This window comes from Pseudomonas sp. MF4836 (genome assembly GCF_002018875.1).
Classification (GTDB): domain Bacteria; phylum Pseudomonadota; class Gammaproteobacteria; order Pseudomonadales; family Pseudomonadaceae; genus Aquipseudomonas.
In genome coordinates this window covers 1-54,371 of record NZ_MVOL01000025.1, presented here as the reverse complement: position 1 = coordinate 54,371, position 54,371 = coordinate 1, and the positions used below count along the sequence as shown (strand labels likewise).

Annotated in this window: 39 protein-coding genes; 20 read left to right on the top strand and 19 right to left on the bottom strand. The window is 64.8% G+C overall.

Annotated features, from left to right (window positions below; genetic code table 11):
• Positions 1-203 (bottom strand): hypothetical protein (locus MF4836_RS35680; protein WP_153050295.1); only part of this gene is annotated, 203 nt, incomplete at its 3' end.
• A 262-nt stretch (positions 204-465) separates the two neighbouring features.
• On the opposite strand from MF4836_RS35680, the gene MF4836_RS33425 reads away from it, so the two are divergent.
• The 7 genes from MF4836_RS33425 (at position 466) to MF4836_RS33395 (ending at position 8,674) form a co-directional block, all read left to right on the top strand.
• Positions 466-1,161: a Crp/Fnr family transcriptional regulator gene (locus MF4836_RS33425; protein WP_078473969.1), complete on the top strand. Its 696-nt coding sequence runs from the start codon at positions 466-468 to the stop codon at positions 1,159-1,161.
• 183 nt (positions 1,162-1,344) lie between these two features.
• Positions 1,345-1,773 carry a hypothetical protein gene (locus tag MF4836_RS33420; protein WP_238596250.1) on the top strand — a complete coding sequence of 143 codons (429 nt, stop codon included), beginning with the start codon at positions 1,345-1,347 and terminating at the stop codon, positions 1,771-1,773.
• Positions 1,770-3,263 (top strand): ATPase domain-containing protein, encoded by a 1,494-nt coding sequence (locus MF4836_RS33415; RefSeq protein ID WP_078473968.1) that lies wholly within the window; start codon positions 1,770-1,772, stop codon positions 3,261-3,263. The genes MF4836_RS33420 and MF4836_RS33415 overlap by 4 nt, the downstream gene beginning before the upstream one ends.
• Before the next feature lie 9 nt (positions 3,264-3,272).
• Positions 3,273-4,874 (top strand): diguanylate cyclase domain-containing protein, encoded by a 1,602-nt coding sequence (locus tag MF4836_RS33410; protein WP_078473967.1) that lies wholly within the window; start codon positions 3,273-3,275, stop codon positions 4,872-4,874.
• 363 nt (positions 4,875-5,237) lie between these two features.
• Positions 5,238-5,843: an SCO family protein gene (locus MF4836_RS33405; protein WP_020296877.1), complete on the top strand. Its 606-nt coding sequence runs from the start codon at positions 5,238-5,240 to the stop codon at positions 5,841-5,843.
• On the top strand, positions 5,843-6,331 hold the full coding sequence (locus tag MF4836_RS33400; protein WP_078473966.1) for a copper chaperone PCu(A)C: 489 nt from the start codon (positions 5,843-5,845) through the stop codon (positions 6,329-6,331). The genes MF4836_RS33405 and MF4836_RS33400 overlap by 1 nt, the downstream gene beginning before the upstream one ends.
• 255 nt (positions 6,332-6,586) lie before the next feature.
• Positions 6,587-8,674 carry a sensor domain-containing protein gene (locus MF4836_RS33395; RefSeq protein ID WP_078473970.1) on the top strand — a complete coding sequence of 696 codons (2,088 nt, stop codon included), beginning with the start codon at positions 6,587-6,589 and terminating at the stop codon, positions 8,672-8,674.
• An 18-nt stretch (positions 8,675-8,692) separates the two neighbouring features.
• On the opposite strand, the gene MF4836_RS33390 is transcribed toward MF4836_RS33395, so the two are convergent.
• The 3 genes from MF4836_RS33390 to MF4836_RS33380 all read right to left on the bottom strand — a co-directional run bounded on the left by MF4836_RS33390 (position 8,693) and on the right by MF4836_RS33380 (position 12,166).
• Positions 8,693-9,604 (bottom strand): universal stress protein, encoded by a 912-nt coding sequence (locus tag MF4836_RS33390; RefSeq protein WP_078473965.1) that lies wholly within the window; start codon positions 9,602-9,604, stop codon positions 8,693-8,695.
• A gap of 110 nt (positions 9,605-9,714) precedes the next feature.
• Positions 9,715-10,788 carry an NAD(P)-dependent alcohol dehydrogenase gene (locus tag MF4836_RS33385; protein WP_020296873.1) on the bottom strand — a complete coding sequence of 358 codons (1,074 nt, stop codon included), beginning with the start codon at positions 10,786-10,788 and terminating at the stop codon, positions 9,715-9,717.
• 139 nt (positions 10,789-10,927) lie between these two features.
• On the bottom strand, positions 10,928-12,166 hold the full coding sequence (locus MF4836_RS33380) for an MFS transporter (RefSeq protein ID WP_078473964.1): 1,239 nt from the start codon (positions 12,164-12,166) through the stop codon (positions 10,928-10,930).
• Positions 12,167-12,562: 396 nt separating this feature from the next.
• On the opposite strand from MF4836_RS33380, the gene MF4836_RS33375 reads away from it, so the two are divergent.
• Together MF4836_RS33375 and MF4836_RS33370 are read left to right on the top strand one after the other, a co-directional pair.
• Entirely contained in the window at positions 12,563-13,693 is a 1,131-nt protein-coding gene (locus tag MF4836_RS33375) for an HlyD family secretion protein (protein WP_078473963.1), read from the top strand.
• Positions 13,690-15,279, top strand: a complete 1,590-nt coding sequence (locus MF4836_RS33370; RefSeq protein WP_078473962.1) for a DHA2 family efflux MFS transporter permease subunit — start codon at positions 13,690-13,692, stop codon at positions 15,277-15,279. Before MF4836_RS33375 ends, MF4836_RS33370 begins: the two co-directional genes overlap by 4 nt.
• 6 nt (positions 15,280-15,285) lie before the next feature.
• Here MF4836_RS33370 and MF4836_RS33365 read toward each other — a convergent pair whose 3' ends face one another.
• From MF4836_RS33365 to MF4836_RS33330, 8 genes are all read right to left on the bottom strand, one after another.
• Positions 15,286-17,352, bottom strand: a complete 2,067-nt coding sequence (locus MF4836_RS33365) for a hypothetical protein (protein WP_078473961.1) — start codon at positions 17,350-17,352, stop codon at positions 15,286-15,288.
• Complete coding sequence (locus tag MF4836_RS33360; protein ID WP_078473960.1) at positions 17,349-18,476, bottom strand: VWA domain-containing protein; 1,128 nt, start codon at positions 18,474-18,476, stop codon at positions 17,349-17,351. Before MF4836_RS33360 ends, MF4836_RS33365 begins: the two co-directional genes overlap by 4 nt.
• Positions 18,473-20,929, bottom strand: coding sequence for a DUF5682 family protein (locus MF4836_RS33355; RefSeq protein WP_078473959.1), 2,457 nt, complete (start codon positions 20,927-20,929; stop codon positions 18,473-18,475). Before MF4836_RS33355 ends, MF4836_RS33360 begins: the two co-directional genes overlap by 4 nt.
• Positions 20,913-22,013, bottom strand: coding sequence for an ATP-binding protein (locus tag MF4836_RS33350; protein ID WP_078473958.1), 1,101 nt, complete (start codon positions 22,011-22,013; stop codon positions 20,913-20,915). The genes MF4836_RS33355 and MF4836_RS33350 overlap by 17 nt, the downstream gene beginning before the upstream one ends.
• A gap of 33 nt (positions 22,014-22,046) precedes the next feature.
• Positions 22,047-25,730 (bottom strand): DUF4132 domain-containing protein, encoded by a 3,684-nt coding sequence (locus tag MF4836_RS33345; RefSeq protein ID WP_078473957.1) that lies wholly within the window; start codon positions 25,728-25,730, stop codon positions 22,047-22,049.
• A gap of 107 nt (positions 25,731-25,837) precedes the next feature.
• Complete coding sequence (locus tag MF4836_RS33340) at positions 25,838-26,278, bottom strand: carboxymuconolactone decarboxylase family protein (protein WP_078473956.1); 441 nt, start codon at positions 26,276-26,278, stop codon at positions 25,838-25,840.
• Between the two features lie 107 nt (positions 26,279-26,385).
• Positions 26,386-27,828: a mechanosensitive ion channel family protein gene (locus MF4836_RS33335; RefSeq protein WP_078473955.1), complete on the bottom strand. Its 1,443-nt coding sequence runs from the start codon at positions 27,826-27,828 to the stop codon at positions 26,386-26,388.
• A gap of 139 nt (positions 27,829-27,967) precedes the next feature.
• Positions 27,968-28,840 carry a pirin family protein gene (locus tag MF4836_RS33330; protein WP_078473954.1) on the bottom strand — a complete coding sequence of 291 codons (873 nt, stop codon included), beginning with the start codon at positions 28,838-28,840 and terminating at the stop codon, positions 27,968-27,970.
• Between the two features lie 219 nt (positions 28,841-29,059).
• Between MF4836_RS33330 and MF4836_RS33325 the strand changes: the two genes are divergently transcribed.
• Complete coding sequence (locus tag MF4836_RS33325; RefSeq protein WP_020295522.1) at positions 29,060-29,596, top strand: PaaI family thioesterase; 537 nt, start codon at positions 29,060-29,062, stop codon at positions 29,594-29,596.
• Positions 29,597-29,834: 238 nt separating this feature from the next.
• Positions 29,835-30,638, top strand: coding sequence for a 2,5-didehydrogluconate reductase DkgB (dkgB, locus tag MF4836_RS33320; protein ID WP_078473953.1), 804 nt, complete (start codon positions 29,835-29,837; stop codon positions 30,636-30,638).
• 54 nt (positions 30,639-30,692) lie between these two features.
• Here dkgB and MF4836_RS33315 read toward each other — a convergent pair whose 3' ends face one another.
• Positions 30,693-31,121: a chemotaxis protein CheY gene (locus MF4836_RS33315; RefSeq protein ID WP_078473952.1), complete on the bottom strand. Its 429-nt coding sequence runs from the start codon at positions 31,119-31,121 to the stop codon at positions 30,693-30,695.
• A 602-nt stretch (positions 31,122-31,723) separates the two neighbouring features.
• On the opposite strand from MF4836_RS33315, the gene MF4836_RS33310 reads away from it, so the two are divergent.
• The gene (locus MF4836_RS33310; protein ID WP_078473951.1) at positions 31,724-32,038 is read left to right on the top strand and encodes a hypothetical protein; all 315 of its coding nucleotides are present in this window, start codon (positions 31,724-31,726) and stop codon (positions 32,036-32,038) included.
• Between the two features lie 29 nt (positions 32,039-32,067).
• Here MF4836_RS33310 and MF4836_RS33305 read toward each other — a convergent pair whose 3' ends face one another.
• The 4 genes from MF4836_RS33305 to MF4836_RS33290 form a co-directional block, all read right to left on the bottom strand.
• Positions 32,068-32,784, bottom strand: a complete 717-nt coding sequence (locus MF4836_RS33305; RefSeq protein WP_020295518.1) for an MgtC/SapB family protein — start codon at positions 32,782-32,784, stop codon at positions 32,068-32,070.
• 325 nt (positions 32,785-33,109) lie between these two features.
• Positions 33,110-35,875, bottom strand: a complete 2,766-nt coding sequence (mgtA, locus tag MF4836_RS33300; RefSeq protein WP_078473950.1) for a magnesium-translocating P-type ATPase — start codon at positions 35,873-35,875, stop codon at positions 33,110-33,112.
• 742 nt (positions 35,876-36,617) lie between these two features.
• Positions 36,618-37,955, bottom strand: coding sequence for a lysine N(6)-hydroxylase/L-ornithine N(5)-oxygenase family protein (locus tag MF4836_RS33295; RefSeq protein ID WP_078473949.1), 1,338 nt, complete (start codon positions 37,953-37,955; stop codon positions 36,618-36,620).
• 131 nt (positions 37,956-38,086) lie between these two features.
• Positions 38,087-38,569, bottom strand: coding sequence for a sigma-70 family RNA polymerase sigma factor (locus tag MF4836_RS33290; RefSeq protein WP_078473948.1), 483 nt, complete (start codon positions 38,567-38,569; stop codon positions 38,087-38,089).
• Positions 38,570-38,896: 327 nt separating this feature from the next.
• Here MF4836_RS33290 and MF4836_RS33285 point away from each other — a divergent pair, with 327 nt between their 5' ends.
• The 3 genes from MF4836_RS33285 to MF4836_RS33275 are packed head-to-tail and all read left to right on the top strand — an operon-like array spanning position 38,897 to position 43,442.
• The gene (locus MF4836_RS33285) at positions 38,897-40,069 is read left to right on the top strand and encodes an efflux RND transporter periplasmic adaptor subunit (protein WP_078473947.1); all 1,173 of its coding nucleotides are present in this window, start codon (positions 38,897-38,899) and stop codon (positions 40,067-40,069) included.
• A complete protein-coding gene (locus MF4836_RS33280; RefSeq protein WP_078473946.1) occupies positions 40,070-42,040 on the top strand; it encodes a MacB family efflux pump subunit in 1,971 nt (656 codons plus the stop codon).
• 7 nt (positions 42,041-42,047) lie between these two features.
• Positions 42,048-43,442 (top strand): efflux transporter outer membrane subunit, encoded by a 1,395-nt coding sequence (locus MF4836_RS33275; RefSeq protein ID WP_078473945.1) that lies wholly within the window; start codon positions 42,048-42,050, stop codon positions 43,440-43,442.
• Positions 43,443-43,491: 49 nt separating this feature from the next.
• Here MF4836_RS33275 and MF4836_RS33270 read toward each other — a convergent pair whose 3' ends face one another.
• Positions 43,492-43,836 (bottom strand): DUF6124 family protein, encoded by a 345-nt coding sequence (locus tag MF4836_RS33270; RefSeq protein ID WP_078473944.1) that lies wholly within the window; start codon positions 43,834-43,836, stop codon positions 43,492-43,494.
• A gap of 463 nt (positions 43,837-44,299) precedes the next feature.
• Entirely contained in the window at positions 44,300-45,922 is a 1,623-nt protein-coding gene (pvdP, locus tag MF4836_RS33265; protein WP_078473943.1) for a pyoverdine maturation tyrosinase PvdP, read from the bottom strand.
• A 186-nt stretch (positions 45,923-46,108) separates the two neighbouring features.
• On the opposite strand from pvdP, the gene pvdM reads away from it, so the two are divergent.
• The 5 genes from pvdM to MF4836_RS33240 all read left to right on the top strand — a co-directional run.
• A complete protein-coding gene (pvdM, locus tag MF4836_RS33260; protein ID WP_078473942.1) occupies positions 46,109-47,464 on the top strand; it encodes a pyoverdine-tailoring dipeptidase-like protein PvdM in 1,356 nt (451 codons plus the stop codon).
• Between the two features lie 9 nt (positions 47,465-47,473).
• On the top strand, positions 47,474-48,754 hold the full coding sequence (pvdN, locus tag MF4836_RS33255) for a pyoverdine-tailoring periplasmic protein PvdN (protein WP_078473941.1): 1,281 nt from the start codon (positions 47,474-47,476) through the stop codon (positions 48,752-48,754).
• A gap of 30 nt (positions 48,755-48,784) precedes the next feature.
• On the top strand, positions 48,785-49,693 hold the full coding sequence (pvdO, locus tag MF4836_RS33250; RefSeq protein ID WP_078473940.1) for a dihydropyoverdine dehydrogenase: 909 nt from the start codon (positions 48,785-48,787) through the stop codon (positions 49,691-49,693).
• Positions 49,694-49,905: 212 nt separating this feature from the next.
• Positions 49,906-51,555: a cyclic peptide export ABC transporter gene (locus MF4836_RS33245; protein ID WP_078473939.1), complete on the top strand. Its 1,650-nt coding sequence runs from the start codon at positions 49,906-49,908 to the stop codon at positions 51,553-51,555.
• A gap of 136 nt (positions 51,556-51,691) precedes the next feature.
• A partial coding sequence (locus MF4836_RS33240; RefSeq protein ID WP_078473938.1) for an amino acid adenylation domain-containing protein occupies positions 51,692-54,371 on the top strand: 2,680 nt, incomplete at its 3' end.

Here is a 54,371-nt window from a genome sequence, read left to right as displayed (position 1 = left end):
CCCTCCTCGGTGGAAAACACGTTGGCCGTGCCACGGTCGAAATGGATGCCGCCGTGAAAGTGGCCATTGTTGCCCAGGGGGAAATGCCCACCGTCCGCAAGCGCCAACCCGGCGTAGGCGTCCTGGAGATCCGCAAAGGCTTTGCCGTCCTTGGCGTTGAAGGGGTAGCCCATTCGGGAGGTGGGTTTGGGGGCAACGGTCATCCTTGATGTGCTCCAACGGGTTCAACGGGTGAGCTGCCAGACCCAGGTCTCGCCATAGGCGTGCGGGCTGGTCCCGGCTGCGGGAATCTAAGGCCCGGATCGAGAGCGGGGCTATAAGGTGAGTCTGAAACTCAGCCGCCGGTCTTTTGGCCTTCCCCTCTTCGCCACACTCTGTGCTGTAGCGAACAGACCCGCTGCCGGATGTTGCCCACACTGCATCACCACTCATCCTCTGCTACCTGATGCGCTACAGGACCTTCGCATGCCAGCCACCGTGATCCGCAGCGCACACAATCAGCTGATCCAGGGTTTGCCCCCCGGGCAGCGCCTGAATGTGCTGGCCCATTGCGAAACCGTGGAGCTGAGTTTCGGCAAGGTTTTGTGCGAGGCACGCCAGCCGCTGGAGCACCTGTATTTTCCGCAGACCGCTTTTATCTCCCTGGTGGCGACCCTGCGGGACCACCCGCCGCTGGAGATGGGCTTGACCGGCAACGAGGGGGTGCTTGGGGCCAGTGTGCTGCTGGGGGTCGAGACGGCGCCGTTGCGCGCGGTGGTCCAGGGCGCCGGTAGTTGCCTGCGCATGGGCCTGGGCCAGTTGCCCCTGGCCCTGGCCGCCAACCCGCTGTTGCGCGCGGCGCTGGATCGCAGCCTGTATCGCCTGCTGCTGCAACTGTCGCAAACGGCGGTGTGCACGCACTTTCATGAAATCGAACCGCGCCTGGCGCTGTGGCTGCTGATGATTCACGACCGCGCCCACGCCGACCATTTCCACCTGACCCATGAGTTCCTCGGCAATATGCTCGGTGTGCGGCGCAGCGGCGTGACCGTGGCCGCCGGGGTCTTGCAGCAGCGCAAGCTGATCCGCTACAGCCGTGGCGAGATCACCATCCTCGACCGCACCGGGCTGGAAGCCGCCGCCTGCGAGTGCTACGCCACGCTGAATCGACAAACGCCGTAGGCCCATTGCCCGATTCTGGACAAGGTCCAGGCAATCGCAGTGCCACTATGTGCGCTAACAGACAGACAAGGTCCGGGCGCCTCTCCAGACTGTCGCGACAGGTATACGGCACAGGCCTTGATGCCTCGCCGGCACTGGTCGCGACACACCGCCTGGCCCCAACAATTTTAGTGAACCAAGCCCATGGAAAGCGAAGACAAGCGCCGGATCACGGAATCGCTGACCCGGCGTGCCGGGGAGAGTCCGAGTGCCCCGCAGGTCGCCGCCGCCACGGTGTCGACCCTGCAGGCTATGGACGCCGCCCTGACGCCTATCATCGGCCAGCGCGGAGTCGCCGCCCTCTACAGGCGCAGCCTGTTCCTCTGCACGCCCGGCTGCGACGGCCTGACGGCGGTGCTTGAAAACGTGCACAGCGTGATGGAGCTGGCGCCACTGGAGCAGTTTCTGGCCGGGCAACACAGCGCCGACACCTTCACCGCCAGCGTCACGCTCCTGACCACGTTCAACGAGTTGCTCGCCACCCTGGTCGGCCCCTCGCTCACCGAACGTCTGCTTCGTTCTGTGTGGGAACACTCTTTTAGCGGTACAGCCCCGCAGGACATTTCGCCATGAGCAGCAAAGTGACAATCAACCGCCTGGCTACCGGGGTTCCAGGCCTGGATGAAGTACTGGGCGGCGGGCTGCCGGAGTTCTCCTTCAACCTGATCGCCGGTCCCCCAGGCTGCGGCAAGACCACCCTGGCCCACCAGATGATGTTCGCCCTGGCCACGCCGGAACGCCCGGCGCTGTACTTCACCGTGTTCGGCGAGCCGCCGCTGAAGATGCTGCGCTACCAGCAGCAGTTCGACTTTTTCGACAGCGAGTCGGTCAACCATTCGGTGCGCTACATCAACCTGGCGGACGACACCCTGGCCGGCGACCTGGACGAAGTGCTGCGGCGCATCGTCGCCGAAGTCGAGGCCCATGGCCCGGCGCTGGTGTTCGTCGACTCGTTCCGTTCGGTGGTGCTGGCCAGCCGCACCCAGGACAACCCCAACAACAACCTGCCGCAGTTCGTGCAACAGCTGGGCATGTTGATGACCACCTGGCAGGCCACCACCTTCCTGATTGGCGAGTACTTCACCGAGACCGACACCAACCCGATCTTCACCGTGGCCGACGGCCTGATCTGGCTGCGCCAGAGCGTCCAGCGCAACTCCATGGTGCGCAAGATGGAAATCATGAAAATGCGCGGCCAGCCGACCCTGCCCGGCCTGCACAGTTTTCGCATCAGCCAGGCCGGGGTGAAGATCTTCTCCCCGAGCGCCTGTCACAGCCCGGCACCCGGGGCACTGAGCCCGCAGCCGTTGAGCGAGCGCCTGCCGATGGGCGTGCCGGGCCTCGACGAGATGCTCGGCGGCGGCCTGCCCCGAGGTTATTCGCTGCTGGTGGCCGGCCCGTCCGGCTCGGGCAAGAGCATCCTGGCCGCGACCTTCCTCGCCGAAGGCGCGCGCCGGGGCGAGACCGGGGTGATCGCGGTGTTCGAACAACACCCCAATCGCTCCCATAACCCGGGCCTGATGCAGTTGATCGAGTCGGGCCAGGTTGGTCTGGTGGACAGCCGCGCGCCGGACCTGTCGATCGATGAGATCGTCCACCTGCTGCTGGACGAGATCCATCGGCTCAAGGCAACCCGGGTGGTGATCGATTCGCTGTCCGGGTTCGAGCTGGCCCTGGCGCCGACCTTCCGCGAGGACTTTCGCGAGTCGCTGTCGCGCCTGGTCAGCGCCATGGCCCAGGCCGGGGTCAGCGTGCTGATGACCTCGGAACTGGAAGACCGCTACACCGATTTGCGCTTCAGCCCCTACGGCACGGCCTTCATGACCGACGCCATCATCGTCCAGCGCTACATCGAGGTCGACAGCCGCCTGCTGCGGGTGATGGCAGTGGTCAAGGTGCGGGCCAGCACTCACTCCGACCAGTTGCGTCTGTATGACATCGATGACCGCGGGATCCGCATCGGCCAGATGCTGCCCGACCGTGAAGGGTTGCTGGGTGGCCGGCCATCGCGCAAATCGGCGGTGGACGTGCCCTTGCCCCTGCACAGCCTCCCTGAGCAGTGAGCGGCACTTATGAACGATGCCCGCAGCGATAACCCGCGCTCACTGACTGCCGCTCAGCAAGAGCTGGCGCAGTTGCGGGTGCAGACGCTGGAAGTGCGGGCGACCCTGGCACGCCTGCAGGATGAGGTGGTGCAGGCGCAGCGCGGCCCGGCGAATACGTTGCTGGAGGCCAACCAGGAACTGGTGATCCGCCTGCTGCGGGCTCAGGACGAGGCGCAGACGGCGGCCAAGGCGCTGCACGAGATCTCCCACTCGATCGGCATCGATGACCTGACCAACCTGCCCAACCGCCGGCAATTGCTCACCCGCATCGAACACGCCATCGCCAACGCGGTGCGCCTGGGCGATGGCTTTGCCCTGCTGTTTCTCGACCTCAACGACTTCAAGGTGATCAACGATCGCCTGGGCCATGGGGTAGGCGATGCGATGCTCAAGCAAGTCGCGCAGTGCCTCAAGGCCTCGGTTCGCGAGACCGACACCGTGAGCCGCTACGGCGGCGACGAGTTCCTGATCCTGCTCAATAACGTGTCGCGCAAGGCCGATGCGACCCGGGTCGTGGAAAAAATCATCAGTTCCCTGAGTACGCCGTACCACGTCGGCCAGCACGAGTTGAGCCTGAAAGTCAGCATCGGCATCTGCCTGTACCCCGATGACGCCGAGCACCCGCAGCAACTGATCGACCAGGCCGACGCCGCCATGTATCGGGCCAAGCGCCAGGGCAGCGGCGGTTTCGAGTTTCACGACCCACACCTGCTGCCGGGCATCGCCCTGCCAGCGCCCTTCGGTGACATCAGCCACGACCGGCGCGGGAATGAAGCGGAACACCTGCATATCGGGCAATTGCGCGAGGCCAACGAGCAGCTGGTGATGGCCGCCCTCAGCGCCCAACAGCTGCAATCGGGGGCCGAGCAGGCGTTTCTGCAGCAGAAGGACCTGTTGGCCAAGGTCGCCCATGAACTGCGAAACCCCTTGACCCCGCTGAGCCTGACGGCCGGCATGCTGTTGCGCCTCAAGCATGAGGAGCTGCCGCGGATCCAGGCAATCATCGAGCGCCAGGTGCGGCATATGTCGCGGCTGGTGGAAGACCTGGTGGACGTGTCCCGGGTCAGTGCCGGCAAGTTGCGCCTGGACCGGCAGCCGATCGACCTCGGCGTGATCATCACCGAGGCCCTGGAAACCTGCCATGAGGCAATGGAACTGCGCCGGCAGCAGATCAGGGTGCAACTGCCGAAACAGGAAATCCCCGTCAACGGCGACTCGCTGCGCCTGGCGCAGATCTTCGGCAACCTGTTGGGCAATGCCTCCAAGTACACACCGCTGGAAGGTGAGATCGCGCTTTCGGTGCATGTCGCCGAGGGGGCCGTGGAAGTCATCATCAGCGACACCGGGATCGGCATCTCGGCCGCCATGCTGCCTTTTATCTTCGAGCCCTATGTGCAGGATGTGCACGCCATGAAGTTCGATGGCGGTGGGCTCGGCATCGGCCTGACGGTGGTCCGCGAGCTGGTGCTGGCCCACGACGGCCACGTCTCGGCCCACAGTGCCGGGCCGGGCCTGGGCAGTCAGTTCGTGCTCAAGTTGCCGCTGCTGGGGTGCACAGTCGAAGCCTGAAACCCCACAGTTACTGGGGTTACAGGGTCAGCGGCGGCGCTGCCCGCGCGCCTGCGGCGCAATGTCGCATGGAACAGGCATGGGGCCAGCCTTGCGCAAACCGCATCTGCCCACCGCCGGTTTTTCCATGGTCTGCGTGCAGCCCGCCCACAGCAGTGCCTGCGCGGTTTTTCAGGTGGTCGCGAGGGCTGCCGGCGCAGCGTTGATCCAGGGCCTGGCGTGGCGGTTCGGGGGCGGGCCGCGGTGACCTGTCGTCGTGCTCCGGCGCCCCAACGGCCCGGGGTTTGTTAATATCCGCGGCCTTGAAACAAACCCACCGCCTGGCCTTCTTCGACTGCCAGCCTTGGCAAAGGGCAGTAATGCATGAGTGTTTTAGTCACCCGCCGCAAAGTGATTGCCGGCATGGGCCTGCTGGGCCTGGGCCTGCTCGCCGGCTGCGACAGCAGCAGCAAACTCTCCTACAAGTACGGCAAGGACTTGAGCGACAAGATCCTCGGCCGGACCTTCAAGCTGCGCGACACCGACGGCAATCAGAAGCTGCTGTCGAGCTACCGGGGCCTGATGCCCATGGTCTTCTTCGGCTTCACCCAATGCCCGGCGGTCTGCCCCACGGCACTGGCGCGGGCGGTGCAGGCCAAGAAGTTGATGGGGCGCGACGGTGATCGCCTGCAGGTGATCTTCATCACCCTGGACCCGGAGCGCGATACGCCCGAGGTACTCAAGGCCTACGTCAAGGCCTTCGACCCCAGTTTCGAGGCGCTGTACGGCACCCTGGAAGAAACCGCGGAGACCGCCAAGGAGTTCGGCGTGTTCTATGAAAAGATCCCCAGCGGCTCGACCTACACCCTGTCCCACAGCGCCACCAGTTTTGTCTTCGACTCCCGCGGCGTACTGCGCCTGGGGCTGTCCCCTTCCCTGACCGCGCAGGAATGCGCGGAAGATCTGCTTACCGTGATGGAGGTCTGCTGATGCACCCCGCCCCTCGTAACCCTGCTTTTGCCCGCCGCGCCAAACAGGCCGTGGCCATTCTTTCGCTGCTGGGCCTGGCCTGGCACGCCTCGGCCCAGACCCGGGTCGACGACGCCTGGGTCCGCGCCACCGTGCCCGGCCAGCAGGCCACCGGCGCGTTCATGACCCTGACCGCCGACAGCGACAGCAAACTGCTGAGCGTGCAATCGCCGGTGGCCAAGACCGTGCAGATCCACCAATCGAGCATGAACAACGACGTGATGCGCATGGAAGCCGTGCAAGCGGTGGACCTGCCGGCCGGCAAGGCGGTCAACTTCGACCCCCACGGCTATCACGTGATGCTGATCGACCTGGTGGCCCAGGTGAAGGAAGGCGACCAGGTGCCGCTGACCCTGACGGTGCAGAACGCCAAGGGCGAGCAGGAGTCGATCCAGCTCCAGGCGCCGGTGCGGGCGCTGAACATGCCTGAGCACCACATGCAGCACTGAGCCTTGATCGGGTAATGCCAGCGGCCTTGAATCCTCCCGGATCAAGGCCGTTTTGCTGTGTGCGGCCCGGTGCCACGTCCCTCTGACAGCCCTGCTCCCGAGCCTCAAGTACAGCGCTGAACCCGACAAAACCTGTACTAAAGAACCATTGTCAGACAAAAACCTGTTTGCTATTCAGTGCGGCCTCTTTTTGAGCCCCACCCGCAGGCGTGTGTTGCCCCTGTAAGCGGTCTGGCCAATACCCGTTTCGAGACCCTGACGATGATAGAAAACTCCGATGTGATGTACCGCCTGCTGGTACAGAGCGTGATCGACTACGCCATTTATAGGCTGACCCCGGACGGCATCGTCTGTAACTGGAATGCCGGGGCCCAACGGGCCAAGGGCTACACCTCGGAAGAAATCGTCGGCGAGCATTTCTCGGTGTTTTACGACCCCGTGGAACAGGCTGCCCAGACCCCGCAACAGAACCTGGATACCGCCCGCGACACCGGGCGCTTCGAAGCCGAGGGCTGGCGCCTGCGCAAGGACGGCAGCTCGTTCTGGGCCCGTGTGGTGATCGATGCCATCCATGACGATGACGGGCAGTTGGTCGGCTTCGCCAAAATCACCCGCGACATCACCGAACGCCGCCAATATGAAATGGACCTGCTGCAGGCCAAGGAACTGGCGGAAAGCCAAAGCGAGAAAATGGCCTCGCTGTCGATGTTCCTCGATTCGGTGATCTCCAACATCCCGTCCAGCGTCATGGTGCAGGACGTCGCCACGCGGCAGATCCTGCTGGCCAATCCCCAGGCCGAACGCCTGTTCGGCAACGAGCGCCGGCACATGATCGGGCGCACCGCCAGCGACTGCATGGCGCCGGCCATCGCCGGCTATATCGAACATCTCACCGAGCATTGCCTGCACCACGACGGCCTGCACCTGACCGAAGATCGCCTGGACACCCAGTCGGGCACGCGCACCCTGCGCACCCGCACCCTGCTCAGCAAAAGCACCGAGGCCCGTGGCAACTATGTGTTGCAGATCGCCGATGACGTCACCGATGAAATCGCCGCCCATGCCCAGATCCATCACATGGCCCACCACGACGAACTCACCGGCCTGCCCAACCGCACCCTGTTCCATGCCTGCCTCGACGAAGCCCTCAAGGAAGGCAGCCGGCGGCAGAACCTGACGGCGGCGCTGTGCCTGGACCTGGACAATTTCAAGAACATCAACGACGCCCTGGGCCATGCCTTCGGCGATCGCCTGCTGCGGGCCCTGGGCCAGCGCCTGCGCGGCGTGCTGCGCGACCAGGACACCCTGGCGCGGCTGGGGGGCGATGAGTTCGCCATTGTCCTGCCCCACCTCGCCAGTGCCGAAGACGCCCAGAGCACCGCGCGCCGCTTGATCGAGGCAGTCGCCCCGCCCTTCCTGATCGATGGCCACAGCTTTGCCGTGGGCCTGAGCCTGGGCATCGCCATCGCTCCCGACGACCACAACACCCCGGAGCAACTGCTGCGCTACGCCGACATGGCGCTGTATGAAGCCAAGCGCAACGGCCGCAACCGCTATGAACTGTTCCGCGCCGAGCTGGATGAAGCGGCACGCCGGCGCCGCGTGATGGAGACCGACCTGCGCACCGCCCTGCACCTGGGGCAGTTGCAGCTGTATTACCAGCCGATCATCGGCCAGCACGACCAGCAGATTTCCGGCTACGAGGCCCTGATGCGCTGGCAGCACCCGAGCAAGGGGCTGATCATGCCGATGGACTTTATCCCCATCGCCGAAGAAACCGGGCTGATCCACGAGATCGGCGCCCGCGCCCTGAACCTGGCCTGCCAGGAAGCCGCGAGCTGGGCCACCGAGCAATCGGTGGCGGTCAACCTGTCGCCGATCCAATTCAAGAACAACGATCTGCTGGGCATCGTGCAACTGGCCCTGGCCGACTCGGGGCTGGCACCGTCGCGCCTGGAACTGGAGATCACCGAGTCGGTGCTGCTGGACAACAGCGAAGGCAACCTGCGCACCTTGCAGGCCCTCAAGGAATTGGGGGTGTGCATCGCCCTCGATGACTTCGGCACCGGCTATTCGTCACTGGGCTACCTGCGCTCGTTCCCCTTCGACCGGATCAAGATCGACAAATCCTTTGTCAAGGACATGGGCCAGAGCCGCGAGGCGCTGTCGATCATCCGCGCCATCACCGGGATGAGCAGCAGCCTGCTGATCAAGACCACCGCCGAAGGTGTGGAGACCCACGAAAAGTTCAACCAGTTGCAGGCCGAAGGCTGTTCGCACTTCCAGGGCTACCTGTTCGGCCACCCGCGTCCGGCGGCGGAGCGCTGCAAGAAACTGCCGTGACCCGGCGCCGGGCCGGGCCTACCCCTGGCCCAGGGGCTTGACCGCCAGCACGCTGCCGGGCATCGAGTACAGCGCACGCTCGGTGGTGCTGCCGATCAGCCGGCCAAAGCCGCTACGGTGCACGGTGCCCATGACCACCACGTCCACCAGGAACTCGTCGACGAACTCGGCGATGGTCGGCACCGGCGGGCCCATGACGAAATGCCGCTGTTCGGGCCGCACCCCGTATTGCTCGGCCAGGGCGATAAAGGCGCGGTGCAGGGATTCGCGCAACTCTTCCATGATGTTGCTGGCCCAGGCGGACGCCGTCATCGGCACCTCGGGGTTGAAGGCCGGAGTCAGGTCGTAGGCGTACAGCAGGTGCAACTGCGCGTCGCATTGCAGGGCCAGGGCATTGGCGGTCTGGATAATCTGGCCGTTGTGGCCGCTGATCAGGGTGTTGGGATCGGCCGGGTCGACGGCGGCAACGATGCGCCGTGGCAGCGCATGGGCCACCTGATTGACCAGGTGCACCGGCACCGGGCATTCGCGCAGCAGGTGGCAATCGATGGGGGTCACGAACGCGCGCTTCAGTGCCGATTCCAGCACCACGTCCTTGATCAGCAGGTCCGGCTGAAACTCCGCGACATACTGCAACATGTCCTTGAGCGGCTCGGCGGTCCAGACCACCTGGGTGGTGACCTTGACCCCCTGCTCGCGCATCCACTGCGCCTCCACCTGCAACCAGTGTTCGGCCCGTTGCAGGTAACGCTCGCGCGCCGCGTCACTCATGCGCTCTTCCCACAGGTGGATGCGCGGCGGCGGCTCGACAAATATCAGCGCATGCAAGCTCGCCTCACTGGCCAGGGCCAGGGCGGCGGCACGCCGCGCGGCGGGTGAGCGGTGCTGCTCGGGGTCGACGATCAACAACAGGCGCTGATACTGGCTCATTTTTTCTCTCCATGACCTTGAGTGTCGGGTATGGAGCCCATGGTGAGCGCTCTGCCGGCGCGGCACTTGATCTCCATCAAGCCAGTGCCGCGCCGAGCGTCATCCGCCACTCAGGGGGTAATGGCAATCTTCATGACGCCATCGCGCTGATGGGCGAAGAGCTCATAAGCGGCCTCGATGTCATCCAGCTTGAAGCGGTGGGTGACCAGTGGCGAGAGGTCGACGCAGCCGCTGGCGACCACTTCCATCAAGCGCCGCATGCGCTCCTTGCCGCCCGGGCACAGGGTGCTGACGATGCTCAGGTCGCCAAGGCCGGCGGCAAAGGCATCGAGAGGGATATGCAGGTCGCTGGAATACACCCCCAGGCTCGACAGCGTGCCGCCCGGGCGCAGCACCCGCAGCGCCGACTCGAAGGTGCCCTGGGTGCCGAGCGCCTCGATGGCCACGTCCACCCCACGACCCTGGGTCAGGGCCATGATCTGCTGCACCACGTCGCCGTTCTTGAAATCCACCACATGGGTCGCGCCCAGGCCACGGGCGACCTGCATGCGCTCGGCCACGGTGTCGATGCCGATGATGGTGGTCGCGCCCTTGAGCCGCGCCCCGGCCACCGCACACAGGCCGATCGGCCCTAGGGCGAACACCGCCACCGTGTCGCCGATATCCACCGCGCCGCGCTCGGCCCCGGAGAACCCGGTGGACATAATGTCCGGGCACATCAGCACCTGTTCGTCGCTGAGGCCATCGGGGATCGGGCACAGGTTGGCCAGGGCATCCGGCACCAGCACGTATTCGGCCTGGCAGCCGTCGATGGTGTTGCCGAACTTCCAGCCGCCGGCGGCACGGAAACCGTGGCGGGTATCGGGTCCATCCTGGGCGCCGCAGCCGCAGAGGCAGGCGAAACTCTGGCCGCTGGGGGTGATGGCGCCGGCAATCACCCGCTGCCCCTCGCTGAACCCGCGCACCTGGGAACCCAGGCGTTCAATGATGCCCACCGGTTCGTGGCCGATGGTCAGGCCCTTGGCCACCGGGTATTCGCCGCGCAGGATGTGCACGTCGGTGCCGCAGATGGTGGTGGTGGTAATGCGCACCAGCGCATCCAGCGGGCCGACCTCGGGGATGGTCTTGTCTTCGAGCACGATCCGGTTTTTCTCGACGAATACCGCCGCCTTCATCTTGGCCATGAGCATGATCTCCTGTTGGATTGAGCGATCACTACAGGCTGCGCCCCAGGCGCCACCCAGGGGTTGATCATGGTCAACAAAGCGCGGATTGACAGCCGCGGATGCTCCCTGAAGCCTGCCCAGCGCTCTATTGCGGGGCTTACGCGTGGATCGGAGCGCTGCCATTGCGACGAACGGCGAGTTGCAGAAAGGCCGCCGAGGCTAAAGCGCACAACGCGCCCAGGGCGATGGTTGCACTGTAGCTCTGGTACAGATCGAACAGCAGCCCGCCCAGACTGCCTCCGGCCAACGCCGCAACGCCCACCGAGACATACAGCGCACCGAGGATGGCCCCCAGGTTTGCGGTGCCGAACCAGCCAGCCGCCACAGACGGATAGAGGGCGATGCAACCGCCATTGGCCAGGCCGAACAACAGCGCGAACAGGCCGAGGGTCACCGGGGTCTGGGCGCCCAGCCACAGCCCATTGAGCCCGCCCAGGATCAGGGTCAGTACCAGCAGCAGGCGGTGGGCGCCAATGCGGTCACCCAGGCGCCCTAAAAACAGGCGCCCGGCAATATTGCCGACGCCGATCAGGCCAATGAACAGGTTGGCCTGCGCGCTCGATACGCCCAGCGCCCGTGCATAAGGGTTGATATGCACCAGGGCGCTGAACAGCCCCACGGAACCCAGGAAAACCGCCACGAAGTAACACCAGAAACGCGCCGTGCCGAGGGCTTCCCCCAGGCGCATGCCCTGAGACGTGCCAACACCCGGGCCCGGCGCGCCGACGCCGGGCCTGGCGCCATCCGGCAACAGGCCCAGGGCCTGGGGCGAGCGCCGGACCAGCAGCGCCATGGGCAAGCCAACCAGGGCTATCACCAGGGCAAAGATGCGCAGGGTCGACTCCCACGACAGGTGCTGCATCAGCAAACCGGCCGCCACCGGCCCGATAAACGTACCGACCCCGGTGCCCGCCAGCGCGATGCCCGACGCCTGGTTGCGCTGGATAACAAACCAGCGCTGCACGGTCGCGACCAGGGGCACATACACCAGGCCGACACCCAGCCCGACCAGCGAGCAGAACAGGGCAATAAACAGCGACAACGAGCCGGACGCATAGCTGCTGAAGAAAAAACCCAGGGCCAGCAACACCACCCCGGCCCCCACCACGGCCCGGGGCGAGGTGCGATCGGCCAGGGCCCCGGAAAAAACCCCGGCGCCGTAATAGATAAATGCCGTCAGTGAAAACACCGAGGCCACGGAAAAGCGCCCGACGGCAAAGCTGTCCTGAATGGGCACGAAGAACGCGCCAAAGGAGTACGCCGCGCCAAAAATCAGGGTCAGCAGCACATGCGCCGCACCCACCACATACCACCCTGGAAATACTCTGGATTTCATCCTGTCGATCCTGCGTCTGCCTGAGACCCTTGGAGGTCGCGCCCGCGCCCCAACATGTACATACAACCATATGCAAGTTTTCGACCAAGCAAATCCAGTGCCCTGCGCTCACCGTCGACAGGCTAAAAAATCATTGGTTAACAGTGGGTTGAGCGCCTGAAGCGGTGTTCGGGGTCGGGGGTTTGTCACTGCCGCATCGGGCCGGCATGCGGTGTTTGGTAACGGCCATGACTTGTAATGAACCTGTGCTGCGGCACACCGCCGAGCCTGCCCCAGCACGCTTGCCTGGCAATAGGTGGGTCCCACAACCGGATGATCGGCAGCAATCCGTACTTGTTAGAAAATATTACATGAATCATATTACGCACATAATATTTCAGCCTCGGATGCCCTCCCATGACCAGCCTGTCCGCCGCCACCGAAACCGCCATCACCCCGCTACCGGCCCCAGCGCGCCGACGCAAACCCCTGCTGTTCGGCGCCCTGGGCCTGGCTGCCCTGGTGGCGCTGGGGGTGTACGCCGAGCACTGGTGGAGCGCCGGGCGTTTTATCGAAACCACCGACGACGCCTACATCGGCGGCGATGTGACGGTGATCGGGCCCAAGGTCGCCGGGTATATCGAGCAGGTGCTGGTCAGCGATAACCAGCGGGTACAGGCCGGTGATCTGCTGATTCGTCTGGATTCGCGGGACTACCGCGCCAACCTGGACAAGGCCGAAGGCGCGGTGGCCGGCCAAGAAGCGCTGCTGGCCAACCTCGACGCCACCGAGCAATTGCAGCACGCGGTGATTGGCCAGGCCCGGGCCGGGATCGACGCCACGGGGGCGGAGATGAGCCGCTCGCGGGAAGACAATGCGCGCTACAAACGCCTGGTGGGCAGCTCGGCGGTGTCGGTGGAAAGCGCCCAGCGCGCCGATGCCACGTTCAAGACCGCCCAGGCCCTGAACGCCCGGGCCGAGGCTGAGTTGCTGGCCAGCCAGCGCCAGTTGCAGGTGATTGCCACGCAAAAACTCCAGGCACGGGCCGCGTTGATGCAGGCCCGGGCCGAGCGCGACCTGGCGCGCCTGAACCTGGCCTACACCGAGCTGCGGGCGCCCGTGGACGGGGTGATCGGCAACCGCCGCGCGCGTCCCGGCGCCTATGCCCAGGCCGGCTCGCAACTGCTGTCGCTGGTGCCGGCCAGCGGCCTGTGGGTAGACGCCAATTTCAAGGAAGACCAGCTCGAACACATGCTCCCCGGCCAACGGGTGGTGATTCGTGCCGACGTGCTGCCCGGGCGTGAATTCCACGGTCACCTCGACAGCCTGGCACCGGCAACCGGCGCGCAGTTCAGCGTGCTGCCACCGGAAAACGCCACCGGCAACTTCACCAAGATCGTGCAACGGGTGCCGGTGCGGGTGATCCTCGACCCGGCGGACGGCGTGCTTGGCCAACTGCGCCCGGGGCTGTCGGTGAACGCGGCGGTCAACACCCTGCATGAAGACCCCGCGCCGGCCTCGGCCGTGGCCCAGGCCAGCGCGCCATGAGTCGCGCCCTCGCCGCTCCGGCGTTGCCCTTCGATGCCGCGAGCATGGCCACCGCGACCAAGGTCTTCGCCTTTGCCAGCATGTGCATCGGCATGTTTATCGCCCTGCTGGATATCCAGATCGTCTCGGCGTCGCTGCGGGATATCGGCGGCGGCCTGTCGGCCGGCACCGATGAAACCGCCTGGGTCCAGACCAGCTACCTGATTGCCGAGATCATCGTGATCCCGCTGTCCGGCTGGCTGTCGCGGGTGTTCTCCACACGCTGGCTGTTCTGCGCCTCGGCCGTGGGCTTCACCCTGGCCAGCCTGCTCTGCGGCGCGGCCTGGAACATCCAGAGCATGATCGCCTTTCGCGCCCTGCAAGGCTTTCTCGGCGGCTCGATGATCCCCCTGGTGTTCACCACCGCGTTCTTTTTCTTCACCGGCAAGCAGCGGGTGATTGCCGCCGCCACCATCGGCGCAGTGGCGTCTCTGGCGCCGACCCTGGGCCCGGTGATCGGTGGCTGGATCACCGATGTTTCATCCTGGCACTGGCTGTTCTACATCAACCTGGTGCCGGGGATTTTCGTCGCCGTGGCGGTGCCGATGCTGGTCAAGATCGACCAGCCGGAGCTGTCGCTGCTCAAGGGCGCCGACTACCTGAGCATGGTCTTTCTCGCGCTGTTTCTCGGCTGCCTGGAATACACCCTGGAGGAAGGCCCGCGCTGGAACTGGTTCAGCGACAGCACCATCCTCTGCACGGCGTGGATCTCCGGGCTGGCCGGGCTGGCGTTTATCGGCCGGACCCTGCACGTGGCCAACCCGATTGTCGACCTGCGGGCGCTCAAGGACCGCAACTTCGCCCTCGGCTGTTTCTTTTCGTTCGTCACCGGCATCGGCCTGTTCGCGACCATTTACCTGACCCCGCTGTTCCTCGGCCGGGTCCGTGGCTACAGCGCCCTGGACATCGGCATGGCGGTGTTTTCCACGGGGGTGTTCCAGATCCTGGCGATCCCGCTCTACGCCTTCCTCGCCAACCGTCTCGACCTGCGCTGGATCATGATGACCGGGCTGGGGTTGTTTGCCCTGTCGATGTGGGACTTCAGCCCGATCACCCACGACTGGGGCGCCCGCGAACTGCTGCTGCCCCAGGCCCTGCGCGGCATTGCCCAGCAACTGGCGGTGCCGCCGGCGGTGACCCTGACCCTCGGCGGCCTGTCCCAGGCCCGGCTGAAACATGCCTCGGGGCTGTTCAACCTGATGCGCAACCTGGGTGGGGCGATCGGCATCGCAGCCTGCGCCACCGTCCTCAATGACCGCACCAACCTGCACTTCACCCGTCTCGCCGAGCACCTGAACAGCAGCAACGAGGCGCTCAACCAGTGGCTGGCCACGGTCGGCGGCAACTTCGCCAGCCAAAGCCTGGGCGGCGACGCCGGGCTTAATGCCAGCCTGCATCAACTGTGGCTGCTGACCTACCGCGAGGCGCAGACGCAAACCTATGGCGATGCGTTTTTGATGATCATGCTGTGCTTTATCGTCGCCACTGCCATGGTGCCGCTGATGCGCAAGGTGGCACCGCCCACGGCCCCGGTGGCCGATCACTGAGGCCCTTCAGCGGGCGGGAGTTTCGCCACCGGCGGCCTGCAAGTGCTGGTATTGCAGGCACAGGTAGTGGGCAATGATCAGCCGCGCCGGCACCCCGGCCTCCGGCGCCATGCGCTCAAAGGCGCTGTAGCCCGCCGCGCGCAGGGCCAGGCCGCGCTGCTGCAAGGCCTGGTCGACACCCGACGCCACGTGCGGGTCCACCCCACGCTCGGCCTGCTGGCACAACCAGCCGGCGAACTCCGGTAGCAGGTGGCCGCTGGGCAGCAGCACCTCCTGCTCTGGCGCGTCCAGCGTCTCATCCACAGCCGCAGGCGGCGTTGCGGTGGCCGGTGCCTGATCGAAATGCAGCGCATCGAGCAACGGCTGGCCCGGGGCGGCATCGGCGCGAATCAGGCTCAAGGGCTCGGCAATCAGCCGGCCCGCCTGCTCATAGACCCGCGCCACCAGCCGCGCCCCCTCGACCCAGGGTTCGCCAGCCACTTGCTCGATCCGGCCGATGGCGTGCCGGGTGTAGGCCGAATAGCGCAACTCGACCCACAGGGTCGCGCCTTGATGGTCGTGCAGCGGCCAGACCAGGGTCTGGCGTGTGCTGTCGAACTGCACCGTGCCCACGGCAGCCGGCTGCAACAGCGTCCAGTCGTTCATCGGCCGCGCCGGGGTCAGCAGGCTGCGGCGCTGGGCCGAACGGGCCTGGAGCAAAGCACTCCAATCCTCTGCCGCCGGCAGTTGCTGCCACTGCGCCGTGGTCAATGGTTCAAGCACGGTGGCCTGTACCGACTCGGCCACCGACAGGCGCCCGTCGCCATTGACCTGGGCGCCCATCAACGACAGCCGCCGGCCGCTGGCATGGGCCGGCGACAGCAGACCGCTCCAGGGGCCCGGATGGCGGTAGCGCAGTAACGGGTTGAAGCCGCGTTGCAGCTCGGGCCGGGCCTCGGTGCAGGACAAAAAACCCTGTTGCGCCGGGCTCCAGAACACCAGGCTCAAGCCCTGGTAACCGGATGCCGTGCGCCAGGCATTGGCGCCCAGCCCCCACAGTTCCAGGGCCGTCGACGGCGTGTACTGGCTGCGCGCCTGGCCCAGCAGGCGCACCGGCTCTTCGCCACGTTGCGCGGCGCTGGCCAAGGCCTGGAGCAAGGCATAACAGCGGCTCAGTTCATCGAACAGGCGCTGGCCATCGGCCCCGGCCGCCCGCTCCAGCAGCAGTTGCACCTGATCCGCCAGGCGCCGCAGCGACAGGGCCAGGCGTGGGTAATCGGCGCCCTGGGCCCACACCGCCAGGGTCACGTAACGCTGCTGCATGGCCTGGGACAAATGGGCCAGGCCCACCGCCACCGACTCTTCCAGCAACTGCCGCGCGCCCTGGCGCAATCGGCTGCGCGCGGCCTCCCGCAGGGCCGGGCTCGACTCGGCATTGGCGCTGCCCAGCGGCTCGGGCGCGATCAGTTCCAGCCCTTGCCGACGGCGCAGCGCCAGCACCGCCGCCACCTGGTGCTTCTCCAGGGCGCCGCTGCGCTGGTCGGCGAGCATGCCACCCAGGGGGCCGCCCATGTAGCGCAGGGTCAGGGGTGGCGTGCCCAGGGTCAGGGTCAGGTTGTGCTCGCCGCCCAGGTGCAGCTCCTGTTCCATGTCCAGGTCCATGACGAACTGCCAGGCCCAGCGATAACCCGGCTTGCCCCCATGCTTGAGCAACTCGGCATGGGGCAGCGCGAGCAAGCTGTCGAGCAGCACCTGGCGCTGATCCGGCGCCGGTTCGGGCTCGGCGCCAGGCGCCAGCGGCGGGCCCTGCTCGGCCAAAATCTCACGCAAACCCAGGGCGCCGGCCAGGATGTGCTGGCAAACGCCGCTGGCCGGGCAGCTGCACTGGGCAAAGGCCGGCCCGCGCTGATCAAAGCGCAGTTGATAAGGGCCGCACTCCAGCAGCAGGTGCTCCGGGCCCTCCTCCAGCAGCCGTGGCGGGCTGCTTTCCAGGTCTTTATAGGCGCGGCGCAACAGGCCGCGATTGGCCAGGGCGACAAAGGCTTCGTCGTCAAAACTCAGCAGTTGCGCCAGCAGCGCCGGGCGCAGACTCATGAGATCACCTTGAGCAACCAGTGGGCCAGGCGCTGCGGGCTCAGGGCGGCGATCTGCATGCCGCAGGCGGCGAGGCTGGTGGCCATCTGCCGGTCGTAATCGGGGTTGGCCTGGTCGTCGAGAGCGGCCAGCCCGAGCAGGGTCACCCGAGCCTCGGCCAGTTGCTTGACGGTGCGCAGCAGCTCATTGGGCGATGCCCCTTCGTAGAAGTCACTGACCAGCACCAGCACCGTGCGCTGGGGGTTTTCCAGCAACTGGCTGCAATAACGCAGGGCCTTGCCGATATCGGTGCCGCCCCCCAGTTGCACGCGCATCAGGGTTTCCACCGGATCGCCCGCATGCTCGCTGAGGTCGACCACGTCGGTGTCGAACACCACCACCTTGACCCGCAGCGCCGGCAGCCCGGCGAGAATCCCGGCCATCACCGCGCTGTGAATCACCGAGTCGGCCATGCTCCCGCTCTGGTCCACGCAGAGGATGATGTCCCACGGCAGGCGCCGGCTGTTGCGCTGGAAGAAGTACAGTTTTTCCACCACCAGCCGCTGGCGCTCGACGTCGTAGTGCTTGAGGTTGCGCCGCAGGGTGCCCAGGGCATCGAAATTGCGGGCCACGGCCATGGGCGAATGGCGCTGGCGATTGAGGCGCCCAGACAGCACCTGGCGCACCTGCGGCTCCAGCCGCTGGCGAATCTCTTCCACCACCTGGCGAATGATGCGCCGCACCATCACCAGCACCTCGCCCTGCAAGTGCCCGCGCAGGGCAAGCAAGGTGCGCAACAGCTGTTGGTTGGGTTCCAGGCGCTCCAGGGCCTGGGAGTCGGTGACCAGCTCGGTCAGGCCGTAGCGGTCCAGGGCGTGCTGCTCGATCACCTCCACCGTGTCCACCGGGAACAGCTCGCGTACCTCGCCCAGCCAGGTCACCAGGGTCAGTTGGCTCGGGTCGAGGGAGCCGGCGCGAGCGTCTTCACGCAGCCCCCGGCCCTGGTATTCACGGCCGTAGAGGTATTCCAGGGCCACGTCCATGCGCGCCGCCCGGCCTTCCAGCCCGGCACCGCCGGCGGCGTCACGCAGGGGTTTATCGGCGTATTTGCCCAGCACCAGGCGCCAGCGTTCGAGGGGGGTCATGGCGTCATCCAGGGGTCGAGGCCGTCGCCCTGCAACACCAGGGCCAGGCTTTGCGACAGGCGCAGGTTGGCCTGGACCTGATCGGCCTGCAGCGAGGCATGGCGCAACCGGCCCAAGTCATTGGCGCCGTGCAATTGGGCGACCCGGGTTGCGATGCGGTCGGTTTCACGCGGGGTCATTTCGGCAAAGGCCAGGCGCAGCTCCGGCAGGCAGGCGACAAACTGCGCCTCGCCCCACTGGTTGAGCAATGGGTCCAGCACCTCGAGCAGGCTGGGGACCTGCCATGCGCTCTCGCGAGCGGTGGACAGCAAGCCGCGCAGGTAGGCCACGGCTTCCTGAGGTTGACGCAGGCCGTGCAGGTGCCCGGCCAGTTCCGTGGCCAGTTGTGCTTCGGACAAGCGCCCGGCCAGGTACAGCAAGCCGGCACAGGCACCGCGCAGCAGCAGGTTGGGCTGCTGGTGCAACTGGCTGACCAGGGCCCAGTACAACGCCTGATCCAGCTCCGCACCCGCGGCCCCGGCCAGCAATTCGCGCAACTGCACCAGGCAGGCCACATGCCCCAAGGCCTCGGCTTCGCTCACGCCCTGGGCGCCGAGGTAGGTGGCACGCTGATAGGCACTGCGCAGCAACCCCGGCAAGCCCGGCAGATGCGCGGCCTGCAACGGCTCGCGGGACTCCAGCAGCAGCGACAGGCTGGCCGTGGCCGCCACCAGCGAGGCAAATACCGGGTCGGCGCCTATGGCGTCCGCCAGATGCTGCAAGGGCGTGGCCAACTGCTCATGCAGCCCCAGCACACAGGCCTGCACCAACAGCGCCGCCGCACCCCGGGCATCGGCCGCGCCGTCGCCGGCCTGCTGCTCCAGGCGCTGGGCGAAGCGACTGGCCACCGCCTGGGGCAGGGTCGCGCCATACACCGACGCCTCCACCAGCGCTCCTTCGGTGCTGGCCGTCCAGGCGTACTCCCAGTGCTCCTGGAGCAGATGCAAACCGTGGCCGCCGACAAAATCCGGGCCGCCGGTGCGCCAGGCGAAGGGGATGCCCAACAGCAGCAGGCCATGCAGCAACTGGCTGCTGCGCCGGTGTTCGGCGCGCCGGTACAGGTCCAGCACCACCCGGCGCGGCTGCGAGTCGTGGAGCTTCAGGCGCTGGCGCCGGGCACGGTATTCCACGTCCTTGACCAACGGCGGCGTGCCAGCCCCGGGCGGCACGCGGCCCAGGGCCTGGCCGGTGAAACAGGCGCGGGCCACTTGTCGCACCCGGACGCCGTCGGCGTCGGCATCGCCCTGGATAAAACAACTGAGGATGGCGTCGTCGACATCCACCCGGATCGGCGCATCGCGCCCGCGCAGGGTGGCCAGGCGCAGCATCTGTTCGTAGGCGGCGGTGAGGCTCGGCAACGGCAGCGCCACGGCCTGCTCGCGGAGCTTTTCCGCGACCTCGAACAACAGCTCCAGGGCCGCCGCCTGCCGTGGCCGGGCCGGAGCCTGCGCGCTGCGCTGCGAGTGCTGGAGCTGGGCGTGCCACAGCCGCTGGTGCCAGGCCGGCGCGGTCATGCCGGCGGCGTAGCCATTGAGGCGTTCCAGGCGGTCGAAGCTGTAGCGGATCAGCGCGCTGGCTTCATCGGTCAGCCCGGCGCGGCTGATGGCCGGCCGCTCGACCCCGGTCGCGAGCAAGCCCGGTAACGCGACCGCATGCAGGCCACCGACCACCACCAGCACCGGCCCCTCCCCCGGACGCCGGGCGGCCAGGGCCTGCTGGATATGCCAGGCCATTTCCGCCTCACGGGCCAGGGCGCCGTCGCCCTGCAGCTCGTCGTGGCTGCAATCCAGGCGCGCCAGTTGGCAATAGGCCGCGACCCGGGTCAGGTGCTCGGACCAATCGCCCCGGGTCGCCGGCACCTCGAACAGGTGCTCCCAGAGTTCTTCGTGGTCGCGGCAACCCAGCTGGCTGGCCAGGCGTTGCAGGTGTTCGCTGCGCTGGTAACGACCTTCGTCGAGCAGCGAGTCCTGGCCGAGCTCCACCTCAGGCGGCGACGCCTCCAGGGCGCATTGCTCGGCAAAGTCGAGGTCGATAAAACGTGCGGGAATGCCCTGGGCCGCTGCGGCGCGCAGCGCCACCAGCTCCGGCGAATAGTCACAGAAGGGGTAATAGGCCGCGCGCCGCGCATCCGCCGCCGCGCCGCCCACGGCGTAGGTGTAGATCGCCAGGGGCATCTGCGCTTGAGGGTGCACCAGCAGCGGCAGCAACGGGTCGAAGGACCGTGGCCCTTCCACCAGCACCACGCTCGGCGGATGGCTGGCGAACAGTTGCTGCAATTGCCAGGCGCAACCTGGGCTGTGGTGGCGCACGGCAAACACAATCAACTCATCGCTGGCCAGGCTCTGACCCAGGGCGCGCAGGCTGGCGCTGTCCAGCCCGGTGCCAGCCAGGGACGCCTCAGCGATCAAGCTCACGCCGCGCCTCGAGCACCCGCTGCCATTGCGGTTGGCGCTGGGCCCGCTGGCGCACCACCACGTCGAAATAGTGGCGCAGCTTGCCGCCGTCCTCGGGGTTGTCCTTGAGCACGGTGCCGATCAGTTGCCGGGCAATATGCTCGCCACCGACCACGCCGTTGCCGAAGTAGTGGGCATCCAGGCTGGCGGCGTACCCCACCGCCACCGCTTCGGCGGCCGACATCACCGCGCTGGGTTTCTCCAGCACCGTGCCTTCGGCGGTGGCGCCGTGGCGCAGGTCGTTGAACGCAGTCACCAGCAGTTCGAGCACGTCGGGGCTGAAGTCGACCTTGACCTGGGCCTGTTGCAACAGGGCTTCGGTCTGTTCGCGCACCAGCTGGGTTTCCAGGCGCCGGTCGCTGATGGGGCGCACGGTTTCGAAGTTGAAGCGGCGCTTGAGGGCGCTGGACATCTCATGCACGCCCCGGTCACGCAAGTTGGCGGTGGCCAGGATATTGAACCCCGGCGCGGCAAATACCGTGGCCTCTTCGCCCTTGAGTTCGGGTACGTGCAGCACTTTGTCCGAGAGCAGGCTGATCAGGCTGTCCTGGATCTCGGGCTGCATGCGGGTGATTTCTTCGATCCGGCACAGGCTGCCGCTGCGCATCGCCTCATACATCGGGCCGCGCACTAGGGCGCGCTGGGTCGGGCCTTCGGCCAGCAGCAAGGCGTAGTTCCACGAATAGCGGATCTGCTCCTCGGTGGTCCCGGCCGTACCCTGTACCGTGCACAACGACTGGCCGCAGATCGCCGCCGCCAGCAGCTCGGAGAGCATCGACTTGGCGGTCCCCGGCTCGCCCACCAGCATCAACCCACGGTTGCTCATCAGGGTCACGATGCAGCGGTCGATCAGGGCATCGTCGCCATAGAACTTGCGCCGCACCTGCAACGCCCCGTCGCCGAGGATAAACCCGCGCACCGCGCGCGGTGACAGGCGCCAGCCGCTGGGGCGCGGGCCGCTGTCGTGCTGTTGCAGGCGCGCCAGTTCTGCGGCGTGGGCCTGTTCGGCCGGGGCCTTGAGCATTGCGCCAGGCGCAGGGGTCATGGGCGTGGTCCTTTAAGGTGGCGTGCCAGGCGTTCAGTATTCACTTTTCTTTTCCCAATCCGGGTCGAACCCTGTGCCCTGGGCGGCGATCGAGCGCAGGTCGTGGTAGCACTCCGAGAGCAGAATCGTCGGCACCTCGGCCAGGGGCATGCTGTAGCCGCCGCGGTAGAACGTCAGGTCGAGCAGGGCCACGGTGCGGTTGCTCTCCGGCAGCGGGTTGCCGGTAAAGCGGATATCGGCCGACAGCCCGAGGCTGACAAAGGACTTTTCATAGGTGTAGAACCAGCCGGCATCCTCGGTCGCGCCCCGGGTATAACCCAGCTTCAGCGCGCGGCCGCGCAGGGCGAAGGCTTCCAGCAGGTGGCCCTTGAAATCCTCGATGGCATGGGCATCGCCCTGCCCTTCGGGCAACTGATAGACGCCCTTGCCCAGCTGTTGGAACAGCGGCGTCACTTCGTAGTCCACCAGGTGCTGCTGCCACTGGGCCAGTTCCTCGGCGCCCAGCAGCGAGTCGTGGGCCAGGCGCACCTGGGCGTCGTCGGCCAGGGTCAGCGGGTTGTCCTCGCAATCGGTCAGGCTGCCATCGTCCAGCGGGCGGAAGCTGGCCACTGCCCGATCCCCCTCGACCTGCACCCAGACCAGGCGCTGCAACAGCCGGCGCATGATCGGGTGCTGGTTGAGGTAACGCTGCCAGTCGGCGTACGGCCACTCACGGCCCGTGCACAGAGCTTCGTAGAGGCGCTCGGTCTGCTGTTTGACGATGCTGGCCAGGGATTTCTTGGCGCTGGCGAACTGCTTCTTCGCCTCTTTGGCTTCGTCGGCGTCGTCGTCTTGGCGCGGGTCGGGCAAGGCGGCGATTTTCTTGCCGTCGGGGTTGTACAGCTCGATCTTGAAGTCGGCCAGCAAACGCGCGCTGAACAGCCGCTCGCCGTAACTCAGCTCCAGCAGGCCGTGCTCGTCGAAGCCGGCCGAAGGCAAGGTGCGGTCCGCCAGCTCGGCCAGGGTCCAGTGGTTGCGTTCGGCCAGGGCCTGGGCTTGCAGGATGGCTTCTTCCTGAAAGCCTGCGGTGCGAAAGCGACTGGCAATGGACAGCAACAGCTGGGTCGCGGACGGGTGCTCGACCCAGGCCAGCATGGCGATCAGCGCCTTGCCCTGGGACGCGCGGGTGCCATAGAACTCCTTGAGGTAACGCCCGGCCGAGGCCGCAGCATCAGCCCCGGCACAGGCCGCCACCACCGCCAGCAAGCCTTTGCTGGCCGCCGCCGAGCCTTGGGGCTGGCGCATGAAACGCGGCAGAAAGCTGGCGCTCAGCTCGTCCAGGCCCTTGCCCCGGTGCGGGCTGTCCTTGTAGTCGTCCGGGTAGCGCTGGATGAAAAACAGGGTGTTGGTGGCATGTTGCTCGGCCAGCTGCTGGGCCTGCTCCAGCGGGATCGGCCGGGTGTCTTCGGCGAGCCAGGTTTCCAGCACAAACTGGCCGAAACGCTCGCGGCCGCGGGCCTCGAACATCCCGCAGAAACGCCGCAGCAACGCCCCCGGCTGCGCCGACTTGAGCTTGACTGCCTGGGCCAGCAGGCCCTGGGCCGCCAGGGCCGGAACCGGCTCCTGGGTATCGGCCCAGCGCAATTCGGGCAAGGCGTCCCACGGGAACCACACCAGGTCCTTGGGCGCGCCCTTGGCCATGGCCTTGCTGGTGTCGATGACCCATTGTTCGCGGTCCAGGTACTGCTCCACCGGCTGGCCCATTTGCTCCAGGGCTTCGATCATGGCGGTGCGCACGCCGTCGTTCTTGTCCTTTTTCAGGGCCTGTTCCAGGGCCGGGATCGCCGGCTGATGGCCCAGGTTGCCGAGCCACTTGGTGGCCAGCAGCCGGACCTCGGACTTGCCGGAGCCCAGGGCGGCAATCAGGTGCGCCTCCTTGCCCGGCAGCTGTTCAAGAGCGCGCTGGGCCAGGGCCCGCTCACCCTGGTTGGAGCCCAGGGCGATCTCGAACAGACGGTTGATCAAGGACGCGGGCGGCGCTGTCATCTTGACCACCGCGGCGTATAGCGCGTCGGTGTGATACACCTCCAGAGCCGCCAGCGCCTGCTCCAGCCAGCCCACGTGCAGGGCAAAATACGGGGCCACGGCGTCGGCATCCCAGCCCTCGGCGAACCCGTTATTGAAGCAATCCTGCAACAGGCTGTCGCCGTCGCGGCCACGGTCCTCGAGCATCTGTGCCAGGGCCATCAGGCTCAGCGAATCGTCCTGTCGATAGGCTTGCTCCAACGCGCGACAGGTGATGTGGCTCAGGCGGCCCTCGCCACTGCCCAGGGCGTTGCAGAAATCCAGGACCTTGAACGCCATCACCGCCGTCAACGCCTCGCTGTCAGCGAAGGCCTGCATCGCCGAGCGGGAAAAGTACTCACTGTGGTCTTGCGGCAGCTCGCGGGACGCCGGCGGCACCACCTCGGACGAGGCCAGGAATGCCTTGAGCTGGTTCAGGGCCGCAGCGCTGTAGTTGGGCCACAACTCCGACTTGCCGGCGGTTTTTTTCTCCGGATGGGCGGTGTAGTACTCGGTGATGCTTTCGTTATGCCGGTCGATCAGCTGATTGAGGTCGGCCCACAGTTGCTCGACCACTTCCAGGCGCTCGGGGGTCAGCGCCACCGCCCAGTCAATCACCGGGCCGCTGTAGTGAACCGGCCCCTGCTCGTGGGCAGGCTCAGCGTCCCACTCGGCAAGCAGGCCGCGCACCGAGGCCGCACGGTCGGCTTCGGCCAGGGCCCGGGCCTCGGCGCGCAGGGGCGAATCAGCCAACTGGTTGGCCAGGGCCCACAGCAGGCGCAGGGCATGGGCGCGCTGCTCGGGCTTGCCACCCTGGATCATCAGGGTCAGGGGGTGCAGGGCACCGCGCTGGCACTTGAGCAGCAGCGGCGCCGCCTGCTCACGCACTTCGCGATTGCCGCCACAGGCCATCTCACACAGCTCACCGGCCATGGCGCTCATGACCGGCGGATCGAGGTCGTTCATCAGGTTCAGAACCTGGTGCTTGAGGTACATGTCCCCCGCCAGCAGCAACGGACGCAGCGCCTCGACATGGCGCAGCACCCACTGTGAATAACCGTCCATATAGGGCACCAGGTAGATGCCGTAGCCCTGGCGGTAGGCGTCGTTCGAGCCGCTGAAACACGCGGTCAGCAGCGCCGAGGGCGGCAGCTGCGCTTCCAGCAGCAGAGTTTCCATCAAGGGTGCGCTGATGCGCTGGACGATGCGGGTTTCGTCGGTCTGCGGGTCGCGCAACAGCTCGACGCTGTGGGTCAGGAGCAGCTCCGGCCAATGGCTGCCGTCGGCCATGCTGATGCCGAAGCGGCGTGCCGGGCAGGCTTGCAGCACCCGCGCCCAGCGCAACAGCTGGGCCGGGTCGACATCGGTCAGATCGTGATACAGCTGCGGCCCGAGGCTGCCGACCCGGCACGCGTGCCCGCTCAAAATGTGCAGGTAGTTGGCGACGGCGTAACGCTGGCCCAGTTCGGCCAGGACCTGCGGCCCATCGCCCTGGCGCACATAGGTCAGGATCGCCTCGGCCAGGCCGGCGCGGCCGCCGTTATCGGGCAAGTGGTCAAGGGGTTCGAGGTAGGTCTGCAGGCGCTGCAGCCAGACGTTGCCCGGCACGTCGCGCGCCGCTGCGGCCGGCGTTGCGCTGGCCCCACCCAATACCTTGCCTATCCATTTGAGCATCTGTCGTCCTGTTCGCTATCGGTCCGTTTCGGGCGCGCAGGATATAACACAATGTCCCTTGGCGGCAGGGCGACCTATGCAGCCGGTGCCCCGCCCGGGCCGTTCGCTTATGCCAGCGGCAGCTTGCGGAAGCCCACGGCCAGACGGTTCCAGCTATTGATGGTGGAGATTGCCACGGTGAGGTCGACCATTTCGCTGGGGCTGAACGCGCTGGCCAGCAGCTCGTAGTCGGCGTCCGGAGCGTGGGTCTGGCTGATCAGGGTCATCGATTCGGTCCAGGCCAGGGCGGCCCGTTCGCGCGGGGTGAAGAACGGCGCCTCGCGCCACACCGACACCGCGTACAGGCGGCGCTCGGTCTCGCCACCCTTGCGCGCATCGGCGGTGTGCATGTCGACGCAGAAGGCGCAGCTGTTGATCTGCGAGGCGCGCAGCTTGACCAGCTCGATCAGCGATTTTTCCAGGGGCAGTTTCGACACCGCATTTTCCAGGGCCATCATGGCTTTGAGGGCATCGGGCGAGGCGGTGTAGAAATCGATACGAGGTTGCATGAACGTGCTCCGGTACAAGTGAATGTGCCGCTACGTTAAGCCCGTCACCGCTGCCGACCCATATCCAATTGTGACAAAGATGAGGTGGCCAATCGGCCACCGCCGGCCTAGGTGTGGTTGCGCAACCACTGCATAAAGCCTTTTTTCGCCGGGGCCGGGGGCAAGTCGGCGGTCAGCACCTGGGCGCTGTGCAGGCGCAGGTCGAGCAGGTTCTTCATGGCCTCGCCGATATCCTGGCGCGCTTCCAGGCACGGCTTGAGGTAGTCCTTCTCGATGCGGTACAGGCTGCAGAAGGTCTTGGCGCTGAAGTCCGCCGGCACCGATTGCTCAGCCAGGATCCCCGCTTCGCCGATCACCTCCCCCGGCCCCATGCGCCCGGCCTCGAACGGCACGCCGGCGCGACTCAGGGTCACCGAGACCACGCCCGACTCGATGATGAACAAATGGTCGCTGACCTCCCCCGCCGGCAGGATCATCGCCCCGGCGCGGAAGGTCTGCAGGTGCATGTTCTGGCTGAAGGTGTCTTTTTCCTCCTGGCGCAGGGTCGAGAAAATCGACGAGCTTTCGAGCAGGGCCCGGGGCCGCGACAGGTTGCTGGGGGCGGCACTCTCGCCAGTGGACAGCAGGCTCACCCCGGCGGTCTGCAGGTGGCGGAACGCCAGGTCATACAGCTGATTGCGCACCTCGCGCTTAAGCCCCATAGAGGCCACGAAGCCACTGATTTCGTACTCGACGCCGGCGCTGCCGGAGCTTTTGAGGGCCACGCTGGGCGCCGGGGTCGCCAGCAACTGGCGACAGCCGAGCATCGCCCGCTCCAGCGCCTCGATCACCCGGTGCGGCCGGGCATGGGGGCTGACCTGCACACTGATGGACACCCCGTGCATATCGCTGGGGCGGCTGAAGTTGATGATCTTGGCCTTGGCCGCCAGGGAGTTGGGGATCACCGCCATGCTGCCCTGGGCGGTTTGCAGGCGCGTGGCGCGCCAATCGATATCGGTGACCCGGCCTTCGGTGCCGTCTATGGAGATCCAGTCATCGAGCTGATAGGGCTTGGTGGTGTTGAGCACGATCCCGGAAAACACATCGCTGAGGGTGCTCTGCAACGCCAGGCCGACAATGATCGCCACGGCCCCGGAAGTGGCTAGCACGCCCTTGACCGGCAGGTCGAGCACGTAGGCCAGGGCGGCGATGATCGCGATCAGGAAGATCACCGCCCCCAGCAGGTCCTGCAACAACCGCCCGGTGTGGCCGACCCGCTGCATCATCAGGGTGCCCAGGAGCACGGTCAGGGTGCGTGCGCCAAACAGCCACCAGCCAATCTGCAAACCGGTGGCCGCCAGGTGCAGCGGCACGTTCTCCGGCCAGGGTGCCGGCTGCATGGGGTTCATGCCTTCGTTGAACAACAGCAGGCTGAACAACGAGAAAATCAGCACCCGCACCGCCAGTTGCCACCGGCTGCCCCGGCTGCCGATCAGCCGCCACAACACAATGTCGATAAATATCAGCGCCAGGGCGCAGAGCAACGGGTGATCGGTGAGGACAGACGGCATCGCGCAACTCCAGCAAACCAGTGGCGCGAAGATCGCACACCACCTGCAGCAGCAGGTATAGCTGGAAATAAAAAACCCGGGGAATGGCGGGAAGGCGGGCTGCGGCGCGGGGCTCAGGCCCGGCCGCAGCGATGGCTACCTAGTGCGCGGCGTCCATCCGGCCAAAGCCACCGGACTGGAAGTCGATGAAGGCCTGGTGGATTTCCTGCTCGCTGTTCATCACGAACGGGCCGTGGCCGACGATGGGCTCGTCGATCGGCTCGCCGCTGAGCAGCAGCACCACCGCATCGTTGTTGGCCTCCAGGCTCAGTTGCTGGCCGTCGCGCTCGAACAGCACCAGTTGCCCTTCGCGCGCCAGTTCCTGGCCATTGACTTGGACCGTGCCATGCAGCACCACCAGGGCCGTGTTGCGCCCGGCGGGCAGGTCCAGGGTCAGGGGCTTGCCGGCGTTGAGGCGGATGTCCCAGACGTCGATCGGGGTAAAGGTGCGCGCCGGTCCCTGTTGCCCGGCGAACTCACCGGCGATCAGCCGCAGGTTACCGGCGTCGTCAGGCAGGCTGATGAGCGGGATATCGCCATCGATCAGGGTCTGGTAGCCGGGCGCGGCCATCTTGTCCCGGGCTGGCAGGTTGACCCACAGCTGGACCATTTCCAGGGTGCCGCCACGCTGGGCGAAACCCTGGGAGTGGAACTCCTCGTGCAGGATGCCCTTGGCGGCAGTCATCCACTGCACGTCGCCGGCGCCGATGATGCCGCCGCTGCCGGTGGAATCGCGGTGCTCCAGTTCGCCTTGGTAGACGATGGTCACGGTCTCGAAACCGCGATGGGGGTGCTGGCCCACGCCACGGCGCTCGGTGGTCGGGCTGAACTCGGTGGGTGCGGCGTGATCGAGCAGCAGAAACGGGCTGATGTGCTGGCCCAGGTTGTCGTAGGAAAACAGCGTGCGAACCGGGAAACCATCGCCCACCCAATGTGCTCGGGGGCTGGTGTAGATACCGATGATGTTCTTCATGGCGGGCCTCGAAGGGGTGGATAAAAACCGATGCGCCACCTTAAAGCAGCGCCCCGGGGCGCACTAGACGGCAAAAATCAGTTACTGCGTTCCATGAAGAGGACGATGGTGCACGCACCGCCAGCTTCCGACCTGTGGCGGTTTTGACACTGGCCGATGAAATATTTCGAGCATAATATTCACCCCTCATCGTCCTGTCCGCTCCCAGAGGAAATGCCCATGCAAAGCCCATCCCGTGATGCCACCCTGGCCCAATGGATCGCCCAGGAGCAGGCCATGCGCGCCCGCCTGGCCGGGCCCGGGAGCCTGAGCCTGGCCGAAGTCAGCGCGCTCTCGCCCAGTGAATTCTTCGAAGGCATCGGCAATGGCGAACTGCCCTCGCCGCCGATTGGCAGCCTGCTGGACTTTATCCCCATCGAATGGTCGGCCGGGATGTTCCTGTTCCAGGGCACACCGGATTCACGGCACTACAACCCCCTGGGCAGCGTGCACGGCGGCTACGCCGCGACCCTGCTCGACTCGTGTATGGGCTGCGCGATTCATACCCAACTGCAAAAGGGCCAGGGCTATACCACCCTCGACCTGCGCATCAGCTACGTCCGCGCCCTCACCGGCAGCAGCGGCCCGATCCGCGCCGAAGGCAAAGTCGTGCATCTGGGCCGCTCCACCGCCCTGGCCGAAGGGCGCATCTACGATGTGGATGGGCGCCTGTATGCCACGGGGTCGACCACCTGCATGATCTTGCAGCCGCGATGAAGACGGCCGTGCCACCAGGCTGCGCTGGCCATGACAGGCGCTGTGTACATCCGGAGTATCTCCGGCGTTATTGAGGGACTGCGCAGCCTAGCGGCAGTGGCTACAGGTGTGGGTCTGGGTGCGGGCGGGGGATGGATTCGTGCGTGGGGGGCAATATTGCTTTGCCCGACCTTGGGTTTTTCTTCGGGCGGCAGGTGCGGATACTCGGGGCATTCCCACCACACTTTCGGAGTTTCTTATGTCTGTACCCGCCTTTGGCCTTGGCACGTTTCGTTTACAGGGCCAGGTTGTGATCGATTCGGTGAGCACCGGCCTGGAGCTGGGTTACCGGGCAATCGATACCGCGCAGATTTATGACAACGAAGCCGAGGTCGGCGAGGCCATTGCCGCCAGTGGCATCGCCCGCGACCAGCTGTTTATCACCAGCAAGATCTGGGTCGCCCATTTCGCCGCCGACACACTGATCCCCAGCCTCAAGGAAAGCCTGCGCAAGCTGCAAACCGACTACCTGGACCTGACCCTGATCCATTGGCCCTCCCCCGATGACCAAGTGCCGGTCGAGGAATTCATGAGCGCGCTGCTGGAGGCCAAGCAACTGGGGCTGACCCGGCAGATCGGCATCTCCAATTTCACCATCGACCTGATGCAACAAGCGATCAAGGTCGTCGGCGCCGAGCAGATCGCCACCAACCAGATCGAGCTGCACCCCTACCTGCAAAACCGCAAGGTGGCGGAGTTCGCCCGCAGCCAGGGGATCCAGATCACGTCCTACATGACCCTGGCCTACGGTGAGGTGCTGAACGATCCGGTGATCCAGCAGATCGCCACGCAGCATCAGGCCACGCCGGCGCAGGTGACCCTGGCCTGGGCCATGCAGCTGGGTTATGCGGTGATTCCGTCATCGACCAAGCGCGCCAACCTGCAAAGCAACCTGGGCGCCTGTGACCTGCGCCTGACCGAGGACGACATGGCGCGCATTGCCGGCCTGGAACGCGCCCATCGCCTGACCAGCCCCGCCGGCCTGGCGCCACACTGGGACTGAACCAAACCCCAGGGTGCTGACGCAGGCCCTGGCCGTTTTCGCTGGCGCAGGTGGTTAAAAAGCGTGCAGCTTGCGCTGGCTGTTGAGGCTGGCTTGCTCCAGAGAGGGGTCGACCCAGGCCATCAGGCGCTTCAGGCTTTCCCGGTCCGGCAGTTGCTGCTGGTTGAGCTGGATCTTCTGCTGACGGCGCGACAGCACCTGGGATTGCTCCAGGCGTTGCCCGTCGTAGATCAATGCGTGGTTGATCTGAGGGTTGTCCAGACAAAAGGACAGCAGATCGAACTGGGCCTGGCCCACAAACGCGGCACTGATGATCAACAGGTCGAACGGTTCACACCCGTACTCCACCAGGGTCAGCAACTCTTCCAGGTGGTGAACCGGGGCAATCCGGAAATAGCGCAGCTGGTTCAAGTCCCTTTCTATTTTCATGCGATTGAAGTGCTGCTCATCGGCAATCAGGACACGCAAGGTTTTATTCAACATTTTTTGTCAGACCGTGACGGTTAATTCAGCGGGATGAACGTTCTAGCTCCCTAGAGATCCGGGCAGAGGTTATGCAAGTCGATAGGGGTTTGCTGTAGGAACAATCTGAAAAGCGATATAGCAACCTCATACCCGCGGCCCCTTTCAAAGACCCGAAAAATTCACTTAGGTGCCACCCCGGCAAAACAAAAAGTCCAAGCGCCCAGTAGCAAGCGTCAAGTTTCAAGCTCCACGCGAGTTGGGGCTAGGGGCTGGGCGAGTGAATTGTCGCTTTGTTTTGTAAGGCTTTTCCTAGAGAATCCCAACGGTCATTTTTGGGTGCTGCGGGCTCTTGTTCTGTATCGGGTGGGTGGCTAGTCTCCGGGTGTCGCTGCACACCAGCGATCGGGTTTCGCAGCCCGAGCCAACCCTGGACGCACAGAGCTCACCATCTGATGCAGGCATGTTGTTATGCCTGTTCATCGTTTTTATGGCGGCTGTGCGCGGGAGACTTTCGAGTCTGCCGGGGTTCCTAGGGCCCGGTCTGCGAACCTGCGTACAGCTGCCACCCTCTTCGCTTCGCAGCGAAACGTGGCGGCTCCACCACCCTAGGAGCTGCACCCATGAAAAAACTCGTTCCCGATCCCCCCTCTTCCCTGACCGATGCACTCGGCAGCACCGCCAGCCGCGCTTTTGGCTGCCGCGATGCCCGGCAGCGTTCGCTGTTGGCGATTCGTGAAGGGTTCAATGCTGAAGAGGCACTGATCCAGGTGTCGCAACTGCTGTTGAGCGCCGAGGAGGTGTCAGATGAAATCAGCAGCGCCAGCGGCGTCGAGCGGGGCCTGATATGGTCGATGATCCATTGCGTGGAAACCGCGCGGGCCATTGTCGACGCGCTGCTCGACGGGGCCAAGGTCAAGGCCGGCAACGTCCCCTGAGCGCTTGAATCGCGAACGGTGACGGCGTTTCACTCGGTGGTGCTCGGGCTCCAGAACGCCTGTTGCACCAGCGGCGAGGTCGACAGCCGCGCCACCAGGGCATCGAGTTCGTCACCGTCGACCGAGGTGGTGGCCAGGGTCGCTTCGATCTCCACCTCCTCGCTGCCAAAGGCATGCACGTCGACGTCGCTGGCCGGGTAGTTGCTGCGCTCAAGCTCGGCTTCCAGCAGCGCCAGCACCGCCTTTTGCCGCGCGCGCTGGGCGATGACGTAGACGATATTGGTGACCTCGGCGGAAATCACATCCAGCGGCTGGCGGTTGATGTTATTAACGATCGGCCGCAGCAGGGTGTTGGCCGCCAACACAAACAGGGTGCCGAGCAACGCCTCCAGAATCAGGTCGGCACCGGCGCACGCCCCGACACCCGCCGACGCCCAGAGCGTGGCCGCGGTATTGAGGCCGCGCACATTGCCCTCCTCGCGCATGATCACCCCGGCGCCGAGAAAGCCGATGCCCGACACCACATACGCCACCACCCGCACCGCACCCTCGGCGCCGCCCAGGCGGTTGGCCATGTCGACAAAAATCGCCGCCCCCACGGCCACCAGCACATTGGTGCGCAACCCGGCCGTGCGCTGGCGATACTGGCGCTCGAAACCAATCAAGCCACCGAGAACAAACGCCGCGCTGAGGCTAACCAGGGTGTCGACCAACGAGGTCAGGTTGATGTTGTCGATGGCTTGCATGGGCAGGGTCCTTGTGCGAAATGGCAAAGCGGCGTGGGCCACTGTGCCAGGGGCAGATGAACATCTGTTGAAGGGGAGCCTGCGTCTATTGTGGCAAAGAAATGCACAAGCCCCTTTGTGGCGAGGGAGCTTGCTCCCGCTGGGCTGCGAAGCGGCCCCAAAACCGGGCGACAAGGTGTATCAGGGACTACTCAGTGAGCTGGTTTGGGAGGGCTGCGCCCTCCAGCGGGAGCAAGCTCCCTCACCACAAAAGCTGAAGCCTGCCCCCACCCGCTTGCCGCTTGCCGCTTGCCGCTTGCCGCTAAAAGCTCGCAGCTGCTCCCTCTTATTGCCAACCAAAGCGCCGCACATAGAAGCCCTTCACCGCCTGGGTCAGCGCCATGTACGCCAGCAATATCACCGGCAAAAACACAAAATACAGCGACGGCAGCGCCTGCAATTTGAAGTAGTGCGCCAGCGGGCCCATGGGCAGGAAGATGCCGACCGCCATGATGATCCCGGTCATTACCATCAGCGGCATGGCCGCGCGGCTTTGCAGGAACGGGATTTTCGGGGTGCGGATCATGTGCACGATCAGGGTCTGGGTCAGCAGCCCGACCACAAACCAGCCGGACTGGAACAGGGTCTGGTGGTCTGGGGTGTTGGCGTCGAACACGTACCACATCAGGGCAAAGGTGGTGATGTCGAAGATCGAGCTGATGGGCCCGAAAAACAACATGAAACGCCCGACGTCCGCCGGCTGCCAGCGCTGAGGTTTTTTCAGCATTTCTTCGTCGACGTTGTCGAAGGGAATGGCAATTTGCGAAATGTCGTACAGCAGGTTCTGCACCAGCAGGTGCATCGGCAACATCGGCAGAAACGGAATGAAGGCACTGGCCACCAGCACCGAGAACACGTTGCCGAAGTTCGAGCTGGCGGTCATTTTGATGTACTTGAGCATGTTGGCGAAGGTCCGGCGGCCCTCCAGCACGCCCTCCTCCAGCACCATCAGGCTTTTTTCCAGGAGGATGATATCGGCAGCCTCTTTGGCGATATCCACCGCGCTGTCCACCGAAATACCGATGTCGGCGGTGCGCAGGGCCGGGGCGTCGTTGATGCCGTCGCCCATGAAGCCGACCACATGCCCGTTGGCCTTGAGCAGGCGGACGATGCGCTCCTTGTGGGACGGGGTGAGTTTGGCGAAGACGTTGGTGGTTTCCACCGCCAGCGCCAGCTCGGCGTCGCTCATGCGCTCGACGTCGTTGCCCAGCAGCAGGCCTTGCTGCTCCAGGCCGACCTCGCGGCAGATCTTGGCCGTGACCAGCTCGTTGTCGCCGGTCAGCACCTTGACCGCCACCCCATGCTCGGCCAGGGCCCGCAGCGCCGGGGCGGTGCTTTCCTTGGGCGGATCGAGAAAGGCCACGTAGCCGATCAGGGTCAGGTCCTGTTCATCGGCCAGGCTGTAGGTGTCGCGCCCCGGGGCCATGGCCCGCGCGGCCACGGCCACCACTCGCAGGCCTTCGCCGTTGAGCCCGGAAGTGACCTGACGGATCCGCGCCAGCAATTCATCGCTCAGGGTCTCTTCGGATTCGCCATGGCGCACCTTGTTGCACACCGCCAGTACCTCTTCCACCGCGCCCTTGCAGATCAGCAGGTGCGGATGTTCCTGCTCGGCCACCACCACCGACATGCGGCGGCGGGTGAAGTCGAACGGGATCTCATCAACCTTCTGGAAGGCGGTGCCGACTTGCAGTTCGCGGTGCACTTCGACGTGCTCCAGCACCGCCACGTCCAGCAGGTTTTTCAGGCCGGTCTGGTAGTAGCTGTTGAGGTAGGCCATTTCCAGCACGTCGTCGGACTCCAGGCCCCAGACATCAACGTGCCGGGCGAGGAAGATTTTGTCCTGGGTCAGGGTCCCGGTCTTGTCGGTGCACAGCACGTCCATGGCGCCGAAGTTCTGGATCGCGTCCAGGCGCTTGACGATGACTTTCTTGCGCGACAGAAACACCGCGCCCTTGGCCAGGGTCGAGGTGACGATCATCGGCAGCATTTCCGGGGTCAGGCCCACGGCGATGGAAAGCGCGAACAGCAGCGCCTGCATCCAGTCGCCCTTGGTGAAGCCATTGATGAACAGCACCAGCGGCGCCATCACGAACATGAAGCGGATCAGCAGCCAGCTGACTTTATTGACCCCGGTCTGGAACGAAGTGGGCGCGCGATCGGTGGCGCCGACGCGCTGGGCCAGGGCGCCGAAATAGGTGCTGTTGCCGGTGGTGAGGATCAGCGCGGTGGCGGAACCTGAGACCACGTTGGTGCCCATGAACAGGATGTTGTCCAGGTCCAAGGGGTTGCTGGTGCCTTCGTCCTGCTGGCGTGGGAATTTTTCCACCGGCATCGATTCGCCGGTCATTGCCGCCTGGCTGACAAACAGGTCCTTGGCGCTGAGTACCCGGCAATCGGCGGGAATCATGTCGCCCGCCGAGAGCACGATCAGGTCGCCTGGCACCAGTTGCTTGATCGGCAGCTCGAAGGTCCGCGCCCCGCGGTTGGCCAGGGTCGCGCTGGGCAGGCGCGCCGCCGGTATCGCGGCGTCGGGGCTGAAGTCGCGGCGGATTACGGTGGCGGTGTTGCTGACCATGGCTTTCAAGGCATCGGCGGCCTTGTTCGACTTGGCCTCCTGCCAGAACCGCAGCAGGGTCGAAAGCACCACCATGGAGAAAATCACCGTGGCGGCCTTCATGTCTTCGGTCAGCCAGGAGATGACCGCCAGCAGGGTCAGCAGCAGGTTGAACGGGTTTTTATAGCAGTGCCACAGGTGCACCCACCACGGCAGGGGCTGCTCGTGCTCGACCTCGTTGAGGCCATGCCGGGCCTGCAGGCTGTCGGCCTCTTCCTGGCTCAGGCCATCGGTGTGGCTGCCGAGGCTGTCGAGCAGGGTGGTGGCATCGCTGTTGGCCGCGCCGACCAGGGTTTGCGCGAGCGTCGGCGGCACTTCCCGGCTGACGCTGGCGTCGCTGAAGCTTTCCAGCAGCGCCAGTCGGCGAAAATGCCGGGAGAAATGCCGGGTCCGCAGAAAGCCGGCGAAAAACTCTTTCAACAGAGTGAGGTTCATGGTCGTGCCCCTAGCGGTCAGCGCAGGGAAAACCTTTGGCAGGCACGGCCACACCCCACTGGAACGACGCCCAGGCGGTTGCGGCCCGCAGGATTGAACCTGCGCGTCCGTGGCACGAGTCAGGCTTGGGGCCTGGCATCACGCACTGTTCAGAGTCGTTGAGAGAGACATCGAAACGCGGCCGGAGCTGGCCGCGATCGGGGTGCCGCTTCTCGCTACACGGCGAGACAACGGCACAAGAAGCTGCGCGTTATCGAGCCGAGAATGCGCCGGTTATCGCAACCGGCCGACTACTGTCACTCGAACAAGTCCCCACTCCGGGTCTCCGCTATTGATGAAATCGCGCGCAGCTTACGCCGCGGTATTTCGAGAGTAAATCAATAGTCGGAGTCTGATATTGCAATCAGATAGTTCTTCAGGGGAGGTTCAGGAAGAGAAGGACAAACAGCAAAATCGATCACCTATCGCGTACAAAAAGCAGTCCTGTGGCGAGGGAGCTTGTTCCCGCTGGAGGGCAAAGCCCTCCCAAATGATCCACCGCAATCGGTGCTAAAAACCCCCAGTACTTCAGCCCCCTGATGGCTCGCACTGGGGGGCAGCCGACGCTCCAGGGCGGCGCATGCCCAACACCGCAATACCGCGTTTGTCAGGCACACCGCCCCCCTTGTTTGCGACCGCTGCGCGGTCGAGCGGGAGCAAGCTCCCTCACCACAAGACCTCTGGGCCTGCTCACTGGGGCCGATCAGCTCGCGGTGGCCAGCAACACATCCCTGACCGAACGGCTATGGCCACGGCTCTTGCCATGTTCATACAGGGAGCCGGCGATTTCCTCGGCGCGGATCGGCAGGATCGACAGCAGCGTGTCGCTCAAGCCGTGGCTGGCCTGACTGAAGCCCTGCATATAGATGCCGGCCTTGCAGCGCTCATCGGTGAGCACGCGGTAGTTGCGGTCGACTTCGAACTCGCCCAGGTACTCCTGCAACGGGGCCAGCAGTTGACGGTGCATCTGCCGCTCGTAGCCGGTGGCCAGGACCACGGCGTCGTAGTGCTGCACCGAACGTTCGCCGGTGGCGTTGTTGCGCAGCACCAGTTCCACGCCTTGGGCGCTGGCAGTGGCTTGCTCGACGGTGGTCAGGGTGCGGAAGGCGTGGCGGGCGACCCCGGAGACTTTCTGCCGGTAGAAGATGCCGTAGATGCGTTCGATCAGGTCGATGTCGACCACCGAGTAGTTGGTGTTGTGGTACTCGTTGACCAGGCGCTCACGCTCGCTGCTGGCCTGCTGGAACACCAGGTCGGTGAATTCCGGCGAGAACACTTCGTTGACGAACGGGCTGTCGTCGGCCGGCTTGAGCGCCGAGCCGCGAATGATCATGTCCACCTGCACCGACGGGAAGCTGTCGTTGAGGTCGATAAAGGCCTCGGCCGCGCTCTGCCCGCCACCGATGATCGCGATCTTCATCGGCTGGCCGGCAACACACGGCTGCTCGGCCATGCGCGCCAGGTACTGGGAATGGTGGAACACCCGAGGGTCATCCTTGAGCGCCTGGAAGGTTTCGGGGATCCGCGGCGTGCCGCCGGCGCTGACCACCACCGAACGGGTGGTGCGCACCTGCTCCTGGCCCTGGGCATCACGGGAAATCACCCGCAGGGCTTCAACCTGCTGGTTGTGCAGCACCGGCTCGATGGCCAGCACGTCTTCGCCGTAGCGGCTCTGGCCCTGGAAGTGCGAGGCCACCCAGCGCAGGTAATCGTTGAACTCCATGCGGCACGGGTAAAAGGTGCCGAGGTTGATGAAATCCACCAGGCGCCCGTGGTGCTTGAGGTAATTGACAAACGAGTAGGGGCTGGTGGGGTTGCGCAGGGTCACCAGGTCCTTGAGGAACGAGATCTGCAACTCGCTCTGGGTGACCAGAGTGTTGCCGTGCCAGCGGTAGTCCAGTTGCTTGTCGAGAAACAACGCGTCCAGCGGACCTTGAACCTGGCCACGCTCCTCCAGGGCAATGGCCAGCGCCAGGTTCGAGGGGCCGAAACCAATACCAATCAAGTCGTGAACGGTGGCCGATGCAATTGCCTGTGTCATTTCCAGTGTCCTCTGGATAAGCCCCTCAACGCGGGGAGAAAGCGACGGTGACCTGGTCGGCCCATGGCAAGACAGCAGGTCGTCTGTTGAGTAGGAACGAGGACAATGAAAAAAAATTTAACCCAGGGGGATCAGTGGGTGTCCCACTGACGCACGCGCCCCCGGCAATGCTTCATGGCGTTGACGATGTGTTTTTCCACCAGGCTGCGGGAGATTCCCAGGCGCTCGGCGATTTCCGGGTGCGACAGGCCTTCGAGCTTGCGCAGCAGGAAACTGTCGCGGCACAGGGGCGGCAACTCGGCCAGGGCGCGTTGCAGCATGTCCAGGCGCTGGCTGTGGTCCATACCGGTTTGCGGCGAGGGGCTGAAAAAACGCTCTTCGTTGTCGAGCACTTCCAAGGGCTCGGACTGACGCAGCGCGTTGCGCCGATGGCCGTCGATCACCAGATTCAGCGCAGTGCGGTAGAGAAAGGCACGTGGCTGCTCGATGGGGGTATCGCTGGCGCGTTCCAGCACCCGCACATACGCGTCATGCACCACATCTTCGGCCACCTGGCGGTTGCCCAGCTTGGCGTTGAGGAAACTCACCAGCTCGCGATAGTAGTTTTCCAACATGACTCCCGCCCCCAAAAAAAGAGGGACTTTTGTCCTTGAGTAAGACGCTCCGCCAGGGCTTGTGCAGGGCATCCGAATGATGGCAGCTTATAAGCAACGCAATTTATAGTAATTCTCATGTAGATTTAAAGCGCTAACGCTGTGCCCGACGTTTATTTTGTGAATCCATACCTGTAACCCTATGTTTCCGGGCTTAAATCCGCTCCGCCGAACTTCGTATACTTGACAGCCCCCGTGTCTGCCGACCCTTCCGGCAGCGTCCAGCGGCGCCCCAGCTCGGGCAACACCTGGACCACGGGCCGATTTTTCCATTGGCCGGAACCCTGCATGAAACGTCCCCGTCATACCCGACGCGCACTGCTTGTAGCACTTTGTCTGATCCCCGTTATTGCCGTTGCCGCCTGGCAGATCCTGCCCGCAGGGCGAGATCAATTTGCCACCGTACAGGTCAGCCGGGGTGACATCGAAAGCAGCGTGACCGCCCTCGGCACCTTGCAGCCCAGGCGTTATGTGGACGTCGGCGCCCAGGCCTCCGGGCAGATCCGCAAGATCCATGTCGAGGCCGGCGACCCGGTCAAGGAAGGCCAATTGCTGGTGGAAATCGACCCCGCCACGCAACAGGCCAAGCTCGACGCCAGCCGTTTCTCCATCGAAAACCTGCAAGCCCAACTGCAGGAACAGCGCGCCCAGCACCAGTTGGCCGAGCAGAAGTTCCGGCGCCAGCAAAACCTCGCCGCCGGCGGCGCCACCCGTGAAGAAGACGTGCAGACCGCCCAGGCCGAACTCAAGGCCACCCAGGCGCGGATCGACATGTTCAAGGCGCAGATCCGCCAGGCCCAGGCCAGCCTGCGCAGCGACCAGGCCGAGCTTGGCTACACACGGATTTATGCGCCCATGGACGGCACCGTGGTCGCGGTGGACGCCCGCGAAGGCCAGACCCTCAACGCCCAGCAGCAGACGCCGCTGATCCTGCGGATCGCCAAGCTGTCGCCGATGACGGTGTGGGCCGAGGTGTCGGAAGCCGATATCGGCCACGTCAAGCCAGGCATGACCGCCTACTTCACCACCCTGAGCGGTGGCAACCGGCGCTGGACCAGCACCGTGCGCCAGATCCTGCCGATCCCGCCCAAGCCACTGAACGAAACCGCCCAGGGTGGCGGCAGCCCCAACAGTTCGAGCAAAAGCGGCAGTGGCCGGGTGGTGCTCTACACCGTGCTGCTGGATGTGGATAACAACGACAACGCGCTGATGGCGGAAATGACCACCCAGGTGTTCTTTGTCTCCAGCCAGGCACAGAACGTCTTGACCGCCCCCATTGCCGCCCTGCAGGGCAGCACCGCCACCGACCGGCAGATCGCCCGGGTAGTGGCGAAAAACGGCGCCATCGAGGAGCGCGAAGTCCGGGTCGGCATCAGCGACCGCCTGCGGATTCAGGTGCTGGACGGCCTGAACGAAGGCGATCACCTGCTGATCGGTCCGGCCGAAGCCAGCGGAGGTTGAATGTTGACCCCGCTGATCGACCTCAGGAACATCCGCAAGTCCTACGGCGGTGGCGACACGCCGCAAGTTGATGTCCTGCGCGGGATCGACCTGTCGATCCACGCCGGCGAATTCGTGGCCATCGTCGGCGCTTCCGGCTCCGGCAAATCGACGCTGATGAACATCCTCGGCTGCCTGGATCGCCCGACGTCCGGCGAGTACCGCTTCGCCGGCGAAGACGTGGCACAACTGGGCAGCGACGAGCTGGCCTGGCTGCGCCGCGAGGCCTTCGGCTTCGTGTTCCAGGGTTACCACCTGATCCCCTCGGCATCGGCCCAGGAAAACGTCGAGATGCCGGCGATCTACGCCGGCACCCCCGCCGCCGAGCGCCATGCCCGCGCCGCTGCCCTGCTCGAACGCCTGGGCCTGGCCAGCCGCACCGGCAACCGTCCGCACCAGCTCTCCGGCGGCCAGCAGCAACGGGTGTCGATTGCCCGGGCGCTGATGAACGGCGGCCATATCATCCTCGCCGACGAACCCACCGGCGCCCTCGACAGCCACAGCGGCACCGAGGTCATGGCCCTGCTCGACGAGCTGGCCGACCAGGGCCACGTGGTGATCCTGATCACCCACGACCGCGAAGTCGCCGCCCGCGCCAAGCGCATCATTGAAATCCGCGACGGCGAAATCATCAGCGACACCGCCGACCGCCAACCGGGCGTCCAGGCCAGCGCCAACAGCGGCGCCCTGCAAGCGGTGGACCTGCGCCAGCGCCTGGCCGACGGCAGCGAACACAACGGCGCCTGGAAAGGCGAACTGGTGGACGCAGTGCAAGCGGCCTGGCGGGTGATGTGGGTCAACCGCTTCCGCACCGCCCTGACCCTGCTCGGGATCGTGATCGGCGTGGCCTCGGTGGTGGTGATGCTGGCGGTGGGCGAAGGCAGCAAGCGCCAGGTCATGGCGCAGATGGGGGCGTTTGGTTCGAACATCATTTACCTCAACGGCATCTCCCCCAGCCCCCGGGCACCGCGTGGCGTGGTCAGCCTCGACGACGTCCGCGCTCTAGCGAGCCTGCCCCAGGTGAAAATGATCATGCCGGTCAACGGTGACGACGCCAATATCCGCTTCGGCAATGTCGACTACGAGGTCTATACCGGAGGCAGCAACACGCTGTTCCCCGAGATTTTCAACTGGCCGGTGGTGGAAGGCAGTTTCTTCTCCGAAGCTGATGAAGCCAGCGCCGCGGCGGTGGCGGTGATCGGCGAAAAGGTCAGGGAAAAGTTCTTCACCGGCATCAACCCCATCGGCCAGTACATCCTGGTCGAGAACGTGCCGTTCCAGGTCATCGGCGTATTGGCCGGCAAGGGCGCCAGTTCAGGAGAAAAGGACAGCGATATCCGGGTGATGATTCCCTACTCGGCGGCCAACATTCGTCTGTTCAGCTCTCCCAACCCGATGTACGTGGTGATCGCCGCCGCCGATGCGAAAAAGGTCAAGGAAACCGAAAAGGCCATCGATGAACTGATGCTCAAGCTGCACAAAGGCCAGCGTGACTTCGTCCTGACCAACAATGCGGCGATGATCCAGGCCGAAGCCCGGACCCAGAACACTCTGTCGCTGATGCTCGGTGCCATCGCCGCGATTTCCCTGCTGGTGGGCGGTATCGGGGTGATGAACATCATGCTGATGACCGTGCGTGAACGGACCCGGGAGATCGGCATCCGCATGGCCACCGGCGCCCGTCAGCGAGACATCCTGCGCCAGTTCCTCACCGAGGCGGTGATGCTCTCGGTGGTGGGCGGCCTGACCGGTATCGTCCTGGCCATGCTGTTGGGCGGCTTGCTGATCGTGGGTGATGTGGCCGTGGCCTTTTCCCTGCCGGCCGTGCTGGGCGCCTTTGGCTGCGCCCTGGTCACCGGGGTTATTTTCGGCTTCATGCCGGCTCGCAAAGCTGCCCGGCTTGATCCGGTCACAGCCCTTACCAGTGAATGACCATTCTATGAAAGCGCAATTGACCCTACTGGCCGCCAGCCTGCTGCTGGTGGCCTGCGGCGGCACCGCCCCGCGCCCGGAGAGCGGCCTGCAGGCGCAGGCTTCGTGGTATTCGTCGACCGACCTCACCACCCAGCGCAGCAACCAGCAGTGGTGGACCCAGTTCGCCAGCCCCGACCTCGATCGCCTGATCGAACAGGCCCGAGGCGGCAGCTACGACCTGGCGGCCGCCATCGCCCGCGTCCGCCAGGCCCAGGCCAGCGCCGTGGTGGCGGGCGCGCCGCTGCTTCCGGAGATCAAGGGCGGGCTGAATGCCAATCGGCAGAAACTGTTGCGAGGCAACGGCTACAGCCAGCTGGATGCCGACAGCGACAACAAGGCCGTGGACTATTTCGACGCCAGCCTGAGCGCCAGCTACGAAATCGACTTCTGGGGCGGCAAACGTGCCGCCCGCGACAGCGCCGTGGAAGGCGTGCGTGCCAGCGAATTCGACCAGGCCACCGTGGAGCTGACCCTGCTCAGCGGTGTCGCCAACAGTTACACCCAGGCCCTGGCCCTGGGCGAACAGCAACGGATTGCCGAACTGAATCTGGCCAACGCCCAAAGCGTGCTGAGGCTGGTGCAGACCCGCTACGACTCGGGCTCCACCACCGCCCTGGAACTGGCCCAGCAAAAAAGCCTGGTGGCCGCCCAGCAGCAACAGTTGCCGCTGTTCAGGCAACAGGCTGCGGAGGCGATGATCACCCTCGCCGCCCTGCTCGGCCAGCCCGTGCAGGCCTTGCAACTGGGCCCGCAATCCTTCGCCGAGCTGCGCTGGCCGGAGATTGCCGCCGGCGTGCCCAGCGAGCTGCTGCAGCGACGCCCGGACATTGCCGGGGCCGAAGCCCGACTGGCCGCCGCCCAGGCCGATGTCAGCGTGGCCCGCGCCGCCATGCTGCCCAGCGTGACCCTGACGGCCAACCTGGGATCGGGGGCCAACAGTGCCGGGGATATCCTGCGCAGCCCGTTCTATAACCTCACCGCCGGCCTGGTGGCCCCGATCTTCAACAACGGCCGCCTGAGCGCCGAGCGCGACAAGGCCAAGGCGCGCCAGGAGGAGTTGCTGGAGACTTACCGCGGCACGATCATCAACGGCTTTGCCGATGTCGAGAAAGCCCTGAACAGCATCAGCGGCGTCGACCAGCGCCGGCAGTGGCAGGACGAAGAACTGAACCAGGCGCAGATCGCCTTCCGGATTGCGCAAAGCCGCTACCAGGCCGGGGCGGTCGACCTGCTGACGGTCCTCGAGACGCAACGCACCCTCTACGCCGCCCAGGACCTCAACGTGCAACTGCGCCTGTTGCGCCTGCAAGCCAGCATCGCCCTCTACAAAGCCCTGGGCGGCGGCTGGCAAACCCTGTAGCCGCTGCCGAGCCCGCCGCCTCCCGGGCTCGACGGCGGCTACAGCGGTGTTAATCCCGGAGGTGGGCGCCATCAAGCAGTGCTTCCACCACCGCCCGGGCCATTTCCACCGAGTGCACCATGGCCCAGATCAGCCCGCGTTCGATGCCGCTGGCGCGTTCGGTGATTTCATCGGACACCTCTTCGGCACATTTCAGCAGCAGCGCGACGTGCATCAGCGCGTCTTCGGCGTTGACTCCGGGCTGCACGGCAAATAGCGCATGGCCCTTGGCATCACGCAGACCAAAAGGGCGAGGCCGGGTGTCTTTCAAGGCGTGGAGCAGGTGGGCGTTGGCGCGATCCAGTTCCGGGTTGCGGCGTCGTTGTTGAGGTGGATCGGGGACGAGCTTTTTCATGAGATTGGTTCCTTTAAGTGTTAAGGAACTGCCAGATCTCACTTCCACATGAGAAGGAGGCAGCCGTACGTGGGTGTGGAAGACCGGCTTAAAGGACCCGGCGCACCCGAAGGTGCCCCACGTACAACCGCCATAAAACGAGATCACCGGCGCTGAGAATCACCGATGTTCGAATGAGACGAATTGCACGTTCCTCTGAGCCAGACTTCCACATCCGGGCCGCTGTTTTTGCAGCGACGGCTGAAGACTGCCTGAGGCCAGAAGAGGGTACAAGCCGCTCAAAGGCGTTTTGGATTCTCTAGGAAATGCCCTACAAAACAAAGCGAAACCTCTTCAGGACTCAGCGCTATACGGCCCTGGCACCTATGGCGAGTGTCGAGGCTGCGCTGGCCGAAATGGGCGCCGCAAGGGTGTCAGGCAGATTAGAGTCACCTGGAAAGGACAGCGCAGCCTTCGGCAGCAACTACGCAGGCGTGACCTTGAGGTGGCGCGCGTACCAGGGGCGTTGCGGGACTTTGCGGAACAGCTGGGCAAGCCGGTCCTTGTCGCTGCCGAAGGTGATGCGCAGCGCCAGTTTCATGGTCTCAGGGTCCATCTCCATCGACTTGCCTGCCTGCAACCCCGGCGTGGTGCTGCACCCATGGGTCACCGGGCCCAGCCACGGGTCACCGACCTCGACCCAGCGCCCCTGGGCGAACCAGGGCACACCGTTGACTTCCAGCCGCGTCACTTCACCCGGATGAAAACGCTCATGGGCTCGGAACCAGTCCTCGACGCGGTCGTCGATCCAGCCATGGAAATGCCAGAACACCGGGTTCACATGGGAGGAGAACGGGTCGCCGAGAAAATCATTTTCCGGCTCGAACCAGCGCGCGGCGAAATCGTCCGGATTGCGCGCCTTGGGCACCGGCGCGCCGTTGGACGGGTCACGCGGCACCGAGGCCCAGCGCATGTGCAGCCAATCGTGCAGGCCCAGTTCGACCTCAGAGCCGAACTGACCCAGGGTCAATTTCGCCAGATAGGCCGGGTCACGGTATTGCGACTCCCAGACCTGGAAGTTGCTGTTGTAGGTCTCGGCACTCTTGATGTCACTGACCCACTGCGTGTACTCGGCATCGTCTTCAGCCAGCCAGGTCGGCGGCAAGGCATAACCATCGTGATTGTCGAAGTAGCGCGCGAAACCCGCGCGGTCGCGCAGCAGTTCCGGCTGCGGCATCGGGAAGCGGCGCCAGGACGGCAGAGGCTGCAGGGAACGAGCAGTGCCGAGCATGTGCCGATGCATGAAAAAGAAATCAATCCCGGACCCGTTGCGATCCTTGCGCAGGCCACGAGCGTCACGCTCCTGGTCCCGTGGCCCAGGTTGCCAGCCAATGCCGCGCAGGCCATTGCGACGCTCTTCGGACAGCTCATGCCATTGATCCCGGGAGGCATGCCACAGCTGGTGAAACAGACGGTGTTCGGGTGACACCAGCCAGGCCAGCAAGGCCGGCTGCAAGCCGATCCGCTCACGGGCCTCGGGAAACACCTGCTTGACCGCAATGAAACGGTTGTCCTGTTCCAGCAAGGCCAGGCGCCGATCCAGGCTCAGCACTCGCCCGCTAAGGGTGCCACTGCCGGCATTGCCGAAACTGGCCCAGACCTCATCCAGCACCATGCGAAATTCATAGCTGGGTGCCCCGTCCACCGCGTTCGGGTCGATCAGGCGCCAGCTCAGTTGAGCGGGATCGGCCGGCGCCAGGTCGCCCAGCACCTGAAAACGAGGCTCGTCTTCACCACGCAGGCGCTGCGCCGTATCGAGGTAGCCACGCAGGCCGCGTCCGCGCGGGGCAATGTCGAGAAACAGCTCCAGGCCTTCTTGAGGAAGGCCTTGGAGCCCGGCATCGCGACCTTCGAAGCGCAGGCTCCAGACGCCGCGCAAGGTGTCCGCCAACTGGCGCCCGGCCGTGTCCGGCAGGTCGACGCTGGCCTCCCCCGGGGTCACGGGTTCATCGACCCGGGTCAATTCACGATGGGCAAAGTATGCCGCGGGCACGGCAGCGCCCGTCAGTGCCAAACCGGCTATGAAGCCTCGTCGAGAAATCGTCATCGCCCTACCTGTGTCAGCCATGAAGCAGGCTTTATCCAAGCTAGAACGTTGAGTTGGCGAACAAATTTAGGGCGTCGGCACCGGTACGCCGATGCCCAGTAAATTTGTCCGGCCATCGCTCGTTCTTCCCAGATAGCAAAGGCCCCATGCACCCGCACCTCAACGGCGAACCTGACTGAGATGGCAATGAAAAAACCGCGTTCGAAGAAGGCTCTTTATATCGGCCTGCCTCTGGCCCTGGCTGTGTCCATCGGTGCCGGCTTCCTGGCCTGGAACTACCTGTGGAAGGACAACCCCGGTTACCCGCTCAAAGTGATGCACCAGGCGAGCGAGTTGCAGGAGCGGATCATTTCCTTTGATAGCCATATCTCCATCCCGTTGGACTTCGGCGCCGAAGGCAACGAAGTCGACAAGGACGGCTCGGGGCAGTTCGACCTGGTCAAGGCCAACCGTGGACGCCTCTCCGGCGCAGCCCTGACCATCTTCGGCTGGCCGGAAATGTGGAATGGGCCCAATGCCCCACACCGCCCGACTCCAGGTTTTGTCGACGAAGCCCGCAACCAGCAGGAGATTCGCTACAAGATCATTTCCGGCATGGTCCGCGACTTCCCCAACCAGGTGGCCATCGCCTATACCCCGGACGATTTCCGCCGCCTGCACGGCGAAGGCAAGTTCGCGATTTTCATCAGCATGCTCAATGCCTACCCCTTGGGTAATGACCTGAACCTGCTGGACCAATGGGCCGCGCGCGGCATGCGCATGTTCGGCTTCAGCTATGTCGGCAACAACGACTGGGCCGACTCTTCGCGGCCCCTGCCCTTCTTCAACGACTCGCCGGACGCCCTCAACGGCCTGTCTGCCATCGGCCAGCAGGCGGTGCACCGGCTCAATGATCTGGGGGTAATCATCGACGTCTCGCAGATGTCGACCAAGGCCCTGGAGCAGGTAATCCAGCTCAGCCGCAGCCCGATCATCGCCTCGCACTCGGCGCCACGGGCCCTGGTGGATATCCCGCGCAACCTCAGCGATCACGAGCTGCAACTGATCAAGGACAACGGCGGGGTGGTGCAGATTGTCGGTTTCCCGGCCTACCTCAAGCCCCTGAGCCAGCCGACCCGAGACAAGCTCAACGCCTTGCGCGCGCGCTTCGACCTGCAGCCCCTGCCCAACCTGGCCTTTGCCCTGATGCCCGGGGACCCGATCATTACCGTCTGGCCCGAGCAGCGCTTCGGCGAGTACGCCAATGCGCTCTACGCCACTCTCGAAGAAGAGCCCAAGGCCACGCTCAAGGACCTGGGGGACGCCATTGACTACGCAGTGAAGAAGATCGGCATCGACCATGTCGGCATCAGCTCGGACTTCAACGAAGGCGGCGGCGTGCAAGGCTGGAAGGATGTCAGCGAAATCCGCAATGTCACCGCCGAGCTGATCACTCGCGGCTACTCCGAAGCCGACATCGCCAAACTCTGGGGCGGCAACTTCCTGCGCGTGTGGGATCAGGTGCAAAAAGCCGCCAAACCCATCAAGCCTTCCGCCGAGTAGATCGCGCCCATGACTGACCGTAGAACTTTCCTCAAGCAGGCCGGCATTCTGGCTGCCAGCCTGCCTCTGGGCGCCAGCCTGGGTGCTCCCGCCCTGGCCGCCACCCTGCCGGGCCTGCCCCGGGACAAATGGGCACAACTGCGCCAGCTGTTTTTGCTGGACCCCGACTACATCCATTTTTCCAACTTCCTGATCGCCTCGCACCCCAAGCCGGTGCGCGACGCCATCGAGCAGCACCGCGCCTGGCTTGACCGCAACCCCGGCCTGGCCATGGACTGGGACCGCGAAGAAACCTGGAAGCACGAAGCCGAAGTGCGCCTCTGGGCCGGCCGCTACCTGCAAGCCAAGCCAGGCCAGATCGCCCTGACCGCCAGCACCACCGAAGGCCTGGCCATGGTCTACGGCGGCGTCCATGTGCGGCCGGACCAGGAGATCCTGACCACCGAGCACGAACACTACTCAACCCAGTGCGTGCTCGAGTACCGCACCCGCAAGGAAGGCACCCAGGTCCGCCAGATCAGGCTGTTCAAGGACCCACACCAGGTGTCGACGGACGAGGTCATTGCCTCGATTGCCCGCAGTATCCGGCCCAATACCCGAGTGCTGGGGATGACCTGGGTGCAGTCGGGCAGCGGGGTCAAACTGCCCGTCGGTGAGATCGGCAAGCTGGTGGCCGAGCACAACCGCGAGCGCGACGACAAGGACCGCATCCTCTACGTGATCGATGGCGTGCATGGCTTTGGCGTCGAAGACCTGAGTTTTCCCGATATGCACTGCGACTTCTTTATCGCCGGCACCCACAAGTGGATGTTCGGCCCGCGCGGCACGGGCCTGGTCTGCGCCCGCTCGGAAGAGGTCAAGGACATCACCCCGACCATGCCGACCTTCTCCGAAGACAACAATTTCGCCACCTCGATGTCCCCTGGCGGCTATCACGCCTTTGAGCATCGCTGGGCACTGAGCAAGGCCTTCGAACTGCATCTGCAACTGGGCAAGGCCGAGGTCCAGGCACGGATCCATGAACTCAACAGCTACCTCAAAAAGCGCCTGCTGGAACACCCCTCCATCGAGCTGGTCACGCCCCTGAGCCCCGAGTACTCGGCCGGCTTCACCTTCTTCCGGGTCAAGGGCCAGGACAGCGACAAGGTCGCGGCCTACCTGATGCAGAACCGCGTGGTCGCCGATGCCGTTGATCGCGACGTCGGCCCGGTGATCCGGACCGCTCCGGGCCTGCTCAACACCGAGGCCGAAGTCGACCGTTTCATGACCCTGCTCAGCCAAAAGCTCTGAATCCTGCGCCCCTTTCACTGGAGACCCACGATGCCCCGCTTCCCGCTACCCGCGCTGCGCGCCGCCTTCTCACTGCCCGCCCTGGCCCTGGCCGCACTGCTCGGCACCCTGCTGCCGAGCGCCGCCGAGGCCGCCGCGCCGCCCGTACCCGGCCAGGTGTTCAAGGACTGCCGGGACTGCCCGGAAATGGTCGTGCTGCCCAGCGGCAGTTTCATCATGGGCACCCCGGATGACGAAGTCGGGCGCCAGCCTGACGAAGGCCCGATGCATGAAGTGACCTTCAGCAAGCCTTTCGCCCTCAGCCGCTTCACCGTGACCGCCGGCGAATGGGCGGTCTACCTGCGCGAAAGCGGCTACACGATGCCTGACGGAGACGCCCGTCCCGGTCGCGAATGCATTGCCGGCAAGCCACGCTACCCGGTGTCGCCGCGCCAGCCGGCGGTGTGCCTGACCTGGCACGAGGCACAGAGCTACATCGCCTGGCTGTCGAAGAAAACCGGCAAGGCCTATCGCATGCCCAGTGAATCGGTGCGCGAATACGCGGCCCGGGCGGGCAGCAAGGGGCCCTTCCCCTTCCCGTTCGATGAGGGCAAGGAATACAGCATCGCCAAACACGCCAACACCTACGGCCCCGAAGACGGCTTCAGCTACACCGCCCCCGTTGGCAGCTTCCCGCCCAACGCCTTTGGCCTGTATGACATGCACGGCAATGTCTACGAATGGCTGGCGGATATCATCCACGAAAACTATGTCGGCGCCCCCACCGATGGCAGTGCCTGGACCGACCAGCCCAACCCCGATGACGACTGCGACTACCGGGCCATGCGCGGCAATGACTGGACCGAAGCCCCGATCTTTTCCCGCTCCGGCAACCGCAACGATCGCTGTTCGAAAACCGCTGGTGACTGGCTGGGGTTTCGCGTGATGCGCGATCTGTAAGTCACCCAGACCGGGGAGCGCCGGCCCGTCTAGGGACCTGGCAGGCCGCGCCCACCGCCCATCGAACCGACTGCACACTGTCACGCAACGAGGGCTAAATCCCCCTCCCCCGAACTCGTCCTCTTACAGACAGCTCGCCAGGCGCACCCAAGCCTCGACGCGGGCTTCCACTCGCCCTTAGCACGTAGTCACGTCGCGACCGAGGTAGTTTCATGACCGCAGCACCCCGTAGCGCCATTCGCGAACTCTTGAGCCTGCTCAAGCCCTATCGTCCTATCGTGATCTCTTCCATTCTGCTGGGCATCGTCGGCGGGCTGAGCGTCACGGCGCTGCTGGCCACGGTCAACCAGGGCCTGCACAACGCCGACGGCATGAGCAAAGGCGTGGTCCTGGCCTTTGCCGGCCTGTGCGCCCTGGCCTTGCTCAGCACCATTGCCGCCGATATCGGCACCAACTTCGTCGGCCAGAAGATCATTGCCAAGCTGCGCAAGGACCTGGGCGCCAAGGTCCTGGCGGCGCCCATCGAGCAGATCGAACGCTATCGCACCCACCGCCTGATTCCGGTACTGACCCATGACGTCGACACCATCAGCGACTTCGCCTTCGCCTTCGCCCCCCTGGCCATTTCCCTGACCGTGGTGATCGGCTGCCTGGGGTATCTGGCGGTGCTGTCGTGGCCGATCTTCCTCATGACGCTGATCGCCATCGGCGTCGGCTCGGCGGTGCAATATGTGGCGCAGACCAAGGGCGTCAAGGGTTTCTACGCCGCACGAGAAGCCGAGGACAACCTGCAAAAGCACTACCAGGCCATCGCCGAGGGCGCCAAGGAACTGCGCATCCATCGCCCTCGCCGGCATGCCATGTTCACCCGCAATATCCAGGGCACTGCCGATCACATCTGCGATACCCATATCCGTTCGATCAACATTTTCGTGATCGCCAAGAGCCTGGGTTCGATGCTGTTCTTCGTGGTGATCGGCCTAGCGCTGGCCCTGCAATCGCTGTGGCCGGCGGCCGATCCGGCGGTCATGAGCGGCTTCGTGCTGGTGCTGCTGTACATGAAAGGCCCGCTGGAGAACCTGATCGGCAACATCCCGATCATCAGCCGGGCGCAGGTGGCCTTCCGCCGCATTGCCGACCTTTCCGAACGCTTCTCGTCGCCGGAGCCGCACCTGCTGCTGAGTGCGGCCGAACACCCCGCGACGCCGCTCAAGCGCCTTGAACTGCGCGACGTGCAATACGCCTTCCCCGCGGTGGAAGGCAGCGTCCCGTTCAAGCTGGGCCCGGTCAACCTCTGCATCGAGCCGGGGGAAATTCTGTTTATCGTCGGCGAAAACGGCTGCGGCAAGACCACCCTGATCAAACTCCTGCTGGGCCTCTACACCCCGCAACAGGGCCAGGTCCTGCTCAACGGCAAGACGGTCGACGCCCAGGGCCTGGATGACTACCGCCAGCTGTTCACCACCATCTTTGCCGACTACTACCTGTTCGACGAACTGGTGCAGAACGACAAGGCCCTGCCACCCGATGCCGGGCAATACCTGGAGCGCCTGGAAATTGCCCATAAGGTCAGCGTGCGCAACGGCGCCTTCACCACCACCGACCTCTCCACCGGCCAACGCAAGCGCCTGGCCCTGGTCAATGCCTGGCTGGATGAACGCCCGGTGCTGGTGTTCGATGAATGGGCCGCCGATCAGGACCCGACTTTCCGCCGGATCTTCTACACCGAACTGCTGCCGGACCTGAAAAAACTCGGCAAGACCATCATTGTCATTTCCCACGACGATCGTTACTTCGACGTCGCCGACCAACTGGTGCGCATGGAAACCGGCCAGGTCATCAGCGACAAGGCCTTTGCCTGATATCAGCAGCACCCCGGCGAGCGCCCAGCCGCTCGCCGTCCCCTCCCAGATGCGCCTAAATCCCCCCCGCCACACTTCGTCTTCATGACAACGCTTATTTCCTCTGCCGACGGCGACGAGATCGATCATGAATCAAATGAACCAACTACCTGACGACGACCTGCTGGCCTTGTTGATGGCCGACGAGGCTGGTAGTGAACAGTCCATCCAGCGCGCGACCGAGTCAGGGCCAAGTGAACTGTCCTTCGCCCAGCAACGGCTGTGGTTCCTGCAACAACTGGCCCCCGAGAGCAGTGCCTATAACCTGCCGCGTGCCATCCAGCTGCGTGGTGCACTGGACGCGACCGTGCTGCAGGACGCCTTGCAACACATCATTGATAAACATGACATTCTCAAGACCGCCTTCCTCGAGATCGAGGGGCAGCCCAGGCAGGTCGTGGTTCCCGAGGCACGGCTCAGGCTGTCGCTGGAAGACCTCTCGACACTGGAACCGTCGCAACGCAGCCAAACCCTGCGCGCCCGCCTGGACGCGGAGGCCGGGCGAGCCTTTGACCTGAGCCAGGCGCCGCTGATTCGCAGCGCACTGCTGAGGATGGCGCCTGACGAGCACGTCCTGCTGCTGAACATGCACCACATCGTTTCGGACGCGTGGTCCAACCCGATTCTCATGCAAGACCTGGGCGCAGCCTATGAACTGGCTGGCAGTGGCGATCCAGGCCGCCTTGCCCGACCGGCGATCCAATATCACGACTACGCTCGCTGGCAACGCCGGGATTACCCACGGACACCCCAGCACGACGCCGCGGCCGCCTACTGGAAAACCTACCTGGGCGAGGAAATCCTCCCTCTTGAACTGCCCGCTGACTTCCTCGTGGCACAGGACACCCGCCACCCGGCGGCGTCTCATTCGCTGAGCCTGGCTCCCGAGCTGAGCCGCAACCTCAATGCCTTTTGCCAGGCTCATGGGCTCACGCCGTTCGTGGTGCTTCTGGGGGCCTGGCAACTGTTGCTGGGGCGCTACAGCAATCAGCACGACTTCACCGTGGGCGTACCCAACGCCACCCGCAACCAGAGTGAAACCCAAGACCTGGTTGGCTTTTTTGTCAGCAGCCTGATCTATCGGGCGCAACTGGATCACAGCCCGACCACACTCGACTTCCTGCAGCGTCTGCGCCAAGAGTCCCTGGCCGCCTTGGAGCACTCCGACTACCCGGTCGAGCTGATTATCGAAGACCTGCACGTGCAGCGCAGGACTCAAGCCAATCCGTTGTTCCAGACCCTGTTCAACTGGCGTGTCGCAGGCCCGCAACAAGGCCCCATGGCGTTGGGCGAACTGCAGCTGGAGTTTCTTCCCCTGGAGCAACAAGAGGCCAAGTTCGACCTGGCTCTGGAGGTCGAGTACCAACCACAGGCCATTCACGCCAGTCTTGAGTACAGCAGTGCACTGTTCAGGCCGGAGACCATCGAGCGCATGGCGCAGCATTGGCAAAACCTGCTGCACGCGATGGTGGCCGATGCCAACCAACGCATTGACGACCTGGCGTTGCTGGACACCCGCGAGCAACAGGCGAGCATCGCGGCCTGGAACCCGGCCCGGATTGAATTCCCGGCCACCCAGGGCATTCATCAGCTGATCGAACAGCAGGTCGAGCGCACGCCCGAGGCCGTGGCGGTGGTCTTCGAGCAGCAGTCCCTGAGCTATCGCCAGCTCAATCAGCGGGCCAACCGGTTGGCCCATCAACTGATTGAAAACGGCGTCGGCCCTGATGTGCTGGTCGGCCTGGCGGTGGAGCGCAGCCTGGAGATGGTGGTCGGGCTGTTGGCGATCCTCAAGGCCGGCGGTGCCTATGTGCCTCTGGACCCGGCTTATCCACAGGAGCGGCTGGCCTACATGATCGAGGACAGCGGCATTCGTCTGCTGCTGACCCAGCCGTCTTTGCTTAAAACGCTGCCGATCCCGGACGGGGTGCGCACGCTGCTACTCGACACCCCCGAATTGGCTGGCTACAGCCTGGACAACCCACAGGTGGCGATCGACCCGGCCAACCTGGCCTATGTGATTTACACCTCCGGCTCCACCGGCAAACCCAAGGGCACCTTGCTCCCGCACCACAATGTGCTGCGCCTGTTCCAGGCCACCGACCGCTGGTTCAACTTTGGCCCGCAGGATGTCTGGAGCCTGTTCCATTCCTACGCCTTCGACTTCTCGGTGTGGGAAATCTTTGGCGCCTTGCTGTATGGCGGCAAGCTGGTGGTGGTGCCCCATGACGTCAGCCGCTCGCCAGAAGACTTCTTCAAGCTGTTGTGCGACGAGGGCGTCACGGTGCTGAACCAGACCCCGTCGGCCTTCAAGCAGTTGATGCCAGTGGCCTGCGCCAATGAATCCGGCAACGCTCTGCGCTATGTGGTATTTGGCGGCGAGGCCCTGGAAGTGAAAGCCCTGAAGCCCTGGTTCCAGCGTTTTGGCGACCAGCAGCCGCAACTGATCAATATGTACGGCATCACTGAAACCACGGTGCACGTGACGTACCGTCCGATCACCCAGGCCGATCTGCAGGCAGACGCCAGCAGCCCGATTGGTGAGGTGATCCCGGATCTCTCTTGGTACTTGCTCGACAGCAGCCTCAACCCGGTGGCCAAGGGCTGCATTGGTGAGCTGTATGTTGGCCAGGCCGGTTTGGCCCGTGGTTACCTCAATCGCGGCGACCTGACGGCCACGCGTTTTATTGCTGACCCGTTTTCCAATCATGGCGAGCGGCTGTACCGCACCGGTGACCTGGCGCGTTACCGCGCCGATGGGGTCATCGAGTACATCG

Excerpts from the sequence above, each read along its gene's own strand:
- MF4836_RS33405 (WP_020296877.1), top strand. The coding sequence starts at position 5,238 with ATGAGTGTTTTAGTCACCCGCCGCAAAGTGATTGCCGGCATGGGCCTG.
- pvdM (WP_078473942.1), top strand. The coding sequence starts at position 46,109 with ATGAAAAAACCGCGTTCGAAGAAGGCTCTTTATATCGGCCTGCCTCTG.
- MF4836_RS33370 (WP_078473962.1), top strand. The coding sequence starts at position 13,690 with ATGAGTCGCGCCCTCGCCGCTCCGGCGTTGCCCTTCGATGCCGCGAGC.
- dkgB (WP_078473953.1), top strand. The coding sequence starts at position 29,835 with ATGTCTGTACCCGCCTTTGGCCTTGGCACGTTTCGTTTACAGGGCCAG.
- mgtA (WP_078473950.1), bottom strand. The coding sequence starts at position 35,875 with ATGAACCTCACTCTGTTGAAAGAGTTTTTCGCCGGCTTTCTGCGGACC.
- MF4836_RS33275 (WP_078473945.1), top strand. The coding sequence starts at position 42,048 with ATGAAAGCGCAATTGACCCTACTGGCCGCCAGCCTGCTGCTGGTGGCC.
- MF4836_RS33400 (WP_078473966.1), top strand. The coding sequence starts at position 5,843 with ATGCACCCCGCCCCTCGTAACCCTGCTTTTGCCCGCCGCGCCAAACAG.
- MF4836_RS33425 (WP_078473969.1), top strand. The coding sequence starts at position 466 with ATGCCAGCCACCGTGATCCGCAGCGCACACAATCAGCTGATCCAGGGT.
- pvdN (WP_078473941.1), top strand. The coding sequence starts at position 47,474 with ATGACTGACCGTAGAACTTTCCTCAAGCAGGCCGGCATTCTGGCTGCC.
- MF4836_RS33385 (WP_020296873.1), bottom strand. The coding sequence starts at position 10,788 with ATGGCCAAGATGAAGGCGGCGGTATTCGTCGAGAAAAACCGGATCGTG.
- MF4836_RS33325 (WP_020295522.1), top strand. The coding sequence starts at position 29,060 with ATGCAAAGCCCATCCCGTGATGCCACCCTGGCCCAATGGATCGCCCAG.
- MF4836_RS33270 (WP_078473944.1), bottom strand. The coding sequence starts at position 43,836 with ATGAAAAAGCTCGTCCCCGATCCACCTCAACAACGACGCCGCAACCCG.
- MF4836_RS33305 (WP_020295518.1), bottom strand. The coding sequence starts at position 32,784 with ATGCAAGCCATCGACAACATCAACCTGACCTCGTTGGTCGACACCCTG.
- MF4836_RS33365 (WP_078473961.1), bottom strand. The coding sequence starts at position 17,352 with ATGAGTCTGCGCCCGGCGCTGCTGGCGCAACTGCTGAGTTTTGACGAC.
- MF4836_RS33290 (WP_078473948.1), bottom strand. The coding sequence starts at position 38,569 with ATGTTGGAAAACTACTATCGCGAGCTGGTGAGTTTCCTCAACGCCAAG.
- MF4836_RS33295 (WP_078473949.1), bottom strand. The coding sequence starts at position 37,955 with ATGACACAGGCAATTGCATCGGCCACCGTTCACGACTTGATTGGTATT.
- MF4836_RS33375 (WP_078473963.1), top strand. The coding sequence starts at position 12,563 with ATGACCAGCCTGTCCGCCGCCACCGAAACCGCCATCACCCCGCTACCG.
- MF4836_RS33280 (WP_078473946.1), top strand. The coding sequence starts at position 40,070 with ATGTTGACCCCGCTGATCGACCTCAGGAACATCCGCAAGTCCTACGGC.
- MF4836_RS33315 (WP_078473952.1), bottom strand. The coding sequence starts at position 31,121 with ATGTTGAATAAAACCTTGCGTGTCCTGATTGCCGATGAGCAGCACTTC.
- MF4836_RS33345 (WP_078473957.1), bottom strand. The coding sequence starts at position 25,730 with ATGCTCAAATGGATAGGCAAGGTATTGGGTGGGGCCAGCGCAACGCCG.
- MF4836_RS33330 (WP_078473954.1), bottom strand. The coding sequence starts at position 28,840 with ATGAAGAACATCATCGGTATCTACACCAGCCCCCGAGCACATTGGGTG.
- MF4836_RS33360 (WP_078473960.1), bottom strand. The coding sequence starts at position 18,476 with ATGACCCCCCTCGAACGCTGGCGCCTGGTGCTGGGCAAATACGCCGAT.
- MF4836_RS33285 (WP_078473947.1), top strand. The coding sequence starts at position 38,897 with ATGAAACGTCCCCGTCATACCCGACGCGCACTGCTTGTAGCACTTTGT.
- MF4836_RS33415 (WP_078473968.1), top strand. The coding sequence starts at position 1,770 with ATGAGCAGCAAAGTGACAATCAACCGCCTGGCTACCGGGGTTCCAGGC.
- MF4836_RS33350 (WP_078473958.1), bottom strand. The coding sequence starts at position 22,013 with ATGACCCCTGCGCCTGGCGCAATGCTCAAGGCCCCGGCCGAACAGGCC.
- MF4836_RS33310 (WP_078473951.1), top strand. The coding sequence starts at position 31,724 with ATGAAAAAACTCGTTCCCGATCCCCCCTCTTCCCTGACCGATGCACTC.
- pvdP (WP_078473943.1), bottom strand. The coding sequence starts at position 45,922 with ATGACGATTTCTCGACGAGGCTTCATAGCCGGTTTGGCACTGACGGGC.
- MF4836_RS33390 (WP_078473965.1), bottom strand. The coding sequence starts at position 9,604 with ATGAGCCAGTATCAGCGCCTGTTGTTGATCGTCGACCCCGAGCAGCAC.
- MF4836_RS33335 (WP_078473955.1), bottom strand. The coding sequence starts at position 27,828 with ATGCCGTCTGTCCTCACCGATCACCCGTTGCTCTGCGCCCTGGCGCTG.
- MF4836_RS33245 (WP_078473939.1), top strand. The coding sequence starts at position 49,906 with ATGACCGCAGCACCCCGTAGCGCCATTCGCGAACTCTTGAGCCTGCTC.
- pvdO (WP_078473940.1), top strand. The coding sequence starts at position 48,785 with ATGCCCCGCTTCCCGCTACCCGCGCTGCGCGCCGCCTTCTCACTGCCC.
- MF4836_RS33420 (WP_238596250.1), top strand. The coding sequence starts at position 1,345 with ATGGAAAGCGAAGACAAGCGCCGGATCACGGAATCGCTGACCCGGCGT.
- MF4836_RS33340 (WP_078473956.1), bottom strand. The coding sequence starts at position 26,278 with ATGCAACCTCGTATCGATTTCTACACCGCCTCGCCCGATGCCCTCAAA.
- MF4836_RS33410 (WP_078473967.1), top strand. The coding sequence starts at position 3,273 with ATGAACGATGCCCGCAGCGATAACCCGCGCTCACTGACTGCCGCTCAG.
- MF4836_RS33380 (WP_078473964.1), bottom strand. The coding sequence starts at position 12,166 with ATGAAATCCAGAGTATTTCCAGGGTGGTATGTGGTGGGTGCGGCGCAT.